Source organism: Streptococcus parasanguinis, assembly GCF_032163505.1.
In the GTDB taxonomy this organism is placed as follows: Bacteria; Bacillota; Bacilli; order Lactobacillales; family Streptococcaceae; genus Streptococcus; species Streptococcus parasanguinis_V.
The window spans coordinates 57,672-115,342 of sequence record NZ_CP134147.1 but is presented as its reverse complement, the minus strand read 5'-3'; the positions used below and the strand labels follow the sequence as shown (position 1 = coordinate 115,342).

The 57,671-nt window shown below is 41.8% G+C and carries 58 protein-coding genes and 1 pseudogene (2 of these 59 cut by a window edge); 8 read left to right on the top strand and 51 right to left on the bottom strand.

The features are described from left to right. From RIN70_RS00655 to hisS, 6 genes are all read right to left on the bottom strand, one after another. Positions 1 to 23, bottom strand: partial view of a DUF1304 domain-containing protein gene (locus RIN70_RS00655; RefSeq protein ID WP_023920162.1) — the beginning only. It extends 340 nt beyond the left edge of the window; only the first 23 of its 363 coding nucleotides appear in the window; it begins with the start codon at positions 21 to 23; the stop codon falls past the left edge of the window. 15 nt (positions 24 to 38) lie between these two features. Beyond that, positions 39 to 467: a MarR family winged helix-turn-helix transcriptional regulator gene (locus tag RIN70_RS00650; RefSeq protein WP_313790612.1), complete on the bottom strand. Its 429-nt coding sequence runs from the start codon at positions 465 to 467 to the stop codon at positions 39 to 41. A gap of 267 nt (positions 468 to 734) precedes the next feature. Then, positions 735 to 1,364 (bottom strand): HAD-IA family hydrolase, encoded by a 630-nt coding sequence (locus RIN70_RS00645; protein WP_155125361.1) that lies wholly within the window; start codon positions 1,362 to 1,364, stop codon positions 735 to 737. Further along, positions 1,361 to 2,638: an MATE family efflux transporter gene (locus RIN70_RS00640; protein WP_313790611.1), complete on the bottom strand. Its 1,278-nt coding sequence runs from the start codon at positions 2,636 to 2,638 to the stop codon at positions 1,361 to 1,363. Before RIN70_RS00640 ends, RIN70_RS00645 begins: the two co-directional genes overlap by 4 nt. Positions 2,639 to 2,688: 50 nt before the next feature. Beyond that, on the bottom strand, positions 2,689 to 4,173 hold the full coding sequence (gene thrC, locus RIN70_RS00635; protein ID WP_155125363.1) for a threonine synthase: 1,485 nt from the start codon (positions 4,171 to 4,173) through the stop codon (positions 2,689 to 2,691). A 180-nt stretch (positions 4,174 to 4,353) separates the two neighbouring features. Continuing rightward, complete coding sequence (gene hisS, locus RIN70_RS00630) at positions 4,354 to 5,637, bottom strand: histidine--tRNA ligase (RefSeq protein ID WP_003010893.1); 1,284 nt, start codon at positions 5,635 to 5,637, stop codon at positions 4,354 to 4,356. Between the two features lie 170 nt (positions 5,638 to 5,807). Here hisS and RIN70_RS00625 point away from each other — a divergent pair, with 170 nt between their 5' ends. Next, a complete protein-coding gene (locus RIN70_RS00625; protein WP_003010891.1) occupies positions 5,808 to 6,149 on the top strand; it encodes a metal-sulfur cluster assembly factor in 342 nt (113 codons plus the stop codon). 165 nt (positions 6,150 to 6,314) lie between these two features. Here RIN70_RS00625 and RIN70_RS00620 read toward each other — a convergent pair whose 3' ends face one another. Both RIN70_RS00620 and ilvD read right to left on the bottom strand, forming a co-directional pair. Continuing rightward, complete coding sequence (locus tag RIN70_RS00620) at positions 6,315 to 7,589, bottom strand: uracil-xanthine permease family protein (RefSeq protein WP_151191235.1); 1,275 nt, start codon at positions 7,587 to 7,589, stop codon at positions 6,315 to 6,317. A 588-nt stretch (positions 7,590 to 8,177) separates the two neighbouring features. Beyond that, positions 8,178 to 9,881, bottom strand: a complete 1,704-nt coding sequence (ilvD, locus tag RIN70_RS00615) for a dihydroxy-acid dehydratase (protein WP_024054740.1) — start codon at positions 9,879 to 9,881, stop codon at positions 8,178 to 8,180. A gap of 214 nt (positions 9,882 to 10,095) precedes the next feature. Between ilvD and rpmF the strand changes: the two genes are divergently transcribed. Together rpmF and rpmG are read left to right on the top strand one after the other, a co-directional pair. After that, positions 10,096 to 10,278 carry a 50S ribosomal protein L32 gene (gene rpmF, locus RIN70_RS00610; RefSeq protein ID WP_003009516.1) on the top strand — a complete coding sequence of 61 codons (183 nt, stop codon included), beginning with the start codon at positions 10,096 to 10,098 and terminating at the stop codon, positions 10,276 to 10,278. 15 nt (positions 10,279 to 10,293) lie between these two features. Beyond that, a complete protein-coding gene (gene rpmG / locus RIN70_RS00605) occupies positions 10,294 to 10,443 on the top strand; it encodes a 50S ribosomal protein L33 (RefSeq protein ID WP_001265622.1) in 150 nt (49 codons plus the stop codon). A 537-nt stretch (positions 10,444 to 10,980) separates the two neighbouring features. Here rpmG and RIN70_RS00600 read toward each other — a convergent pair. The 11 genes and pseudogenes from RIN70_RS00600 to RIN70_RS00550 form a co-directional block, all read right to left on the bottom strand. Next, a pseudogene (locus RIN70_RS00600) lies at positions 10,981 to 12,028 on the bottom strand (DUF389 domain-containing protein). Continuing rightward, the gene (locus RIN70_RS00595; protein WP_001253404.1) at positions 12,025 to 12,348 is read right to left on the bottom strand and encodes a potassium channel family protein; all 324 of its coding nucleotides are present in this window, start codon (positions 12,346 to 12,348) and stop codon (positions 12,025 to 12,027) included. Before RIN70_RS00595 ends, RIN70_RS00600 begins: the two are co-directional and overlap by 4 nt. Before the next feature lie 13 nt (positions 12,349 to 12,361). Continuing rightward, a complete protein-coding gene (locus RIN70_RS00590; protein WP_000397556.1) occupies positions 12,362 to 12,703 on the bottom strand; it encodes a hypothetical protein in 342 nt (113 codons plus the stop codon). Further along, on the bottom strand, positions 12,628 to 12,930 hold the full coding sequence (locus RIN70_RS00585; protein ID WP_004240734.1) for a TMEM175 family protein: 303 nt from the start codon (positions 12,928 to 12,930) through the stop codon (positions 12,628 to 12,630). The genes RIN70_RS00590 and RIN70_RS00585 overlap by 76 nt, the downstream gene beginning before the upstream one ends. Before the next feature lie 659 nt (positions 12,931 to 13,589). Continuing rightward, entirely contained in the window at positions 13,590 to 14,375 is a 786-nt protein-coding gene (locus RIN70_RS00580; RefSeq protein WP_313790610.1) for an ABC transporter permease, read from the bottom strand. Between the two features lies 1 nt (position 14,376). Next, positions 14,377 to 15,171: an ABC transporter permease gene (locus tag RIN70_RS00575; protein WP_003013825.1), complete on the bottom strand. Its 795-nt coding sequence runs from the start codon at positions 15,169 to 15,171 to the stop codon at positions 14,377 to 14,379. Continuing rightward, positions 15,168 to 16,154 (bottom strand): ABC transporter ATP-binding protein, encoded by a 987-nt coding sequence (locus RIN70_RS00570; protein ID WP_195623562.1) that lies wholly within the window; start codon positions 16,152 to 16,154, stop codon positions 15,168 to 15,170. The genes RIN70_RS00575 and RIN70_RS00570 overlap by 4 nt, the downstream gene beginning before the upstream one ends. Next, positions 16,147 to 16,350: a hypothetical protein gene (locus tag RIN70_RS00565; RefSeq protein WP_003010127.1), complete on the bottom strand. Its 204-nt coding sequence runs from the start codon at positions 16,348 to 16,350 to the stop codon at positions 16,147 to 16,149. Before RIN70_RS00565 ends, RIN70_RS00570 begins: the two co-directional genes overlap by 8 nt. A gap of 652 nt (positions 16,351 to 17,002) precedes the next feature. Further along, positions 17,003 to 19,375: an AAA family ATPase gene (locus RIN70_RS00560; RefSeq protein WP_195623561.1), complete on the bottom strand. Its 2,373-nt coding sequence runs from the start codon at positions 19,373 to 19,375 to the stop codon at positions 17,003 to 17,005. A gap of 361 nt (positions 19,376 to 19,736) precedes the next feature. Beyond that, positions 19,737 to 20,372: an SdpI family protein gene (locus RIN70_RS00555; RefSeq protein ID WP_313790609.1), complete on the bottom strand. Its 636-nt coding sequence runs from the start codon at positions 20,370 to 20,372 to the stop codon at positions 19,737 to 19,739. Then, positions 20,359 to 20,640, bottom strand: a complete 282-nt coding sequence (locus tag RIN70_RS00550) for an autorepressor SdpR family transcription factor (RefSeq protein ID WP_003009465.1) — start codon at positions 20,638 to 20,640, stop codon at positions 20,359 to 20,361. Before RIN70_RS00550 ends, RIN70_RS00555 begins: the two co-directional genes overlap by 14 nt. Before the next feature lie 831 nt (positions 20,641 to 21,471). On the opposite strand from RIN70_RS00550, the gene RIN70_RS00545 reads away from it, so the two are divergent. Next, entirely contained in the window at positions 21,472 to 22,641 is a 1,170-nt protein-coding gene (locus RIN70_RS00545; protein ID WP_195424264.1) for a CynX/NimT family MFS transporter, read from the top strand. A gap of 86 nt (positions 22,642 to 22,727) precedes the next feature. Here the strand turns inward: RIN70_RS00545 and RIN70_RS00540 are convergent, their stop codons facing one another. The 11 genes from RIN70_RS00540 to RIN70_RS00490 all read right to left on the bottom strand — a co-directional run bounded on the left by RIN70_RS00540 (position 22,728) and on the right by RIN70_RS00490 (position 33,442). Next, the gene (locus RIN70_RS00540) at positions 22,728 to 23,849 is read right to left on the bottom strand and encodes a LysM peptidoglycan-binding domain-containing protein (protein WP_134974813.1); all 1,122 of its coding nucleotides are present in this window, start codon (positions 23,847 to 23,849) and stop codon (positions 22,728 to 22,730) included. A gap of 294 nt (positions 23,850 to 24,143) precedes the next feature. Next, entirely contained in the window at positions 24,144 to 24,767 is a 624-nt protein-coding gene (locus RIN70_RS00535; protein WP_003002380.1) for a V-type ATP synthase subunit D, read from the bottom strand. Positions 24,768 to 24,770: 3 nt separating this feature from the next. Next, complete coding sequence (locus tag RIN70_RS00530; protein WP_003002370.1) at positions 24,771 to 26,156, bottom strand: V-type ATP synthase subunit B; 1,386 nt, start codon at positions 26,154 to 26,156, stop codon at positions 24,771 to 24,773. Further along, positions 26,143 to 27,933, bottom strand: coding sequence for a V-type ATP synthase subunit A (locus RIN70_RS00525; protein WP_195623558.1), 1,791 nt, complete (start codon positions 27,931 to 27,933; stop codon positions 26,143 to 26,145). Before RIN70_RS00525 ends, RIN70_RS00530 begins: the two co-directional genes overlap by 14 nt. Positions 27,934 to 27,966: 33 nt before the next feature. After that, positions 27,967 to 28,671: a GNAT family N-acetyltransferase gene (locus tag RIN70_RS00520; protein ID WP_045760121.1), complete on the bottom strand. Its 705-nt coding sequence runs from the start codon at positions 28,669 to 28,671 to the stop codon at positions 27,967 to 27,969. Beyond that, a complete protein-coding gene (locus RIN70_RS00515) occupies positions 28,668 to 28,988 on the bottom strand; it encodes a V-type ATP synthase subunit F (RefSeq protein ID WP_003009443.1) in 321 nt (106 codons plus the stop codon). Before RIN70_RS00515 ends, RIN70_RS00520 begins: the two co-directional genes overlap by 4 nt. Beyond that, positions 28,969 to 29,988: a V-type ATPase subunit gene (locus tag RIN70_RS00510; RefSeq protein ID WP_313790608.1), complete on the bottom strand. Its 1,020-nt coding sequence runs from the start codon at positions 29,986 to 29,988 to the stop codon at positions 28,969 to 28,971. The genes RIN70_RS00515 and RIN70_RS00510 overlap by 20 nt, the downstream gene beginning before the upstream one ends. A gap of 9 nt (positions 29,989 to 29,997) precedes the next feature. Continuing rightward, positions 29,998 to 30,588: a V-type ATP synthase subunit E family protein gene (locus RIN70_RS00505; RefSeq protein ID WP_049498129.1), complete on the bottom strand. Its 591-nt coding sequence runs from the start codon at positions 30,586 to 30,588 to the stop codon at positions 29,998 to 30,000. A gap of 69 nt (positions 30,589 to 30,657) precedes the next feature. Next, a complete protein-coding gene (locus RIN70_RS00500; RefSeq protein WP_003009435.1) occupies positions 30,658 to 31,137 on the bottom strand; it encodes a V-type ATP synthase subunit K in 480 nt (159 codons plus the stop codon). Positions 31,138 to 31,167: 30 nt separating this feature from the next. Beyond that, on the bottom strand, positions 31,168 to 33,129 hold the full coding sequence (locus RIN70_RS00495) for a V-type ATP synthase subunit I (RefSeq protein ID WP_313790607.1): 1,962 nt from the start codon (positions 33,127 to 33,129) through the stop codon (positions 31,168 to 31,170). After that, positions 33,119 to 33,442 (bottom strand): hypothetical protein, encoded by a 324-nt coding sequence (locus tag RIN70_RS00490; protein ID WP_003015405.1) that lies wholly within the window; start codon positions 33,440 to 33,442, stop codon positions 33,119 to 33,121. The genes RIN70_RS00495 and RIN70_RS00490 overlap by 11 nt, the downstream gene beginning before the upstream one ends. Positions 33,443 to 33,735: 293 nt before the next feature. Here RIN70_RS00490 and RIN70_RS00485 point away from each other — a divergent pair, with 293 nt between their 5' ends. Then, positions 33,736 to 34,575: a MurR/RpiR family transcriptional regulator gene (locus RIN70_RS00485; protein WP_313790606.1), complete on the top strand. Its 840-nt coding sequence runs from the start codon at positions 33,736 to 33,738 to the stop codon at positions 34,573 to 34,575. 97 nt (positions 34,576 to 34,672) lie between these two features. Here RIN70_RS00485 and RIN70_RS00480 read toward each other — a convergent pair whose 3' ends face one another. From RIN70_RS00480 to ruvB, 19 genes are all read right to left on the bottom strand, one after another. Next, a complete protein-coding gene (locus tag RIN70_RS00480) occupies positions 34,673 to 35,560 on the bottom strand; it encodes an ROK family protein (protein ID WP_313790605.1) in 888 nt (295 codons plus the stop codon). 15 nt (positions 35,561 to 35,575) lie between these two features. Beyond that, entirely contained in the window at positions 35,576 to 36,493 is a 918-nt protein-coding gene (locus RIN70_RS00475) for a dihydrodipicolinate synthase family protein (protein WP_313790604.1), read from the bottom strand. A 31-nt stretch (positions 36,494 to 36,524) separates the two neighbouring features. Next, positions 36,525 to 37,172 carry a DUF624 domain-containing protein gene (locus RIN70_RS00470; RefSeq protein WP_313790603.1) on the bottom strand — a complete coding sequence of 216 codons (648 nt, stop codon included), beginning with the start codon at positions 37,170 to 37,172 and terminating at the stop codon, positions 36,525 to 36,527. A 21-nt stretch (positions 37,173 to 37,193) separates the two neighbouring features. Next, positions 37,194 to 37,646: a NanQ anomerase/TabA/YiaL family protein gene (locus tag RIN70_RS00465; RefSeq protein WP_156671603.1), complete on the bottom strand. Its 453-nt coding sequence runs from the start codon at positions 37,644 to 37,646 to the stop codon at positions 37,194 to 37,196. 74 nt (positions 37,647 to 37,720) lie between these two features. After that, positions 37,721 to 38,560, bottom strand: a complete 840-nt coding sequence (locus tag RIN70_RS00460) for a carbohydrate ABC transporter permease (RefSeq protein WP_009731989.1) — start codon at positions 38,558 to 38,560, stop codon at positions 37,721 to 37,723. 15 nt (positions 38,561 to 38,575) lie between these two features. Continuing rightward, positions 38,576 to 39,463, bottom strand: a complete 888-nt coding sequence (locus RIN70_RS00455; protein ID WP_003009412.1) for a carbohydrate ABC transporter permease — start codon at positions 39,461 to 39,463, stop codon at positions 38,576 to 38,578. A gap of 182 nt (positions 39,464 to 39,645) precedes the next feature. Further along, complete coding sequence (locus RIN70_RS00450) at positions 39,646 to 40,962, bottom strand: ABC transporter substrate-binding protein (RefSeq protein WP_313790602.1); 1,317 nt, start codon at positions 40,960 to 40,962, stop codon at positions 39,646 to 39,648. A gap of 139 nt (positions 40,963 to 41,101) precedes the next feature. Then, the gene (locus RIN70_RS00445; protein ID WP_313790601.1) at positions 41,102 to 41,800 is read right to left on the bottom strand and encodes an N-acetylmannosamine-6-phosphate 2-epimerase; all 699 of its coding nucleotides are present in this window, start codon (positions 41,798 to 41,800) and stop codon (positions 41,102 to 41,104) included. A gap of 169 nt (positions 41,801 to 41,969) precedes the next feature. After that, positions 41,970 to 42,356, bottom strand: coding sequence for an ABC transporter permease (locus RIN70_RS00440; RefSeq protein ID WP_313790600.1), 387 nt, complete (start codon positions 42,354 to 42,356; stop codon positions 41,970 to 41,972). A gap of 158 nt (positions 42,357 to 42,514) precedes the next feature. Further along, positions 42,515 to 43,567, bottom strand: coding sequence for a zinc-dependent alcohol dehydrogenase family protein (locus RIN70_RS00435; protein WP_003015314.1), 1,053 nt, complete (start codon positions 43,565 to 43,567; stop codon positions 42,515 to 42,517). A gap of 160 nt (positions 43,568 to 43,727) precedes the next feature. Beyond that, positions 43,728 to 44,051, bottom strand: a complete 324-nt coding sequence (locus tag RIN70_RS00430) for a hypothetical protein (protein WP_003009394.1) — start codon at positions 44,049 to 44,051, stop codon at positions 43,728 to 43,730. Further along, the gene (locus tag RIN70_RS00425) at positions 44,051 to 44,356 is read right to left on the bottom strand and encodes a hypothetical protein (protein WP_003002376.1); all 306 of its coding nucleotides are present in this window, start codon (positions 44,354 to 44,356) and stop codon (positions 44,051 to 44,053) included. Before RIN70_RS00425 ends, RIN70_RS00430 begins: the two co-directional genes overlap by 1 nt. Before the next feature lie 13 nt (positions 44,357 to 44,369). After that, positions 44,370 to 44,927 (bottom strand): hypothetical protein, encoded by a 558-nt coding sequence (locus RIN70_RS00420; RefSeq protein ID WP_313790599.1) that lies wholly within the window; start codon positions 44,925 to 44,927, stop codon positions 44,370 to 44,372. Between the two features lie 251 nt (positions 44,928 to 45,178). Beyond that, entirely contained in the window at positions 45,179 to 47,830 is a 2,652-nt protein-coding gene (gene adhE / locus RIN70_RS00415; protein ID WP_070845585.1) for a bifunctional acetaldehyde-CoA/alcohol dehydrogenase, read from the bottom strand. A gap of 402 nt (positions 47,831 to 48,232) precedes the next feature. After that, positions 48,233 to 50,035 (bottom strand): acyltransferase family protein, encoded by a 1,803-nt coding sequence (locus RIN70_RS00410; protein ID WP_023920066.1) that lies wholly within the window; start codon positions 50,033 to 50,035, stop codon positions 48,233 to 48,235. Continuing rightward, positions 50,025 to 50,429: an MORN repeat-containing protein gene (locus tag RIN70_RS00405; RefSeq protein ID WP_031572807.1), complete on the bottom strand. Its 405-nt coding sequence runs from the start codon at positions 50,427 to 50,429 to the stop codon at positions 50,025 to 50,027. The genes RIN70_RS00410 and RIN70_RS00405 overlap by 11 nt, the downstream gene beginning before the upstream one ends. Positions 50,430 to 50,454: 25 nt before the next feature. Then, positions 50,455 to 50,880 carry a low molecular weight protein-tyrosine-phosphatase gene (locus RIN70_RS00400; protein ID WP_313790598.1) on the bottom strand — a complete coding sequence of 142 codons (426 nt, stop codon included), beginning with the start codon at positions 50,878 to 50,880 and terminating at the stop codon, positions 50,455 to 50,457. Between the two features lie 173 nt (positions 50,881 to 51,053). Then, positions 51,054 to 51,620 (bottom strand): nucleotidyltransferase family protein, encoded by a 567-nt coding sequence (locus RIN70_RS00395; RefSeq protein WP_313790597.1) that lies wholly within the window; start codon positions 51,618 to 51,620, stop codon positions 51,054 to 51,056. A 6-nt stretch (positions 51,621 to 51,626) separates the two neighbouring features. Continuing rightward, positions 51,627 to 52,625, bottom strand: a complete 999-nt coding sequence (ruvB, locus tag RIN70_RS00390) for a Holliday junction branch migration DNA helicase RuvB (RefSeq protein WP_021154208.1) — start codon at positions 52,623 to 52,625, stop codon at positions 51,627 to 51,629. A gap of 227 nt (positions 52,626 to 52,852) precedes the next feature. Here ruvB and RIN70_RS00385 point away from each other — a divergent pair, with 227 nt between their 5' ends. The 3 genes from RIN70_RS00385 (at position 52,853) to RIN70_RS00375 (ending at position 56,015) form a co-directional block, all read left to right on the top strand. Continuing rightward, positions 52,853 to 53,575 (top strand): hypothetical protein, encoded by a 723-nt coding sequence (locus RIN70_RS00385; protein ID WP_313790596.1) that lies wholly within the window; start codon positions 52,853 to 52,855, stop codon positions 53,573 to 53,575. 15 nt (positions 53,576 to 53,590) lie between these two features. Beyond that, the gene (locus RIN70_RS00380; protein WP_313790595.1) at positions 53,591 to 54,316 is read left to right on the top strand and encodes a hypothetical protein; all 726 of its coding nucleotides are present in this window, start codon (positions 53,591 to 53,593) and stop codon (positions 54,314 to 54,316) included. Between the two features lie 391 nt (positions 54,317 to 54,707). Beyond that, positions 54,708 to 56,015, top strand: coding sequence for a hypothetical protein (locus RIN70_RS00375; protein ID WP_313790594.1), 1,308 nt, complete (start codon positions 54,708 to 54,710; stop codon positions 56,013 to 56,015). 440 nt (positions 56,016 to 56,455) lie between these two features. On the opposite strand, the gene RIN70_RS00370 is transcribed toward RIN70_RS00375, so the two are convergent. Beyond that, positions 56,456 to 57,496, bottom strand: coding sequence for an aldose epimerase family protein (locus RIN70_RS00370; protein ID WP_118398187.1), 1,041 nt, complete (start codon positions 57,494 to 57,496; stop codon positions 56,456 to 56,458). Positions 57,497 to 57,577: 81 nt separating this feature from the next. Further along, positions 57,578 to 57,671, bottom strand: partial view of an SIS domain-containing protein gene (locus tag RIN70_RS00365; protein ID WP_313790593.1) — the 3' end only. It continues 1,076 nt past the right edge of the window; the window shows 94 of its 1,170 coding nt (coding positions 1,077-1,170); the start codon falls outside the window, past its right edge; the stop codon is at positions 57,578 to 57,580.

Sequence of the window (57,671 nt, the reverse complement as noted above, 5' to 3'; positions counted from 1 at the left end):
AAAATAATCGTCAGTAATGACATCGTAGATTCTCCTTTTTATTCAACTATTATTTGTTCAATGCCAGATACTAATTTGTCCAGCAGGTAAGAAAATTGCTCTTGTTCTTGAGTGGTCAAAATCCGATTCATCTGATCTTTCACTGCCACATGATGGCGAGGGGGATGTTTGACCAAACGATTATAGGCCGTATCCGTCAAATGAATTAAGATTTCCCGCTGATTCTTTGGATTTCGACTCCGATGGACAAATCCTTCCTTTTCTAATATTTTGAAATGCCGGGTTAAAGCCGCTGGATCAATCTGCAAGCGCTCCTGAACCGCGATCTGATTGCAAGGTGCTTGTTCTAATAAATCCTGCAAAATTTGGTAACGTGTTAAGCTAATCCCTAGGCGCTTTTCAAATAACTGTGTAGTCGATTGATCTGCCAAACGTAGTTGGTAGAGCAAATCATTTATTTCTGCCATATCCCTTCCTCTATTCATTTTTGATAAATCAATAATTGACTAATCAATTATAAAGCATTTCATATCCTCTTGCAAGAAAAAGAACTTGCACTATTCTTTCACACAAAAAAGCCGCCTGATTTGGCGACTCTTAGGGAGATTATTATGAAAAAGAAAAGTTTTAGGATTTTTCTAAACAAAGTTAGGAGGTCTTTGTTTATGCTTCTATTATAGCGGACATTTCTTAAAGAAAGCTTACGACTTTATTTCAAAATGAAAACAAATTCTTTACAGATTCTTTTCAGCGTTTAAAATACCTGGAATATCTAGTAAGGTGTTCATCTGATGATTGCCTTGATAGTCAGACGTCAAAAAATTGATACTCTGAATCTGGCTATTTCTTGCAAAGTCAATATCCAGGCTCCGATCCCCAATATAGTAGGTATTTTCTGGCTCCACCCCGTACTTCTCCATCAGATACCTGGCAGCTTCTGGGTCAGGCTTGCGAGCAAAACCACTTTGACTGGTCAAAATCTCTGTAAAAAAAGATTCCAAACCCAAGTCCCGCAGGATGACAAAGGCGTTCTCTCCCTTATGGGTATAGACAAACTGCTCAATTCCAGCTTCTTGTGCCCAGGATAGGACATCACGCGCCCCATCCATCAGAAGGACCTGGGCATTTTTCTCTGCTAGACTTTCAGCTCGACGATGATTCAAGTCAGTCACATCCAGATGATACTCCTCCGCCACGGCTACTAAAAGATCTTGAACCGAATGCTTCAAGATGAAATCTTTAATGCTGGCTCGGTCAAACAGAAGCTGATAAGTTGCATAGGTCTCCTCAAGACCAGCCAGAATCGCATCATAGGAATCCAGCAAGGTCCCATCCAAATCCCAAATAAAGGCTCGTTTTGTCATTTTTTCTCTCCTACTTTTCGTCTATATAGCTGACTCAAAAATAGCCAACGGAAACCATTGTCGAGCAGTGTCCCAGTCCAGACCCCTGGAAGGCCAAAGCCAAGGGTTACTCCAAGCAGATAACCGGCTCCAATTCGAATGACCCACATGCCAATCGTCGTTGCATAAAATGGAAGTTTCCCATTTCCCAAGCCTTGCCAAACAGCTGTATAGATGACCGTTCCTGCTGTAAACGGCGTTCCCAACAAAGAAAAGAGGACAACCGACAGGCTAGCTTCTACTGCTTTTGTATCTTGTGTGTAGAGATGGGTCAGAAGAGTGCCACCAAAAAAGATTCCCAAGGCAATGGGTAACATCAATACAAAGGACAAGCAGTAAGACTGCTTTTGAAGGCGATCAATCTGCTCAAGATCACCTTCACCCAGGCTCCGTGCTACGAGCATAACCGTCGCTGTGGCCACTCCAAATACAGGCATATAATTAAACTGGGTCAGGGTCTCTCCGATAGCATTTCCTGCGACTGCCTCAGTCCCAAAAGCAACCACGATCGCAATGATTACCACATCTCCAGCCCGCATCATCAGCCGCTCTCCGGCTGCTGGAAGTGCTAAGTTCAAGAGCTTACGATCCAATCCCCAACCAAGGGGGGCAAAGGGTAGCTGGACCTTTTGCCACAAGAGGATGACGCCCACCAGACGGGCCAGCACTGTCCCCAAAGCTGCACCAACAATGCCCCAACCAAAAAGGAAAATGGCTACAGAGGAAAACAGAGCGTTTAATAAATTGGTCAACAGGCTCACATACATAGGAATACGTGGATTGTTGGCCACCCGAACCAAGGAGCCCAAGGTCGTCATCAATCCTAAGAGAACTATGGTCCCGCCAACCAAGGAAAGGTAAATCCCCCCGCTTTCGGCTACTGCAGCTTCAGTCCCCAACAGCGAAATCATCTGGCGTCCAAATAACAGCGAAGCCCCTCCTAAGAGAGCACTCAACAACAAGGTCACCTTTAGAGACTCTGTCGCATGGTAGGCAATGTTTTCTTGATTTTTTTCACCCAAGCTTTTGGACATGACACTAGCAACTGCCGCACCCAGTGCCAAAAAGATGGCTTGATAGATCGTGATGATATTCCCTGCGACGGAAACACCTGAAATGGCAATCAAGCCCAGGTGAGCCACTAAATAAGAGTCCACCATGCCCATCAGCATTTGTAAGAAATTTTCACCCATGGCAGGAAGGGCGATATTTAAGATTTTTTTGTATGAATTCATGAGTATATAAAAGAGCCAAACGGCTCTTTTGATCTTTCTAATACAGAGAATTAAAGTCCCAAGTAGTCTTCTACGGCTGCTTGCATGTCTTTGGCTGCCACGCTTGTACGATGGCGAACCGGTGCAGTTTCAAGGCTGTCTACAGCCGGTGGTACAGGAACACCTGAAAGTGTGTGTAATTTAGCCAAGGCTTCGAAATCGCCTAGACCTGTCTCGCCTGTTACCGCTTCTACCGCTACAACTGGGAATTTATAAGGACTTGCTGTAGAGGCAATAACTGTTTTAGCAGTATCTCCTGTTTGAGTCCGGTATTTTTGATAAACGGCTGATGCTACGGCGGTATGAGGGTCTTCAATGTAATCAGACGCTTCATAGACCCGCTTGATCTCTGCAGCAGTTTCTGCTTCATCTGCGTATGCAGCCGCAAACAAATCTAAGATGTCTGCATCAAAGTTGGACAACTGGTACTGACCTGTTGCAACAAGGTTTTCCATCAACTCTTTGGTCTTTGTGGCATCATTGCCTACCAAGTGGAAAATCAAGCGTTCCAAGTTTGAAGAGACCAAGATATCCATTGATGGGCTAGTGGTCACCTTAAACTCACGTTTCTTATCATAGACATGTGTTTTGAAGAAGTCTGTCAAGACATTGTTTTCATTTGACGCACAGATCAATTTTCCAACTGGAAGACCGATTTGTTTGGCATAGAAAGCTGCCAAGATATTTCCAAAGTTTCCTGTTGGGACGGTAAAGTTGACTTTTTCTCCCGCTGTGATTTGGCCTGTCTTGACCAATTGCGCATAGGCGTATACGTAATAAACAACCTGAGGCACCAAACGACCAATGTTCATAGAGTTGGCTGATGAGAATTGCATCTTGTTGGCTGCTAATTTTTCACGAAGGGCCACATCATTGAACATGTGTTTGACATTGGTCTGGGCATCGTCAAAGTTTCCATCGATCGCGATGACATGGGTATTGTCCCCAATTTGAGTCGTCATTTGCAACTCTTGCACCTTGCTGACACCATCTTTTGGATAAAAGACAATAATCTCTGTTCCTGGAACATCGGCAAAACCTGCCATGGCAGCTTTTCCTGTATCTCCAGAAGTCGCCGTCAAGATGACAATTTTATTTTCCAAATCGTGCTTTTTAGCTGCTGTTGTCATAAAGTAAGGCAAGATCGACAAAGCCATATCTTTAAAGGCAATAGTGGAGCCGTGGAAGAGTTCCAAATTGTATTGCCCATCGAGTTTGACAAGCGGAGCAATAGCTGGGGTATCAAACTTGCTGTCATAAGCATGAGAAATACAGTAGTCCAACTCTTCTGCTGTAAAGTCGTCCAAAAAGGCTGACAAAACAAGCTTGGCCACTTCTTGGTAAGAAGCGTCTTTGAGGGTGTTAAAATCTAGCTCCACTTGAGGATAAGAGACCGGAGTAAACAAGCCGCCATCTGTTGCCAAACCTTGAAGGATGGCTTGACTAGCTGTTACAGTATTATTTTCATCTCGTGTTGATTGATAAACTAATGTCATGACTGATTCATTCCTTTACTAGTAGTCTTCTCATTATATCATAAATGTCAGAAAATTTAACGGCTTTTCGCCAAATCTTGGCAAAGGTCGGTAAACAGAAGCTAGATAAAAGAGAGCAGGCGCAACGACTTTGCTCCCACTCCCATGCGAATCTGTTTTACAGGTATCTGTAAGACTTGATCAAGCCAATCCCAACTCTGCTAAAACAGATGGGAAGTCTTTCTTCAAGCTTTCAAGAGCTACCGTTACTTCTTGACGAGTTTGGTTATTTTTCACAGTAACTTGACCGCTCTCAACTTCACTACTTCCTAAGGTAATCAAGGCTTTGGCCGCAAAGACATCTGCTGACTTAAATTGGGCCTTGAGTTTGCGTCCAAGATAGTCACGTTCTGCCTTGAAACCTTGGATTCGAAGGGCTTGAACCAAGCTAAGCGCTGCTTCATTGACCTCATCTCCTAGGACAGCGATGTAGGCATCTAGGCCTGTTTCGATCGGCAATTCTATGCCTTTCTTTTCAAGGACGAGAAGGATCCGTTCCACACCGATACCAAATCCAAAACCAGCTGTCGCAGGGCCACCGAAGTATTCAACCAAACCATCATAGCGACCACCTGCACAGACTGTCAATTCATTGCCTTCAATTTCTGTAATGAACTCAAAAATCGTGTGGTTGTAGTAATCCAAGCCACGCACCATATTGGTATCGATGACATAGGCCACACCTAAATCTTCTAACATCCGACGAACCGCATCAAAATGCGCTTGGCTTTCTTCATCTAGATAGTCTAGGATGGAAGGAGCCTGTTCAACCGCGGCCTTGTCTTCTTTTTCTTTTGAATCCAAGACACGAAGCGGATTTTCTTCTAAGCGACGTTGGCTGTCCTTAGACAATTGATCCTTCATTGGCAAGAGGTAATCAATCAAGGCTTGGCGATAAGCCTGACGACTAGCAGGGCTTCCCAAGGTGTTCAAGTGCAAGGTCACATTATCAATCCCTAGTTCTTTCAGGAATTGCGCTGCCATGGCAATGGTTTCGACATCCGTTGCAGGATTGCTCGATCCAAAGCATTCTACCCCAATTTGGTGGAATTGACGCAAACGACCTGCTTGAGGACGTTCGTAGCGGAACATTGGGCCTATGTAATAGAACTTACTTGGTTTTTGTACCTCAGGTGCAAAGAGTTTGTTTTCTACATACGAGCGGACAACAGGAGCTGTTCCTTCTGGACGAAGCGTGATATGACGATCTCCCTTATCATAGAAGTCATACATTTCTTTGGTAACGATATCCGTCGTATCCCCTACTGAACGGCTGATGACTTCATAATGTTCGAAGATCGGTGTGCGGATTTCATCATAATTGTATCGCGCAAAGACCTTGCGTGCAAAGCCTTCTACATATTGCCATTTCGCTGAATCGCCAGGAAGGATATCCTGGGTCCCTTTTGGTTTTTGTAATTTCATAGCCTTCATCCTTTGTCTTACTTTTGCATCTATTTTACCACAAATTCGAAGAGAAATGGAGGCTGGACCGAATTTCCTTCGTTCAACACCTTCAAAACCTCTTTCTCTTCTTGCCTTATCAGCCGAATTATGAGAAAATGGAAGCCATACTACACTGAAAGGATCTTGCGATGAGAGAGGATATCAAAATCAATGACCGCGCCCTGGCACTAGAGAAGCCGTTAATCGAAAAATTGGAGCTTGTATTTGATACCGATGTTGAGTTAGATGTCTATAACCTAGGACTGATCTACGAGATCCATCTAGATGAAGCCGGCACTTGCAAGGTGGTTATGACCTTTACCGATACGGCTTGTAGCTGTGCTGAGAGCCTTCCGATCGAAATCGTCGCTCGCCTAAAAGAAATCGAGGGGATCGAAGATGTCAAGGTTGAAGTGACTTGGTCACCCGCTTGGAAAATTACACGAATCAGCCGATACGGGCGCATCGCCCTTGGTCTTCCACCACGATAACAATCATTACCATTTAAGAAACGCAGTCAACTTAATGAAGGAAAGCCTCTTTGGGAATCCAATCCATCATAAAAAAACGAGGAACACCAACTCTGCCATCAGAGTTTGTTCCTCGTTTTTTTATAATGTTTGAATCCATTCAAACTTTTTCACTACCAGAATGGACTAAGCCTCGTCAGCTTTTGGTTCTGGAAGGATTTGATACAACACAATTCCAAGAATGGTTGACGTTGCGACACCAGTGATTTGAAGACCACCGAGGTCAATCATCAAACCACCGATCCCTGATACCAAGATCACACTTGCAATCAAGAGATTCTTTTTATTATCAAAATCAATCTTATGTTCAACTAAAATTTTCAAACCGCTAGCAGCGATAACCCCAAAGAGGGCAATAGACAAACCTCCCAATACAGGAGTTGGAATAGAGTGCAAGAGTGCTGATAGCTTCCCAATAAAGCTCATGACAACCGCAATCACTGCTGCGCCTGAAATAACGTAAACTGAGTAGACCTTACTAAGGGCCATAACCCCAATGTTTTCCCCATAAGAAGTTACCGGAGGAGCTCCAAAGAATCCAGCAATAATCTGTGCCAAGCCATCACCAGTAAGCGTATGGTCAAGTCCTGGATCCTTGAAGTAATCACGCTCAGTCAAACTATTTAAAACCATGAGGTGGCCAAAATGTTCCGTCATGGTCACAAAGGCAATCGGAGCCATAGTCAAAATCGCACTTGGATAGAGTTTAAAGCTATAATCCACAAATGGAATGTCAAAGTTTGGAACTTGAATCCAATGTGCCGCACTTACCTCTGAGAAATTGACAAAACTATGTCCTGTCAGCAAACCAAGAGCCAATGAGAAAATATAGCCCACAATTAATCCAAGTAAAATTGGGACGACACCGACAATCTTCTTGCCATACATGTTAAATAGGATAACCGCAAAGAGGGTCACCATCGAAATCAATAGAGCATAGCCGCTGTAGCTATTATTTAAGGTTGTCGCATCAGTGACGGCATTCTTCGCAAGACTCAAACCAATTACCATGATAATGGGGCCAACCACGATTGGTGGAAGGACCTTATTAATCCAATCTTTACCCGCATGCTTAACAATCAGAGCTACAAACAAGTAGACCAAACCACCCGCCATGGCACCTTGGGCAACTGCTGCGATTCCATCTGTCTTCATCAACATCTGCATAGCAGCAATATAAGCAAAACTAGACCCCATGTAAGCAGGAATCTTATACTTGGTCACTGTCAAGTGAGCCAAGGTCCCCAAACCAGATGAGAACAAAGCAATGGCAGGATCAATCCCAACCAAAATCGGCACCAGCACTGTCGCCCCAAACATGGCAAACAAATGCTGGAAAGATAAACCAATCAATAAACCAGGTTTTGGCATATCATTCACATCATATTTAACGTCATTCACGATCGTAAAAACCTCCTAAAATTAAGATGCGACAAGCTATGGCTGAACAAAAACGTCTACCTTCGATGACCAAATCGTAAGGATGCACTCCCTACTTCCATCATCGACGATTTCTTTTTTGATCAAACCACTTTTCAACTATACAAAAAAATCCCCCACAACAAGGAGATACACAAAATATAGGCTGGTCTTCCCAGGCCTTTCATTTCCATAGCTCCTTGCCTGCCTCTCTGGACAGTATTAAAGGATTGATTCGATTAGTCACAATTATAGCAAATTATAGACGGATTTACAAGAAAAATGACAGATGATACACTCAAATCCCCCAAAAAGTAATATTCATACGCTTCAGCGATAGGGTTAAAAATAGCGACTTTGAGCCAAAAAAGAGGCTGGGACAAAAGTCCTAGCCTCTCAATTATTTTTGGATTGTCGAGCAAGACGCAGTGGTTGAGTAGGCTCTACTACACTGATTTCATCAGCTTTTACAGCCCTACTCAACTGTGCGGAGGTGGGACGACGAAATCGAATTTTAACGAATTACCGATTTCTGTCCCACTCTCTCTTTGGACAAAGTCGTCCTTGTAATTACTGTTTACCAGACTGTTCCATATTCCAGAAGTCGGTCACAGCACCACGTGATGCGGAAGAAACGATATGGGCGTATTTACCGAGAACCCCACGGCTATACAGTGGTGGCAAGGTTGTTTCCGCCTTCCGTTTCGCCAACTCTTCGTCTGAGACGTGCATGGTGATTTCTTTGGTATCTTGATCAACCGTTACCAGATCTCCTGTGTGGAGGTAGGCAATCGGACCACCGACCTGAGCTTCAGGCGCAATGTGACCAACAACGAGACCATAAGTCCCACCTGAGAAGCGCCCGTCTGTCAAGAGGGCTACCTTGTCTCCTTGGCCTTTCCCAACGATCATAGATGACAAGGACAGCATTTCCGGCATACCAGGACCACCCTTAGGACCTACGAAACGAACAACAACAACGTCGCCATCCACGATTTCATCCGAAAGAACGGCTTCAATGGCAGCTTCTTCTGAGTCAAAGACCTTAGCAGGACCAGTGATGTTACGAACTTTCACACCTGATACTTTGGCAACCGCCCCTTCTGGAGCCAAGTTCCCTTTCAAGATGATCAATGGACCATCCGCACGTTTTGGATTTTCAAGTGGCATGATAACTTTTTGACCTGGTGTCAAATCAGCGAAGGCCTCCAAGTTTTCTGCAACAGTCTTACCAGTACAGGTGATGCGATCCCCGTGAAGGAAACCATTCTTAAGAAGGTATTTCATGACGGCTGGCACACCACCGACATTGTAAAGGTCTTGGAAGACATATTTTCCTGAAGGTTTCAAGTCCGCCAAATGAGGCACGCGCTCTTGGAAATCGTTGAAGTCTTCAAGCGTCAAATCCACATTGGCCGCATGAGCAATAGCGAGCAAGTGAAGAGTGGCATTGGTAGAACCACCAAGCGCCATGGTCACTGTAATCGCATCTTCAAAGGCTTCACGGGTCAAGATATCAGATGGCTTCAGTCCCATTTCAAGCATTTTGACAACAGCACGACCTGCTTCTTCGATATCGGCCTTCTTATCCGCTGATTCAGCAGGGTGAGAAGATGAACCTGGTAAGCTCATCCCAAGGACCTCGATCGCTGTCGCCATGGTATTGGCCGTATACATACCACCACAGCCACCAGGGCCAGGGCAGGCATTACACTCAAGATCTTTCACTTCTTCAGCGGTCATATCACCGTGATTCCACTTCCCGATCCCTTCGAAAACAGAAACCAAGTCGATATCCTTGCCATTCAGATTACCCGGTGCAATGGTACCACCATAGGCAAAGATCGCTGGGATATCCATATTGGCAATGGCAATCATGGAACCAGGCATGTTCTTATCACAGCCTCCGATAGCTACAAAGGCATCCACGTTGTGACCCCCCATAGCCGCTTCGATAGAATCCGCAATGATATCACGTGACGTCAAGGAGAAGCGCATCCCAGGCGTTCCCATAGCGATCCCATCGGCAACCGTAATGGTCCCAAATTGAACCGGCCAAGCACCTGCATCTTTCACACCTTCTTTGGCCAGTTTTCCAAAATCGTGAAGGTGGATGTTACAAGGGGTATTTTCCGCCCATGTCGAAATCACTCCAACAATCGGTTTCTCAAAACTCTCATCGGTCATTCCCGTCGCGCGAAGCATGGCACGGTTGGGAGATTTTACCATGCTATCGTAGACACTACTACGATGGCGTTTGTCTAATTCTGTCATGTCATTCCTCTCGTTCCATTTTTTACCATTATAGCATAAAAGAGGCCACAAAGATAGGCAAGGACTTTGAAGAGACAGACGACAGAAAAATTTCTTTCAAAAATTTCAATTTTTTTGTCAAGTAACTTTACTTTACAAAAAAGTTTTGTTATACTGTTACAGTTGATGAAAATCAAACCTAATTGAATTTATATCTTAAAAGGAGAAAAACGAAATGGCAGTACCTGCACGTCGCACATCAAAAGCGAAGAAAAACAAACGTCGTACGCACTACAAAGTAACAGCTCCATCTGTAAACTTTGACGAAGCAACTGGAGATTACTCACGTTCACACCGTGTATCACTTAAAGGATACTACAAAGGACGTAAGATCGCTAAAGCTGCATCAGCTGAATAATAGAAGGGAGATACCATGCGCGTAAATATTACACTTGAACACAAAGAATCTGGTGAACGCTTGTACCTTACTTCTAAAAACAAACGTAACACTCCAGACCGTCTTCAATTGAAGAAATACTCACCAAAACTTCGCAAACACGTTGTGTTTACAGAGGTGAAATAGGGGTTCACTACACGTCAATAGATGTTAGAAACCTTGATTTTAAGCGATTCTTGAAATTCTAAATTTCACTACATTGCAATATAAATCAACCGAATCACTACCTTTTTCACTACCTTTTTTGAAATAAGAATAATGATTCGGATATATAAAAGAAGAGGAACTTTATTGTGAAGCTCCTCTTTTTGTTATGTGTTCTTTTTCTCACAGATCGTATGACCTGGTTTGGAAAGTATGAATTTCAGTTGGACTAAAAACAGCGTAATATCAAGACTTTTCTCCGCTTTTATAAAAGCGTTTTTCCAATCAAATTCAACTAATTTTATCTAAATGGTGTGGATTTTACCCCCAAAATTACAGAGAATGGAGCTGATAAACACTAAACGTTCACACCATTAGTTAAATGATTTTTTTCATCATTTTTCTTAGATGATAGAACTTCTAATTTATTTCTTATTCAAGCAAAAACAACCTGCTATAAGTAAGAAAGAGGAAGATACAAGAAAAACACGGCGTAAAAACCGATTCAGTTCATTGTCCTCAATCCTTGTCTGCTTCATTTTCTTTTACGAGATCGTTTTGTGAATCTTTTTCAGAGAGTTTTTGATCAATATACTTGTCAATGTTTTCATAAAATTCCTTGGTCGCTTCACTATCTAATGTTGGCGAGTTCTGAACTTGATTCACTTTCAATTGAACAGATTGAATACCGTAAGAGGCTTGTTTTTGGTGGAGTGTTTCTAATTCTTCTTCTGAAATCGGATCTCCAACAACCGTCAAGACCAATTCATTGTTACTTGACTTGTAGACTTGATTAATAACCGTATAATTGGCGAACTCTTTTCCTACAAACTGTTTGATCCCTTCTTTGCGCGCTTGTTCTATTGTCAGAGTAACTGCCGAATAGCTAGCTGGAAGAATCAACAATACAATCAAAGAAATCAAGCCAATTCTCATTTTAATGCTCAGCTCTTTAAATGAAGTTAAAGGAGATTTTCTCATCAAAATTCTTGTTCCAACAATGTTGGCTAGCATGATAAAGACACAGTTGATCAAGAAAAGATAGAGAGCCCAATAAAAATCGTACATTCCCATTAGCTAAACCATAGCCAGCAGTACAGATAGGCGGCATCAAAGCTGTAGCAATGGCTACTCCTGGCACGATATTGTTTGCTTCTTTTTTCCTTGAACCGATCACACCAGCAATCCCACCAGCAATAGCAATGAGAACATCCCAAATGGTTGGAGAGGTTCGTGCGATCAACTCGCTACTTGCATAAGACAAGGGAGAAATCCAGAAATACAGAGTCGAGACAAGCAAACTGACCAACACTTGAGTCAATAAAACCTCTAGAGATTGCTTGATTAAACGCGTATCAAAAATAGCTAAACCGAATCCCAGTCCAACAATCGGTGTCATGAGAGGTGAAATTAACATGGCTCCAATAATAACAGCTGTTGAATTCATATTTAGACCGATAGAGGCAATAAAAATTGCACACATCAAAATCGCTGTATCTCTCAATCGAACATGAAGGTCATCGTATAATTTCTCACGGTATTCCCGTGTTGAATAATTGGCAGTCATTTGTCCTCTCCTCTTTCCTTATTTAAATCGGTATAATAATTAATAATAACAGCTGATAAACAGCCAAAAAATATGAGCCCATAAATCGTCAAGAAGACACTGGTAATCCTTCCAATCAAGGTCACAGCTAGGAGATCCCCGTAGCCGACAGTCGTCGAAGTCACAAAAGCATACCAAAGACCGTCTCCGTAATTTGTGATAGCAGGTTCAACTAGGAAAAGCACGCCTCCTGACCCAAAAACAAAGGTCACAAAACTCAGAGCAAACCGAGTAAAACCCGTAACCTGTATAATATGCCATAACATTTTTAAACGTCTCATTTGTTCTCCTTATTCATACTAGCTCCTGACCGAGCCGTTTTTTCCAATAATCAAAGTGAAGATAGGACATGATCTCCATCAGAGAAAGATAGACAAACTGATAGATCTGATTTAAGCTGATTATCAACTGATATTGTTTGAAAAATGACTGGAAGAAAGACCAGATATGACTGTCTTGAATCAGTCCCTTCTTAACATCAGACAGGATATTAGCTAAAGCTCCCAAGGACTGAAACGGTAAATCCTTGACATTTATATAGATCCGGTCCACCACATCATTCAGACTGGTATCTTGGATGGCATGAAATTCTCCAAAGAGAACTCCTGCCGCTCCAAGAGTAGAAACAAATTCCACCAAATAATTTCTGAGGAAATTTTCTCAACCTTTTCCCATAATGTGTTTAGTGCCATCCATAACGATCCCAACCAGAAAAAGGAAAGAAAACAAGCAAAGAAATTTTGCCGTAAATCCCAAAAAGCTTCAAGACTTGGTGTTGTTGGTTTTTCTAACTCTAAAATCAAGATGGTCATAATAATTGCTAGAACAGCATCTGTCAATACAATTAATCTGTCTTTCTTCATCGGATTGCATCCCCTTTCTTTTTTGTAACATTCTATCTTATCGCATAATATTGGATATTCTTTCATAATCCGACTACAAACAAAAATAAACCAAAAAGTCTGTCCCTATTATGCTATATTTAACTCTAGAAGTATTCATCCATCTAATTAATAAATATATCATATTTCACAATAAATGAATACTATCAAAGATTCATCCCCTTTCACTTCATCATTTAGTGTTGCTTAGATTTATCAAAAACAACCAAATTTGTATTAATTTCAAGTATCACCTAGTTACAAAAATTTGGGGTGAACAGAAAAAGCATCCCGTATTTTTGATACGAAATGCTTTCAATAAGTTTAAATAAGTTTTAACGTTTACTAAATTGTGATGCTTTACGAGCTTTTTTCAAGCCTGGTTTGACACAGTTGGATTTCAGGTACTTTCAGTTTAGCTTTATATCAACCATCATCAAAATCCAACTATTTTCTTATTTTAAAAAATATGAATAAGTTTGATTGAATGAGGGAATTTCTTTAAATTTTTTCTTAGCACCTATAAGTTAATAATACTATTCTTTAAATTATAGTTTATAATTATCTGATGTTTCAATGACCACAAAACAAAGTACAGCGAATCACTTCCTTTAGTCAAACATATAACTGAACAACATTGTTTATCTTCCTGCACTTTCATATTTTTTCAATCCTTTTCTAAAAAATGTACGACTGATAATAATCAAAAAAACTGTAAAAACTATTTGATAGAAAAATAGGTTCAATGTATCTTTCCCTAAAAATATTAATACTGCAGGATTGGCAATTAATAAATTGGGAACAAATAACATAGTGATCAATCTGTTAATACCTGTAAAAATATTATATGGATACTTAGAAATTCCAATATAATTCAAAAATACATCTACTTTTGAAAATTTAGTTGGGAACCAAAATGAACTAATCGTTATTAGAAACCAAATTGAATAATATATAATACAACCACACATTAAAGAAAGGATATAAAATAATATTTTTAATGAATTTAAATGTACATTTAAATTTCCATAACTTATAAAAATGATCGCAAGACCAAAAAAAGTATTCACGAATTGAACTAAATTAAATGATCTAAAAATATAGAACAACTGAGTATCAAACGGCCTCAATAAAATTTGATCCAAGTTACCACTCAAAATATCTGATTCTAAAATTCCCATACTTCTAATTAACAATCCCATCATAACTCCATCTACAATAGTGTAGGAACCTACCAAAAATAAAATTTGATAATAGTCCCAACCATTAAAAGAGTCTATGTTTAAGAAAATCAATCTAAAAAATACAATAGGTAAACCAATCCACAGTATCGACGAAAATAGACCACAAAAGAAGTCAAAATGAAAATTCATATCAGATTTAAAACCAAAATGAAGTAGCCTAAAAATTACTTTTATTCTAAACATTTTATCCTCCCACATTTGAGAAGTGCTCCACTCCTTTTCTCAATATGAATCTTGATATAATATAAAAAATGATGCACCAAATCAATTGAATACAAATAATTCTCAAATAGTCTATTAATTTATATGTATCATTACTAAACATCTGAAGCGGTTCATATACTAAGTATTTAAAAGGTAATACATCTAAAAACAGACGAAAATTATTTGAAAAAAAACTTAAAGGCAATAATATTCCTGATAAAAACTGAATTACTATTTCTTTAACAGTAAGGACAAAAAATATATTTTCTAACCAAAAAGAAAGCATACCTACACAACATGATATTAAAAACCATAGAACCATAGATAGAATAATTGCAATACTTCCTAAAATAAGAATTTCAATGGTTAATAACTCATTCTTGTAATAAACACTGGAGAATAAAATGACAGGAATGATGATAAATAATAAATGAGCAAGCCTATCTCCAAGCATTTTACAAAAATAATACTTATAAAAAGTAACAGGTTTTATTAATATGCTAAAAAAATTTCCTGAATGAACATCGTCATTGATTTCCCAATCAACTGGATAAAAAACAAAATATGAAAAAATTATAGTCCCCAAATAGTATTGAACCATTGAGGTAAAATCATATCCTGCTATATTTATCTGGTTACTCTGATATATATACGTCCATAAAAATACTGATATCATAATTTGTATACTTGCCTGTAACATTAACAATAGTACACTTGATTTATAGTTCAAAATAGATCGAAATGATATCAGAATAATAGACATTTCTTTTTTCAATTGTGCTCCTTTTTTGTAAAATAGTTTTGTAAAATAATTTCTTCTAAAGAAAGATTTGATATTTCAAAATCTTCTATATCTACAAGCTTATTGATTGATTCTAATGTCTCAAAGACAAAATCTCTAGGTATTTTTAGTATACATTCCGATTTTGTTTGAGAAATGACTACTACTCCTTTAACAGAGCATAACTCTGGTACCAAATCTAATATCATTTTTATCTTTAAATATTTAAAATCAGAAAATTTAGATAAAATAACATCCATTGACTCCTGCAAAATAATTTTTCCTTTGTCAATGACGATTAATTCGTCACAAACAGACGAAATATCATCCATATCATGACTCGTTAAAATAATAGTAGTATGACATTCTTCATTCATTTTCTTTAAAAATGTTCTGATATCTTTTTTAGACTGTATATCTAACCCTATAGTAGGCTCGTCTAAAAATAATATTTCCGGACTTGTTAAAGATGCCGCGATAAACTCCATTTTCATTTTTTGTCCAAGAGAGAGGGTCCGGACCTGCTGGTAAAGCTGATCTTTTACATTCAACAAATTGCTTAATTCCTGAATTCGTTCTTGTAAAATCGCCGGTTCTACCTCATATAAAGTACCAATCAATTGAAAATAATCCATAGCCGAAACATCTTGAAATAACTGTAATTTATTTCCTACTACTATTGAAATTTTTTTTCTAAAATTTATACTTCTTTTAAATGGAATTTCTCCATTCACTTCTAATTTTCCGGAACTAGGATAAAGAGTCCCAGTCAACATTTTAATCGTTGTGGATTTACCAGCTCCATTACTCCCAATAAAGCCAACTATACTCCCTCTCTTAATCGTAAAACTAATATCTTGAACAGCTCGAATCGTTATTTGATTACGTTTCAAAAATCTCTTGATAAATGGGAGTCTTGAATCAAAATTATAAAAATTTTTAGATAAATTCTGAGCATTAATAACTATTTCACTCATATATCTCTCCTTTCGATAAAATATATTTACTTGTACTTTTTCCATACTTTACCAAAATGCTAAAGATTGAGCTAAAATCTTCGGGATGGGTAAAATAATATTTGTCTTTAAAAAGTTTCTCAAAACCTTCAAGGCGATTATTGAAATCATTAAATTTTGTATTGTCTAGCTGGTTGAATGTCTCTTTAATATCCATAAACTTTCTCCGTGATTCTTTATTTCACTTTATAAATAGAAGAGTGTCTATATATTTATAGATCCTCAAGAACTTGCATTTTATCAAGTATAAGTAGAATAGTATGTAAGGGTTTACATATTCATATTATATGATTATGTAAGGAATCCGTCAATTTTCCACATTATTATATGACAAAATGTATTTTTTAAAAATGCAAAAATCTATGAGCAAGATGTTTGACTTCCTTTTTTAAAGTATATATACTTATATTAACCTTAGAAAAGAAAAAATGTTTGAACAGATATTCAATAATAATTACTTTTTTTAAAATTAAAATTCGAACTTTAAATTTTTATCTTTTTTATATTATTGAGTAACCTAAATTGCCCAATTTGTAAAATTTAGCTAGACAAAAAAAGACATCCAAGAGAAATTTCTTAAATGTCTGTAAACGTTGATATAAGCGTGTTGATTAACGTTTTGATAATTGTGATGCTTTACGAGCTTTCTTAAGACCTGGTTTGATAGAGAAGTATTTTAACATATTTCAGAATCATAGTATAACAACATTAAACGTACTTCACTTACTTAAATAATTTGAAAAAATTTCATTCAAATTGTTTTAAAAGGAGAAACTTTTTCAACTTTATGATGAGTAGAAATGGTATCTTTATTTTTTACTACCTATAAGATCCGATTTCCATCTTTCTAATATTGTTTGATCTAAATTATTGATTTGGTATTTAAGATGAATTGGATTAAGACTATATAAAAGAACTAATACAAATCTAGCTGTTTGAATCTTTTGTTTAATTGTCAACAATACTTCTCTATCTCTTTCAGTTATTCCATAAATTTTATCTGAATAGTGGCTTTCTCCATTCAAAAGCAATCTATACATATGAGATTTTAGAAGCTCTCTCTCCTCTCTATCATCAATCGATTCACTTAATAATACTTCATTCGAACTTAACTCTGATATCCCTTTTTGATAATTAAATGTGGAAAAAGCTTCCAACACTCGTCTCATAACGTTACCTATATATGGAGAAAATTCTTTTGCAAAATCACATTCCTCATCCTCAATACAAGCAAAGTCATATATTTTTGTAAGTTGCGTAGAATAGAAGTTTTCCTCTTTCTCAGCTGTCTCTATACCAGTCATAGAATTCAATTGTTTTAATTTAATCTGATTATCTCTAAAAACTCTCTTCCCATCAGCATCTAAGATATCTTCAAATATTTTAAAACAATTATAATAGACATCACTATCATGAGTTAGTATCAGTATCTTACTATTCTCATTACCAATACCAATTTTCTCAATTTCTCCTCTAAGCAGACTATATATTCCTAATTTAATCTCATGGTCAAAACTAGATACCGGATCATCAAGAACTATTAAAAGTGGTAAATTATATTGATTATCAACATTTTGATTTTGATTGACTATAGAAAAAAAGTAACACAAACCAATTGCATTTCTTTCTCCAGTAGATAAACTACTTAATTTTGTCCTTTTACCTCTGGATAAAACATAATAAAATCCATCTTCCTGTTCTAATTTTAATCGCTCAGATTCATAAAACACTCTACCCAATTGTTTATTAATATTGTTAAGAGCTAAAGTAGTATTTTTTACCGACTGCTCATCTTTTACAATTTCCTCATTTAACTCTTCTATTGATTTCTCAGCTTTATTTATTTTTTCTCTATTTTCAAATAATTCTTTACAAAAATTCTCTGTTTCTTTATAAGCTAATTTATCATTCAGCTTATTTGCTTCTTTAATATTTTCATCAAGTTTATTAAATCTTATATTATACTCATCACAAGCTCTATTGTATTTAGATAATGATACATCATAAGCATTTTTAGCTTTAAAAAGAGTTTCGTCATTAAAGTCAGAGGTCCTATATACATTACTCTTCTTATCCTTCAGCTTCTTAATCATTAGATTAAGCTTTGATTTCAAATCTTCTATTGATTTATTCAAACTTATTCTTACATCTTCTTCTATTCTTTTATCTAAATCTACAAAATCTAATTCTGCAATTATAAGCTCAGATATTTTAATAACTTGATCTATACATTCAATATGTTCAGATATCTCATTATTTAACAATTGTTTTTTCAAAACAGATTTTAATTGAGCTAAAGTATCTCGTTTATAATCCTCGTTGATTTCCTGAAAACATGTTGGACAATTATTTGAATTCCCTTTTAATATATTTTCTGTTTTTTCTATACTACTGTCAACATTATTTCCAAGTATTTCAATAATCTGATTCTCTCTCTCGGTTAGCTCTATCATACTAACTGGCTCAGCAATAATTTTTAATTTGTTTTTTATTTCATTAATGGGAATTTCTACTTCCGAACATCTGTTAATCCTTTTTTCATTCTTAGCTGATTCTATTTCTTTTATCAGATTACTAAGATTCTCCCCTAATTCTACCACTGATCTTGAAGATACAGAACTAGAAATTCTATTTATTAAACTAGCATTAAAGTATGGATTTTTATCATTTAATTCACTAAAAATACTCTTCCACCTTGATTTTTTCGTGCCTACAATACTTTCTTTTATGTCATTTTCAGCAGTTGAAAGAGCATCGTTATATTGAGTCAATTTAGACTCTAATCTTTTTACTTCACTTTTGTTTAACGCTATTTTCGACATTAAATCTTTTTGATCATCAATAAGAACAATTGCTTCAAATCTTTCATTTTCTATAAAAGTTACTTTTTCATTTTGAAATTCTTCATTGTATACAAATATAGTTTCTTTATCTCTATCAGTAATATTTATCGTGTTACTCACTCTATTTTTTTCATTAATAAGGGTAATATCCTCACTTATGTCTCTTAAACTAGAAATAGATTTAGAAATAGTACTTTTCCCTGTTCCATTTCTTCCAAATATAATCATACTTCTGAGTATTTCAGTATCCGGATTGCTTTCTTTCTTCAACCAATTTAGTTCTATCTTCCTATAAGGTAAGTAGTCTTTTTCAATAGTTATCTTTGTAAATTCTTGCATATGTCACTCCTTCACAACCAAATTTTTCAGTTTTTTAAACGATATTAGAGTCGAATCATTTTTCCCTATTGTATCAAAATAGGGTATCCTACCCATCCCTTCAAATATATTTTTTTCTTAATTTATTCACCTCGTAAACTATAAAATAAAGAGAATTTTTTTACTCATAAAAACCATAACCTAAATTTTCAAAAAAAGATAAACTGCTATATATAGTATAGCATAGTATATCAGCTCCTAATAGATTCTTTCCGAAAAATAAGTATTTTCCTGAAAGTTTTAAATTTGAAACGATGAACAAGCAAAAACAACCGGAAAAGAAACCGTTCCCGACTGGCTTCTTCTCTGGTTGTTTTTCATACTAACGATTTTTCCGACTTAATTGATAAGAGTACATCACAGGGATAAGGACAATGGCGAGGATGACCAGCGCCAAAACATAAGAAAGGGCGAATTGAAGGCCTGCTTCAAGCAGAAGGATCAAGCCTCCGAGGACCCACAACTTCCCTGCCAAGCGATGGGTTTTGTGCCAGTTATCTTCACTCTGCAAGGTCCAGGGCAGACGGATTCCAACCGTGTGATTCACTTTCAACTTAGGCATGTAATTGCCCATGATCACAAAGATAAGACCCAGCAACACCGAAACAAAAACAGATGGATTGGTAGTAGATCCTAGCGCCTTGCTATAAATGAGATAGGAGGTACTTAAGGAAACGATTGGGGTCAACCAGTAAATCGCTCTAATCATTTTTTCATTCATAGCGCTATTCTTAGGATCACGTCCGATCATAAAGATCATAAACAGATGCACCATGAGATCGAAAATAGGAAGACCAAACACAACCAGGGGTTTCGATTGGAAGTTATTGGCCTGGCCAGCAAAATTGAAATGAATCGGGATTTGGTTAGGCAATTGCGACCAAATCATCAGCCCCCAAAGCATGGGGAAAAGGATCACCATAGAAGTTAATAGCAATAGTTTTTTATTCGTTTTCATCAGTAGAGTCTCCTTTCAAATCAACGAGCCAGACCATTAAATCCTCCAAGACAGAAGTATTGAGTTCATAGTAGATAAAATTCTTCTCTTTTTCCTCTCGAATTAAATCTGCCTGCTTGAGGAGGCTTAAATGATGGGAAATGGTCGCTCCTGCTACATCAAAGTGGCCAGCGATATCGCCAGCGGATAATTTCCCTGCCTTTAGCAGCTCTAAGATACTTCTTCTTATCGGATTCGATAAAGCTTTAAATGTTTGCGCAAAATTCATTCTCTATCTTCTCCAATCTATTTAGATTTCTTTCTAAATAGATTCTAGTACTTTCGGATGGCTTTGTCAACTCTATTTAGAAAAAATTCTAAATAGTTTCTGTTGTAAAAAAATATCAGACCTAAGACCGATTCTTATAAACAGCGTCTTTTCTTAAGTTTTCTTTAAGAAATCAACCTTATAATAAAACCATCAAATGAAGACCTCCTAACTTTGTTTGATAGAAAATCCTAAACTTTTTCATAATAATCTCCCTATAAGAGCCACCAAAACCGGTGGCTTTTTCTATGGGAGTGAGACAGAACAATTATTTAAAATTGTTCGTTGTCTCACCCCCGCACAGTTGATTAGGTTATCTTTGGAGCTATAAGAGCGAACAAAGATACCAATCAACCACTGCGTTATACAATTATTACTAACCTATTCTTAGTGAGTCAAGTCCAATAGGGGCTTAGACGAGCTTAGGTACATGGATGCAGTTCGAACGGCAGTGAGAACTACGTTCCTTAGAATGGAATAAGTAATTTTACTGTTTGGAATGATGATTAATGCATTTTGTCAGACTTAAGACCTATTTTTTAAACACAACCTTTTCTTAAGATTTCTTTAAGCAAACCGCCTTATAATAAAACCATCAAATAAAGACCTCCTAACTTTGTTTGATAGAAAATCCTAAACTTTTTCATAATAATCTCCCTATAAGAGCCACCAAAACCGGTGGCTTTTTCTATGGGAGTGAGAACTACGTTCCTTACCCTTCATTTGTACAAATACTCCAATTTATACTCGATCTATGTTATAATGAAGAGAATTTTTGTCTGAGGAGGATTTATGAAAAAAACACATTCTACGCTATTCATCCCGGGCATCATTATGCTTGGGATTGTTTTACGAACACCATTTACTACGCTTCCGACGGTCTTGTCTGACATCGCAGCTGGTTTGGGGGTTGATGTGAGCTCTCTGGGACTATTGACTAGCTTGCCACTTCTCACCTTTGCCATTTTCTCACCTTTTGCGATTCAATTTGCTAAAAAGTTGGGGATTGAGCGCCTCTTTTTCCTAGTTTTGATCGCGATTACGATCGGATCTGCCATTCGGATTATCAATCTCCCCTTCCTCTATCTGGGAACCATCTTGATTGGAGCTGGCATCGCCTTTCTCAATGTGCTGCTTCCAAGCCTGATTCAGGCGAACAGACCCCGCCAACTAGGCATTCTGACCACTTTGTACATTACTTCTATGGGGATGTCCACAGCGATCGCCTCTTCTGTGGCCGTTCCGATCACCAAAGCCACTTCTTGGCAAGGTTTGGTCAACATCTTGACAGCCTTGTGTGCTCTTGCTTTGGTCATCTGGATTCCTAACCTTCGCTACAACCACCATCTAAAAAAGACGGCTACTACAGAATCTAGTAGCAAGTGGTATACCAATAAATATGTTTGGGCTATCATGATTTTTGGAGGCTTGCAGTCACTGCTTTTCTACACAAGTATGACCTGGCTTCCGACCATGGCTGTTCAAGCTGGCCTTTCAAAGGTTGAATCTGGACTACTGGCCTCCGTGTTCACCCTGATCAGTCTCCCATTCTCCTTGACGATCCCAAGTTTAACGACACGGTTATCCGATCGCAATCGACGCTTGATGCTGACGATTGTTGTCGGAGCAGGGATTCTGGGGGTAGCCATGCTCTTAATCCCGACTGGCAACTTCTTCTACTGGTTGGTATTAAATGCCCTGATTGGAAGTTCCGTTAGTTCGCTCTTCCCTTACCTCATGGTCGCTTTCTCTATGAAATCCAGCACACCTGAAAAAACAGCTCAACTTTCCGGTCTTGCCCAAACAGGAGGCTACGTCTTTGCAGCCTTTGGTCCCATCCTCTTCGGCTACAGCAAATCTCTCTTCCACTCTTGGACACCTGCCATTCTTATGCTCCTGGTCTTAACCATTATCATGGCGATTGCCCTTTATCAGGTGGAAAAAGTCGATCATATTTTATAATCATCGTCTGGCTGAAAGATTCGTCTTCCAGCCTTTTTTGTGCATACAAAAAAAGAACTAGGCACTTGTCCTAGTTCAAAGTTTTATTATCCGTTAAATGAGATATGTACGTGGTCGTTGTGGTTTGCTGTATCTCCACCACGGTCCGGCATTTGGTTCCATGTATTAGCTGGTCCGTAAATGTTATTTACTGGCATGTAGAATTGTTGTTTCCAGATAATATATGAGATACCTGCACGGTCCATGTTATCAATCGCATACTGTGCAACTTGATCTCCAAGCTCTGAATTTGTTGGAACCATCACGTCTACTGCAAGTCCTTTACCATGGTCTTCTGGATCCCCTTCACGGTAACCACCGATGTTTGTGATACCGAATTTCGCTGCAATTTCTTGACGGAAAGCTTCCGCTTGAGGTTGAAGATTTGGATCAGTTGGAATAGTATTTCCGCTTGTTGGAGTTGATGCTACTGGTTGCACTTCAGGTGCTGCAGCAGTTTCTACTGCTGGTTGTGCTGCTGGAGCTTCAGGAGCAGAAGCTGGTGTTTCAGCAGGAGCTTCCGCTGGAGCAGATTGAGGAGCAGCTGGCGCTACTTCTTGATTTTGTACTTCAACATTGACAGCTGGAGCACCGTAGTTTGGTGTTTCTGGAACAGCTGGTTGTGCTGGTGTTTCTGCTGCTGGTACTTCAACTACAGGAGCTTCCGCTGGGGCTTCTTGAGTTTCCGCTGCTGGAGCTACTGGAACAGCTTTGTTATCTTCGTTTACTGGTTTAGACAAATCGTTGACAGCGACTGTTTGGTCATCAACTGTCACTTGGTTTGTTGTCAAGTCAGCACTTGCAACGGTTGCATCTGTCGCACCTGCTTGAGGAGTTTGGATTTCAACTGAAGTTACTTCTTTTTGATCATTTACTGTTGTTTTCAATACAGTACCTGGGTAGATCAAATCCATGTTGCTGATGTTGTTTAAGTTTGCCAACACATGAACATCGATTCCAAGCGCTTCTGCGATCGAACTCAATGTATCACCATATTTGATGGTATAAGTTTGTTGGTTTTCACCGCTTTGTTGGATATCATGTTTGATTTCATCTACTGAGCGAGCTACCCAATCTTCAAGTGTTTCTGCAGTGGCTTTTGTAAATGGAATCACTGCAAGAGCTACTGTTGAAGCGATCAAGGCTTTCGTATTAACTTTTAATTTCATCTTTTATCCTCTTTTTTCTTTGTTTTTTTGCTCAAGATTTTCTTGGACAAATTAACTACCATACTATCTTATCACAATTTAAAAATAATAAAAGGCCTTTTTGGCTATTTAACAAAACTGTATTTTTCTTGTAACATTTCGTCTTTCTTGTCACATTGTTACAAACTAGTAACATAAAATTAGGGTCCTGGAAGAAGAGTTCGAGGGCGCAAAAAAAGCCTCATCAAGGAGCGGTTCCTCGATGAGGTTCTTGTCTTTTTTAAGTAATTGAACACGCCTACAACTCTTTGTATCTTATTTTACCTTCATGATTCTGACGAGGTTGGCGCGTTCGGCTTCTTCGAGTTTCATTTCGATATAATAGATAGTCTCTTTGAGGTCTGGGATGGTCGCATACTCGAGTCCGTTCACTCGACGGCGGGTTTTCTCGATTTCATCTGCCATGAGTTGGCAGCTTTTTTCGATTTCCGCTAACTTGAGCAAATCAGGGAGTAGATCCCCCATTTCTTGGATCGTGCTATCCATTTGACTGTTGGAGGCGAGGTAGCTATAAACCACGTCCCCTTCATCATCTCCGTATGGATTATCGATACGGGCATGGAGCTTGGGCACGCGCACACTCATGACATTTTCTTCCTCGATGTGTAGCATCACTTCTCGAGTGGGAACGGCAAAGATTTCTTCTACCATGAGGTCACTCTCCAAGGACTTGGCCATCACGAAATCTTGCATATTGCCCACCAGCGCTGCCTCCACCTTTTGGCGCAGACGATTATTCTCTCGCACAGCTTCAATAAAGCGACGCATGAGTTCATCCCGCTTATCCTTGAGCAACTTGTGCCCCCGGGTTGCTGTCTTGAGGCGCTCTTTGAGAATATTGAGCTCCATCCGAGTTGGTTTTACATTTAATCGTGCCATAGGCTAATCCTCTTTGTTTGGCAGATACTTGTCAATCATCTCATCCTTGATCCGTTTAAGCTCTGTTCGTGGAAGGATGGATAAGAGTTCCCAACCGAGATCCAAACTTTCCTCAATCGTCCGATTGGTAGTGAAACCTTGGTTGATGTATTCTTGCTCAAAGCGGTCTGTAAATTTAACATAGAGCTTGTCGGTATCTGACAAGGCAGATTCCCCAAGCACTACAGCCAGTTCTTTGGCTTGTTTTCCTTGGGCGTAGGCCGCAAAGAGCTGGTTCATGGTCGCCGCATGGTCTTCCCGAGTCTTGCCTTCACCAGAACCCTTGTCCTTCAAACGAGAAAGGGATGGAAGAACATTGATCGGTGGGCGGTAACCACTATTGTAGAGATCGCGGGACAGAATAATCTGACCTTCGGTGATGTAGCCTGTCAAGTCAGGGATGGGGTGGGTGATGTCATCTTCTGGCATAGAGAGGATCGGAATTTGGGTCACAGATCCTTTCTTTCCAACCAAGCGTCCTGCACGTTCGTAGAGGGTTGAGAGGTTGGTATAGAGATAACCTGGATAACCCCGACGACCTGGAACTTCCCGGCGGGCAGCGGATACTTCCCGAAGGGCTTCACAGTAGTTGGTCATATCGGTCATAATAACCAAGACGTGCATGTCTTTTTCATAGGCCAAATATTCGGCAGCTGTCAAGGCGATCCGAGGAGTGGCAATCCGCTCGATAGCGGGGTCATTAGCTAAGTTGATAAAGAGGACCGAGCGGTCAATCGCACCTGTCTCCCGAAGGTCGTTCATAAAGAACTCGGCTTCTTCAAAGGTGATTCCCATAGCCGCAAAGACCACGGCGAAGTTTTCTTCAGAATTAAGAACCGTCGCTTGACGAGCAATCTGAGCCGCCAACTCCTTGTGAGGAAGACCAGAACCTGAGAATACTGGGAGTTTTTGGCCCCGAACCAAGGTATTCAAATGGTCAATGGCTGAGATCCCTGTCTGGATAAATTCATCCGGATAGTCCCGCGAAACAGGGTTGATGGCTTGTCCATCAATGTCCAAGTACTTCTCTGGGATAATCTCCGGACCACCATCGATGGGTTTGCCCATCCCGTTAAAGATGCGTCCGACCATGTCTTCAGACACAGGAAGTTCTAGGGGACGTCCGGTAAAGCGGACTTTGGCTTTTTCCAAATTGATCCCGCTAGATCCTTCAAAGAGCTGGACCATGGCCTTGTCTTCTTGGACTTCGAGGACTTGTCCCTGGCGGGTCGTTCCGTCATGGAGCTTGATTTCTACGAGTTCATTGTAGTGAACCCCCTCGACCTGATCGACAATCATCAAGGGGCCAACAACTTCACTGACAGTACGGTATTCTTTAATCACGCTCATTGTCTACTCCTCCTTTTGCGACGATTTGGTGTAGGGTTTCTACGATTTCTTCTTTCAAGGCTTGAATAGTTGCCAACTGATCCTCATGGATGAACTTGCTCCGGGCAATGCGGTCTCGAAGAGTTACGGTTCCTTCCATGATTTCTGTGAAGTAAGCTCCTAATTCTAGTGCTTTTTGACTTTCTTGGTCAAAGGTCAAAATGTTGGTCAACAAGGCCACCTGCTTGCTGAAAGAGGTATAGGTATCGACATCATCAAAGGCATTTTGTTGCAGGTAGTCTTCGCGGATCATCTTGGCCGCATTCATGGTCAAGCGGTCTTTTTCAGACAAGGAATCTAAACCAACCAAGCGAACGATTTCTTGCAATTCACTTTCTTTTTGCAACAGGTTCATAGCACGGGTCACTTTTTCAGACCAGCTGATTTGTTCATGTAAATCGATATAGCGACCGACTTCATCCTGGTAAAGGGAATAAGAACTCAACCAGTTGATGGCTGGGAAGTGTCGTCGTTGCGCCAATTGAGCATCCAGTCCCCAGAAAACCTTAACGATCCGCAGGGTGTTTTGGGTCACCGGCTCTGAGATATCTCCACCTGGAGGGGAAACGGCACCGATCGCCGTAATCGAGCCTTCGCGCGCAGTAGTTCCAAGCGTCTTAACCCGACCTGCACGCTCGTAGTATTCGGCGATCCGGCTACCAAGGTAGGCTGGGTAGCCTTCATCCCCTGGCATTTCTTCTAGACGACCAGACATTTCACGGAGAGCTTCTGCCCAACGAGAAGTAGAGTCCGCCATGATGGCAACGGAGTAGCCCATATCGCGGAAGTATTCGGCAATGGTAATCCCTGTGTAGATGGAAGCTTCCCGCGCCGCTACTGGCATGTTCGAAGTGTTGGCGATCAGAACAGTCCGTTGCATGATGGATTGACCAGTCGTTGGATCGATCAATTCTGGAAATTCATTCAGAACGTCCGTCATTTCATTTCCACGTTCCCCACAACCAACGTAAATTACGATGTCTACATTGGCAAACTTGGCCACCTGGTGTTGCACGACTGTTTTCCCAGCTCCGAAAGGACCCGGAACAGCTGCAGCTCCACCTTTAGTCACAGGGAAGAAAGTATCGATGACCCGTTGACCGGTAACCAAAGGCTCTACTGGAATCAGTTTTTGTGCAAAGGGACGGCCTCGACGAACCGGCCATTTTTGCATCAAAGTACCAGTAAAGAAACTGCCATCTGCCTGCTCGATCTCATAAACCGGCTCTTCTACTGTGTAAGAACCTGCTGCGATCTTGGTCACACGTCCACTGACACCAAAGGGTACCATGATGCGGTGTTCCACCATATTGGTCTCTTGAACGGTACCGACGATGTCTCCAGCGACCACTTCTGTCCCTTCAGTCACACTTGGTTCGAAGGCCCATTTGGTGTCCCGATCTAGATTTGGAACTTGCACCCCACGAACCAAAAAGTCACTGGCAGTCACTTCTTGGAAGCGTTCCAAGGGGCGTTGGATCCCGTCAAACATCTGAGAGATCAAACCTGGTCCCAATTCAACAGAAAGGGGAGCTCCGGTTGTGACCACTGGTTCTCCTGGACCGACTCCAGACGTTTCTTCATATACTTGGATAGAGGCTTCGTCACGCCGCATCTCAATAATTTCGCCAATCAAACCAAGATCGCCGACCCGGCAAATGTCTTGGATATTGGCCTCCTGCATCCCTGATGCAACCACCAAGGGACCGGAAACTTTGATAATTTTTCCTTGAGTCATGTATTCCTCCTGGGAATCCTTTGTTTCTTTGTTTTACTTTTGTGCTATCTCTCTTAGAGATTGCTTTTGTTGGCCATTGGCATCGAAATTGCTTGGATCCAACCAAGCTTCTAGTCGCTGTTTGATTTCTGGCCATTCTTGGTCAATGATAGACAACCAGTCTGTATCACGGGTACGACCTTTATAAACAACAGCCTGACGGAAACAGCCTTCATAGGTGAACCCTAAGCGCTCAGCTGCTTTGCGAGATGCTTGGTTTAAGGCATCGCATTTCCACTCATAGCGGCGGTATCCTAAATCTTCAAACACGTAGCGCGCTAAGAGATACTGGGCTTCTGTAGCCATGCGAGTCTGTTGGAGCGCTGGTGAGTAGGTCACTGCTCCGACTTCGATCACCCGGTTGGCTTGATCGATCCGCATGAGAGAGAAAGTCCCCAAAGCCTTGCCTGAATCTTTGTCTACAATCGCATAGTAAAAGCGACCTTGGGCTGTCATGAGATCATCTAATAAGTGGTCCCACTCCTCTTCATTACGGGCAGGGCCTTTGAACAGAAAGGTCCACATAGCTGCTGGAGAGTCCGGCCCGTAGACCTGATAAAGATCTGCTCCATGTTTTTCTTTTGAGAGGCGCTCGATCACGGTATAGCGACCTTCGATCCGCTCAATAGCTGGCAGACGCCCCGGTGTAAAATCCGGCAGTGCATCGCCAATCGCTTGGCCAAATTCATTTGTTCTCATAAAATATCCTGTCCTACTGCTTTTTCGACATTATCACGAATCCGCTGTTGGCCCAGTCCCGTAGTTCCTCTATGGGTCGGGATAAGGATCAGAGCCGGAGTCAGCTGCTGGTCGTAAAAAGCCACTGTATCTGGAATAGCCTGAGCAATATCCTCTGTCAGGTAGATAATCCCGAAGTTTTCCCGACTGAGTTTTCGCAGGGTATTGATCGCTTCTTGTGGCTCTGTGACCGGATAGGTTTGAAAGCCAATCAGGCGAAAAGGAAGGATGGCGTCCCGATTGCCCACAACTGCGATCTTATAGGTCTGTTTGTCCATAAATCGGTCTCATCCTTTCTTTGATGTCTGCTAGCGGAAAACCATTGTCCAAACCAGAGAGGACCAAACGAAGGTTGGTCACCTCTAACTCTTTCCCGTAAAGATAACGAACAAGAGGGAGTGGTCCATCGACTTCAAAACGGCCAGCGTCTAGAAGACTGAATTTCACCAAGCTTTCTAAATACTCCAACTCTACGGTCTTTAGTTGACCGGTGCGCATCTTTTCTTCATAAGTCTCTAAGGCGAGATCGTACTCCAGTGGATTAACTTGATAAAACCAGGTCAACCACTGACCGGATTCTAGCAGGTCGATCACCTGATAGGCATTGAGGCTCCCTTCATCTGAGAGTAATTGGTGCATAAAGCTATGCGGTTTTTGCTGATCCAAGGCCCGCTTAACTGTAATCGCATTGTAAAAGTCAATGGTCACGTCCACCAACTGCTTCAGAATCGGATGATCTAGGCTGTCCCCTATGTATCTTAGGTGTTTAAAATAAGCTAAGTCCATCCCAATTTCGAGAACTCGCAAGTCCTGATAGTCTTGGAATTCTTGCCAGGTTGCAGCCACTTCTTCCGCCATAAAAGCCGGACAATGCTCCGCAGAAAAGGTCGCCACCAAATGCTCGAGCACATCGAGAGAATAAGGACCGATAGGGATCAATAAGTGCCCTAACTTGCGCTCTGTCGCCTTGTGTTTTAGATAAACCTTGAGATTATGATAGGTGTATTTCAAGGTGAAGAGGCTAACCAGATCTGACTGAGGGCTTACCTCAAAAGCCCATTGGTATTCTGCCAACAAGGCTGTCATCAGGCGGGCTTCAAGGGCTGATAAATCCTTGATCTCGTGGCTGTCTAAAGCATAAGGCGTCCCTTGTAGCAAGCCTTCTCGACTCTCACTGGAGGGACTTGCAAGCAACTGCTCGAACTGACTGGGACTGACAAAACTAGCCTCACGTACGCTGATTCCTGTATTGACTTGAGAATAGGTCCGTTCGCTCATTGCAACCTCCTAGTTCTCTTCATCTGTGAAAATGCTGGCTGCCATCTGGTAGCTTTCTTGCTCCCAAATGGAATCCACCAAATCACGGTAGAGATAGTTGTCATCAATCTTCCCAACCGACAGGACAAAGCCTGCTTGAGCTGGGATCGTTGCATCTGCAACTGTCACATTCTGATGCGTCTGCTTCAATCTCTCGAGAGCTGCTGAATCAAATTTGCTAGCACTCACCGCACCGAAGGTCAGGGTCACAACTTGTCCCTGATAGCGATCTAAGACCGCATCTACAAACTGCATTTCCTTTTCAAGGGGCCAAGCCACCATCGCTTCATAAGCATCTGCAAAGAGATCCTTTAAGACGCGTTGCTTGGTGACAAGGGTTGATTGGCGTTTTTTATTTTCGATTTGTTGGGTTTCACGTTGCAATTGACGTTGAATCCGCTTGAGCTGCTCGGAGCGTTGATTGAGTTTATCTTGAATCAAACGCTCTTCTTGCGCAGTCTCTTCTTTTAGGATGGTTTCCTTGGCCTCTTCTAAGAGTTTACGCCCTTTTTCATGGGCTTGGGCCAAGATCGAATCCTTTAATTGGGTTTGTTCATCCATATCGTTTTTCTCCTATTGCATGCGTCTTGTGTTTTTCGCCTCGCGAGGCGAATCCATCAAAGCTAGCTCTTAGCCGACGCGTAGGGTCAATAGGAAGGACACAACGAAGGCCAAGATGGCGTAGGTTTCAACCATGGCCGCAAGGATAACCCCTTTCATCATGTCTTCAGGGCGTTTGGCCAAGATTTGCATCCCTGCTGTCGCAACATTTCCTTGGTGTTTTGCTGAGAAATAACCAACGATCGCAACTGGAAGAGCTGTAAAGAAGTAAGCAACCCCTGTTTCAAGTGGCATATCTGGCTTAATTTGCAACCAGATCAAGATCCCGATAACGAAACCGTACAAACCTTGTGTACCTGGCAACAATTGCAAAATCAAGGCTTGGGCAAATTTTTCAGGTTGTTCTTTCAAGAGCGCTGCTGCTGCTTGACCCGTTTTACCAACCCCAAGGGCAGATCCCATTCCACTAAGTGCAACGGCGATCGCCACACCAAATGCTGCAAAGAAGGCGCCCCCATGGGCTGAAAAATATGATGCTAAAGATTCCATGAATATACTCCTATTTATTAAAGATAATACTTATTTTTTTGTTTTAATATAGCGTTCAGAAGGTTTGAGAGGACGAAATGGCTTGCCTCCTCCTTCGTAGAACTTACCGAAGAACTCCACAAAGATCAAACGGGCTCCATGCACATATCCTGACAAGAAGGACAGGAACATATTAATGGCATGTAGGACGATAAAGAGCAGAAGCCCTACCGTAAACCGTCCAAGCGGTGGAAAGAGATTGACAATAAGGTTAAAGGCTGAACCGATACTCGCTCCAGACAAGCCCAAGGCCATCAAACGGGTGAAGCTGACCAAGTCTCCAACATACCCACTGACATTGTAGAGGTTAAAGAGACCAGAAGCTAAACCGGACAGCTTCTTGGCACTGACAATGGAAACAATCAAGATCCCAATGGCGTTTAAAATAGCCAGCCACTTGCCGATCGGAACTAGAAGGCTCATCCCTGGCAAGATATTGCCTACTGCTAGAAGCATTAAACCAAGTAGGATCAAGACCCAAGCAAAGCCAGCATTATAGGCTTCGGTGTAGTCTTTGAGGCGAACATTTTTCATTCCTCCTAGGAAGAGGCCCACTAAGACGGTGATAAAACCAAAGACCACTGAGAGGATCAGGATGGTCATGGCGTTGCTGGTCGTACTGATCAGGGCAAAAGGCATCTCAAATCCAAAGAAAGAGCCATAGACCACACCCCAAAGGGCAACTGAAATTCCAAGGAGGCTGAAGAAACGAAGGTTCTTGGCTGTACTAGGCTTGAGCTTAAAGGCTTTAAGGGCAAAGCCTGTCGCTACCGTTAGCAACAGTCCATAACCGATATCTGCAACCATCATGCCAAAGAAAACAAAGTAGAAGAGAGAAACGATCGGTGTCGGATCTTTCTCGTAATACCTAGGCAGGGCGTACATCTCTGTGACTAATTCAAAGGGTTCTACCAAGGCATTATTTCGCAACTGGATCGGAACGTCATCCCAATCTTTTTCCGTCACATCGCGCGTCTCTAGTAAGACCCGAGAACCAAAACCTTCTTGCAAGAAGTCTCGCAATGAGGCCACTTGGGAGGTTTCAATCCAACCCTCTAGGGCTACCAAGCTTTGCGTGCTGGCAAGAAGCGACTTGGCTTCCTCACGAGCTCCCGAACTCAGCAAGTAATCCATCTGGTACTTAAGCTGGTCCAACTCCTTCTGGGAGTTTTGCAACTCGGCTAGGGTTGCTGCAACTACAGCTTCTTGTTCTTTGATTTCCCCTTCTAGGCGATCCAAGTAGGCGGCCGGGACCTGCTCTTCTTCATAGTCCAATTCTTTGAACCCATGTTCTTCCAGAAGCTCCTGAACAGCTACACGGTCTCCCGAACGATACAAGATGACATAACCGTGTTCGGTTTCAGACGTAAAGACTTCTTCTAACTCCAGCTCTGGATGAGCTTTTAAGGAAGAACGAACAGCGTCTGTATCACTATTCGGAATCGTCCCGATCAAGCCATGCACATAGTGAAAATTAGCGAGAGCAGCTGGCGTCACCTCTAACGGTCGCCATTTTTCTAAGCGCTCTATCTCTCCCTTTGCATCCGCAATCTTCTGACGAGCCTTGTCTAACACGCGCAATTGGCGTTTCAACTTGGTCAATAGAAGAGCCTCATCTCGAATCATCCCGTGGGCCTGCAAGTCATCAAAAGACAAACTTAAGGGTTCTTCCTTTAGAGCTTGCAGGGCCTTTTTCTCAGGCATGTAGGGCTCCAGAGTCTGAATCATTTTTTCAACTTGTTCTTGACGTTTTTGCAGCTCTACCAAGGCTTGACGATTGTCCTCTGTCAAGGGTTGAAACAAGGTATTTGCCTCAAAGGCAGCCTGCCATTCTTCCTGTTCACTTAGGTCATAAATCTGGATTTTCGCCTCAGACTGTAGCGCTAGTAGGAGACTGTCCAAGTCATCTTTGGGCAAGATGAGGGACAGTTTTTGCATCTGACTAACGGCCATAGCTTGCTACCACCTTTTCTACAATGGCTTCAACTAACCCAGCTCGCTTATCGGTCATCGCCTCTTGTACCTTGGCATCATTGCGCGCAACCGTTTCTTCCAGATCTTTCGTTAAACGGACGAGTCTTTCCTGGGCGTTTTTTTCTGCCTCTGTGACCAATTGCTTGGTTTCCTCATCGTAATGCTGTGCCACTGTTGCAAGGCGATCGCGCGAATCCGTTCGGATTTGTTCAACTTGAGCTTCATAGCCTACGATCACGCCCTGAGCAGCTTGCTCGATCTCTTGCATCATCTCGAGTGTTGCATTCGACATCGTCACACCTCCTTATTCAACCATTGTTCTTCCAACAACAGTACAATTATCTTAAATTATACCACAATTCATATCGTTTGTTCAGGCCCAACCGGAAATTTTCAGAAAATTGTGGATAACCAACAAGCCACTACTGCCAGGATTGGTAGCGTTCTCTTCTTTTCGCATATCCTGTTCCTAGTTTCAGTATTTCTTGATTTCTTTTACTTGAATAAAGCGGTTACCCATGTTATAATGTGTAATATATTATAGGAGCATCCTGTTATTTCATCTCGTGAGAAAGGAGGATTGCTGTGAAACAAGATCAAGATTTACGCGCCATTATCGCCAGCCATGAAGCTGAGTTAACAGATATGGAACGCGACATTGCCCAATATTTTTTATCATCCGAAGCACGACAGCACTCCCTGTCCTCTTCTCGTGTAACGGAGTTACTCCATGTTTCAAAGGCAGCTTTAACGCGTTTCTCTCAAAAATGTGGTTTTTCCGGCTATCGGGAGTTTGTCTATCATTTTAATGAGGAAACAAAGAATCAAAAACAGGTGCAAGAGCATGACGAACTCACTCTCAGTGTCTTGCAACGCTACCACCATATCAGTAACGTCACTGAAAGTCTGGTAAAAGATTCCCAATTAGATCGGGTAGCTGAACTAATCGATCAAGTAGACCGAGTCTATTTCTTCGGGATCGGTAGTTCCGGTTTAGTCGCTCGAGAAATGAAATTGCGCTTTATGCGACTAGGCGTCGTTTGTGAAGCCCTGACTGATCAAGATGGCTTTGCTTGGACGACCAGTATTCTCGATTCCTCTTGTTTAGTCATCGGTTTCTCATTGTCAGGAGGCACCAACTCCATTACAGACAGTCTTCTGAATGCGAAAGAAAAAGGGGCTAAAACGGTTCTTGTGACCGCTAATCCCGCTGCCATCCATCAAGGATTCACAGAAGTGTTACCAGCCGCACCCCTTCCTAGTAGTACCTATATCGATCGTATCTCTGCGATTTTACCACTCCTCATCGTGGTCGATTTAATCTATGCCCATTTCCTTAATAAAAGCCGAGAACAAAAGGAAATTGTCTTTAATAGCTACTGGGAAAACAAAAAGCTTTCTAGTCAACGTTCTCGAAAATCATAATATAGTCTCCCTATTTAAAAAGCATGAAAGATAAGGTTTTCTTCGTCTTTCATGCTTTTTGTGATGAAGCAAAAACAAGTCGTCAGTGCGACTTGTTTTATGTTCCATGTTTTTGTCTAAAGTGGTAGTAGGCCCCCAACATACCCGCAGCATTTTGATGGTGAGCAAATTCTAAACGGATCTTATCTGCTAGGCTAGGAACCAGTTCCGCACACAGAGCTTGATAGATTTTAGGTTTCAGGATCGCTTCCTGAGCCATAATTCCCCCTCCAAGAACGATGACTTCCGGATTGACCACATAAACGATATTAGCCAATCCTTTTCCAAGATAGGTCACCATCCGATCAATTCCAGCCATACAGATTTTATCTCCTTCAGTTGCCTGCTTGAAGATCCGGCGACCATTCCACTGTTCCACAGGATCACCATGATGTTCTGCCACATACTCGACTAAAGCCGTCGTTGAAGCTAGATCCTGAAAGGCGCCGTCTGGCAAATGAAGATAGCCAACCTCACAGGCTGAATTGCTAAAGCCATGAAAAACCTGACCATCCAGCAAGAGACAACCACCGATCCCTGTTCCAATCGTCAAGCAAACAGCATTGTTCGAGCCTTTTGCATGACCTGTTGTAACTTCTGCAAGACCGGCACAGTTAACATCATTTTCAATCTCGCAAGGGATCTGAAAAGTCTCTTCTATTTCCTTTTTGAATTGGGTTCCTGCATAGTTGGGAATTTGTGGCCCAGCATAAAAGATTTCTCCCTTATCCGGATCCACCATCCCAGCTGAGGATATCGCAACCCCTGCCAAGGCATGCTTCTTCAAATAACGGGCTACAATTTCCTTTGTTGTTTTAAGTATATGAGGTCCTCCTTTTTGGGCCTCCGTTGGCATTTCATGGGTCTCTAGGAGTTGCCCTTTTGCATCGGCTAGACCATACTTGATACTGGTCCCTCCGATATCAATTACAACATATGGATTCATCTAGACCTCCTTTGATCAAAGGAATCTGTCTTTTGTGTCCTGAATGAGTTGAGCAGCACGTTGAATCACTTCTTGATCCGCTTCTACTACTGGCGTCAAAGGGGAGCGAACAGATCCCAAGTCCAAACCTTCATTGATGCGCAAAACCGCTTTGATGACCGCATACATATTGCCATGAGCAGACGTCAAGACTCCGATAATATCATTGATGGCAAACTGTAAGGCACGTGCAGTCTCTAAGTCTTTCTCAGCAATTAGCTGATTGAGCTTCAAGAATAGCTCTGGCATAGCACCATAGGTCCCACCGATCCCAGCATGTGCTCCCATGAGACGGCCACCTAAGAATTGTTCATCCGGACCATTAAAGACGATATGGTTATCGCCTCCTAAAGAAGCAAAAGTTTGAATGTCCTGAACAGGCATCGAAGAATTTTTCACCCCAATCACCCGTGGATTTTTCAACATTTCCTTGTAAAGACTCGGTGTCAAAGCGACCCCTGCCAATTGCGGGATATTGTAGATGACAAAGTCTGTATGGGGGGCAGCTGCACTGATTTCATTCCAGTAGTGGGCCACACCGTATTCTGGCAAGCGGAAATAGATCGGCGGAATGGCCGCAATGGCATCCACTCCTAGTTTTTCTGCATGTCGTGCCAATTCCACGCTATCCTTGGTGTTGTTGCAGGCTACGTGAGCGATGATGGTCAATTTTCCTTTAGCTACTGCCATGACTTCTTCCAAGATCAGCTTGCGATCGGCCACGCTCTGGTAGATACATTCGCCAGAGGATCCGTTGACATACAACCCCTGCACACCTTTCGCGATAAAATATTCTACGAGAGCACGCACCCGCTCCGGGCTAATTTCCCCTTGGTCATCATAGCAGGCATAAAAAGCAGGGATGACTCCTTCATATTTTTTTAAATCTGACATATTTTCTCCTTTTGTCACTATTGAATTCATTTTATTCTTGGTAATGGGCGAAAATCTTTTCCATTAATCCAACTTGTGCATAAGCCAAGCTTGAAAAACCGAACAAGAAAAAGATCGTGAGTCCCAATAGGAAAGCTAAGACTGAGCTTGCAAGAGCCATACATAGAAGTAAGAGAGCACTTCCCATGACGAAGAACCAAGGAAAATGCAAGCCTGTCACAATCATGGCTTTTTGCAAACACTCTTTCCAATCCAATTGGTAACGGGCTGCAATCGGATAAGCAGCCAATAAGATAAACACAAGAAAGAGAAAGAGGCCTAAACAAATGGTCTTTAAAGCTTGGAAAGCTAGGGAAGTTTGCCCCCAAAATAAGAACAAATCAAAGAGACAAATACCTGCAATAAGCAGTTCCAGACTTCCTAGTTGCAAGCCTATCTTCCAATTGTCCCGAAAAGCCTTCGCATAACTACGAATCACCGGAACACGACGCTGGTGCTTAATGGCAAAAACCGTCTGATACAAACTAATTTTCGCAATTCCAATCGTGAGAACTGGTAAACAACTTAGCACAAATAAAAGATTAACGGTTACCAAGTCGAGCACCTTCTCACTGATGCGCATCACTACATTGTCCGTGTTAAAGACGGATTTGATCAATCCTGCCCCCCTAGATGACATAGACACTCCTTTCTAACATGATCAATCGATCGCAATTTTAAATAAATATTTTTTCACGATATCTTCTTGCCCTGCATAACCATTGGGCTGGTGAGGCTCCTCTGGAAAGAAAATCGCAAAATTATGATAGCCTAGATGAAGCGGATAAGACTCCTGACAATGGACAAAACCGATGTCCGATGCTTCATCAAATGCGATAGCCTCACCTGTCACACGAGATCCATAACTCGAAAACTCATGCCCTTCTACTAATAAATGCAAATCGGCATATCTTTTGTGGTGTTCAAAGCGATCATTTTCTGCTTTGTTGAGGGTATTTTCTTGAACGACGAGAAAGACCTTATCCCCATCGATATCGTATCTCCCCAATTCAAAAGAATCCTTCCGATGCTCATAGAGAAAGTCAATGGCCTGATCCAGATTGGGGTGGATTCCTTTGTAAAAGGTGATGTTTTTTAAATCATCAAATATCATATTCTCATCCTTTCGATACTTCTCAGCCTAGCAAACCGATCTGTACACAACTATCGTTTGTCCAAGCAGACGACTTATCCTTTGACCGCTCCCATAGTAATCCCTTGTGTAAAGGATTTTTGGAAGACGAGGAAGACCGTAACGATTGGCACTGCAGCTAGAGCTGCCCCAGCCATGATCAAGCCATAGTTGGTGGCCATTTCGGCCTGCATGGTTGCTACCCCTAAGGAAATGGTCAAGTTTTGCCGAGAGGTCAGCATTACCAATTGCATAAAGTAGTCGTTCCAGGTGTTGATAAAGGTAAAGATGGCAAGGGCTGCAAATCCCGGCTTGACAATTGGGAAGGCAACGCTCCAGAAAGTCCGCAACTCTCCACAACCATCGATCTTAGCAGATTCTAAGAGTTCTGTTGGGATGTTTTCACTAAATTGCTTCATCAAGAAGACCCCGAATGGCCATCCAACCAATGGTAGTATAACGGCCGCAAGGGTATCATGGATTCCCATAAAGTTGATAATGCGTACCAATGGGACCAAGACAACTTGTTTCGGAAGGGCCATAGCTGCAATGAAGATGGCAAAGAGAATTCGTTGCCCATAGAAGCGTTTCTTAGCCAAGACATAGCCAGCTAAGGACGAGGTCATACATACCAAAAGCATGGTTGCAAGGGAGATGAAGACACTATTCCACAACCATTGTAGGGCTGGGTTTTGCACCATCAACTGTTGGAAGTTTTCCATAGTTGGTGTCTTTGGCCACCATTGAGGTGGGATCATAATCGTATCTGGTTGAGACTTAAATGCCCCTGTCAAGATCCAATAAAATGGGAAAATGAACAAAATTGTTAAAAGGAGCAAAATGATCGTTGAAATCACTGTAAAGGCAGTGATGGGTTTCTTTTGTGTTGGTTTCATCTGAGGCTCCTTTCTTTAGTATTCTACGTCATTTCCGAGGATCTTGAATTGCGCAAAACTGATGATAGCAATCATCACCGCAAGGAAGACACCCATGGTGTTGGCATAACCATATTCAGAGAGTTTAAAGGCTTTTTCATAGAGATAGTACATAAGGGTACTTGTTGAGTAGTTAGGACCACCGGATGTCAACAATTGGATCAAGGCGAAACATTGGAAAGAGTTAATGGTCGTAATGATCGCAATATAAAGGGTTGTCGGCAATAAGCTTGGCCATTTGATCTTCCAGAAAACTTGAAATTCTGTCGCACCATCCACACGCGCGGCTTCTACGAGGGAATTATCAATATTTCCCATAGCAGCGATGTAGAGGATGATCGGTTGACCAACTGAAGTGGTCAACAAAATAATGATGATGGCCATCAAAGCCCAGTGTTTGTCCCCCAACCAAGAAATGTTTTGGTTGATGACATGTCCAGATTTCAATACAAAGTTCAAAATCCCTGATAGTGGATCATAGATCCATTTCCATACAACCGTTACCGCTACACTCCCTGTAACAACTGGAAGGAAGAAGACGAAACGATAGAAGGAACGCGCAATAGCATTTTGATGGTAGGTCTGAGAAGCCACAAACAAGGAGAACAATACGACGATCGGAACTGATCCGATAACGATGATGACGGTATTGATCAAGGACTTCACAAAGACCTTATCCGCAAACATGCGGGAATAATTTTCTAAACCGACAAACTTGAAGGATGTCATCGAGTAGTTGAAGAAACTTGTCACAAAGCCCATGATCATGGGTGCTAGGACAAAGACCGTAAAGAAGATTAAAATGGGTGCTAGGAATGCGTAGGAAACGAGTGTCTCCCTCATTCGGATTTTGTTTACCTTCACAGTAAGGCACCTCCTAGTGTTCTTTTTCTATTTTCTTTTCTAAACATATCTTACGACTTAAGAAAAGAAGATCCAGAAAGAATGAAGACCCCTTCGTTCCATTCCAAAAAGAGAAATACGGATTCGAAGGGGCCTGCAAATTCTCGTTTCTATGAAAGACTTAGGTCTGCTTCATAGACTGATTATTTTTTCGTAATGGTTTCGTTTGCTTTTTCAGTAAAGGTCTTCAAAGCTGGTTCTGCTTTTTCATCCCCGTTTGAAACAGATTGCAACATTGGGAACCATAGGGTCCGCATTTCTGCAAAACCGTTGATCGTATTGTAGTATGGTGAGTAGTATTTTGTCCAAGTGCTGATGGTTTCCATCCGTTTGTCATCGTACAACTTACCAAATGAACTACGAACTGGGAAGGCTCCTGTACGCACAACATCTTTTGGACCCCATTCTTTGTCGTCTGCGATGAACTGTACAAATTTCTTAGCAGCAGCAATTTTCTTTTCATCTTTATTATTGAAGACTGCAAATCCATTGACAAGGTATTCCAATTTTGGCTTGCCTGAGTCAGATGGGAATGGCACTTCTACTACTTCAACCTTACTTGCATCCAACAATTTAGCTTGGATACCGTTTTGTGAAGGCGCCCACAAGATAGTGTAAGAAGTTTGACCATTCGCAAAGTTTTGGATGTCTGCTCCACCGTCGAATTGAGATCCGTTCATCATCAAACCGTCTTTAATCCATTTAGACGCCTTGTCCAAACCTTTGACGAATTTAGGATCATCTGTTGTATATTTAGTTACTTTTTCATCTGTAACAGAACCACCGTAAAGGTTGGCAATGAAGGCACGAGTTCCTTGGTCTCCACCTTGACCATTACTGAAGAGGGATCCTGGTGTGTAACCTTTATCTTTTAAGGCTTTCAAGACTTTTTCAAAGTCGTCTGTTGTCCAGCCTTCTTTGACAAGGTCTAGAACTCCTGCATCTTCCAACATCTTCTTGTTCATCGCCATGTAGAATGGTGCTGAACTGATTGGGTACATGTAGGCAGTGTCGCCAGCTTTACTAGCTTGGATGATATTGTCGTTGTTGACATCTTTTACAAAATCTTCTGTAAAGAGGTCGTTCAAGTCAGCCAATTTACCATTTTTACCGTATTGAATAATCCGGCCTGGAGCGTCAAAGAGCACATCTGGAGCAGTTCCTGCTTCAATAGCCGTTGTGATCTTTTCAGGGCCAGACTTGAAGTCGATGGTTTCTAGTTTAACTTTGATATCTGGATTGGCTTTTTCGAAGGCTTCGATAATAGTTTTTTCATAGGTTCCTACGCCATCATCAGCTTTCTCTTGAGTAAAGACTGGGAAGGCCCACCAAGTGATTTCTGTTTTACCTGAATTTCCACTAGAAGATTCTGTTTTTGAACCTCCGCCAGATCCACAAGCTGCGAGTGCTAGAAGAGCTGCACCAGCTACCAACGAGCACAATACTTTTTTCATTTTCATGTGATTTCTCCTCACAATTTACGGTAAGATTACTCTTACAGGGGGTTATCCTCAATGAGGACGCCTATTCTTGTTCATGTTTCAGATTCGACTACTCTCTATTCGGTCTCCTCCTCCTTCAATCTACTGTTTTGTTTACTCATTTTAAGGCTGCGACGAAGCGCTCTGTAATCTCTTTTGGTCGAGTAATGGCACCACCTACAACGATGCCGCGAACCCCGAGATCATGGATTTTCTTGGCTTGATCCGGATAGTGGATCTTGCCTTCTGCGATGACATCTACTCCTGCTTGGCAGAGACGATGAATCAGTTCAAAATCTGGACCATCAACCTTTGGACTGTAGTCCGTATAGCCCGAAAGGGTCGTTCCGACAAAGTCCACTCCCGCTTCGACAGCTGTCAATCCTTCTTCCAGAGTAGAGATATCAGCCATCAAGAGTTGGTCAGGATATTTCTCTTTGACTTGATGGATAAAGTCACTAATCGAAAGGCCATCATGACGCAGCCGTTTGGTACAATCAAGCGCAATGACTGCGATATCCAAAGCTGCCAGCTCATCGACTTCTTTCATAGTCGCCGTGATAAAGGGTTCTTCAGGTGGGTAATCACGTTTGATAATCCCAATGATCGGTAACTTGGTCACTTCCTTGATTTCCTTGATATCCCGGACACTATTGGCTCGGATTCCGACAGCTCCACCCTGCTCAGCCGCTTTTACTAAGAGAGGAATGACTCCTCCTGCTTCTGTATAGAGCGGTTCATGAGGGAGAGCTTGACAAGAAACAATGATGCCGTCTTTGATTTGTTCAATCAGTTCATCTTTTGTAATCTTTGACATAACTCCTACTCCTTTGATAATAAGGCAACTCGAGTACTTGTAAATTGATTATAATCTATTTTTAAAGCGCTTACAATATTAATCGTGCAATTGGATTATAGTTTCACATTTAGGGGAAAATAAAAAGATCTCTGAAACTAGTTTCAGAGATCTAGGACATGGTGATTCCCTAGGTCATCTTTTGAGTCGCTTTTTCCTTTACGACAAATACAAAGCCGATAGAGCCGACGACGGCTCCAAGCAAGATCCAATAGACCATATCCGATGAAGCCATTGGGCCTGCCAAGAGACCTGCTAGTAAAGAGAGATCGATATACAGTCGGGTATCGCGATAGAAGGTCCAATTGAAATGGTAGCTACCTTCTGGATACTGACGTGTCGATACAGCCGGTTGAAAGACCTGAAGAAGGATCAAAATCCCAACAAAAGCAAGATAAGCCAGGCTAACTACCGAAAGCGGAGCCCGCATCGTCAACGCCACAGCCGCTAAAAGCAAGACCAAGATCCAGAAATGGAAGTCCATCCAGAATTCACGATGATAACAAAACCGTTTCATAAGATCACACCTTTCTCTTTATGTAATCGTTTTCTGTACTTCTATTATAAGACAACAAATTTATTTTGCAAGGAATCATTGGCTTTTGGGGGTTGAAAATAGGACCAGAATATCTCTGGTCCGTCTAAAAAAACTATGAACAAATATTAGTTGCCACTTCATTCACTGATATCATTTTCGATAATCACCTTGAGAGCATGGTTTTCACCCGCATGTTTAAAGACATCATAGGCTTTTTCAACTTCTGAGAGTTTGAAGTGGTGGGTGATGAGCTTAGTCGCATCGATCTTGCCTGATTTCAAGACATTGAGTAACATTTCAGTAGTATTGGCATTGACAAGACCGGTGTTGAGGGTAATGTTCTTGATCCACAAATCATCCAAATTGAAGCTAACCGGTTTTCCGTGGACACCGACATTAGCGATGTGTCCACCGACAGAGATGACGTTTTGGCAGACATCAAAGGTAGCAGGATAGCCCACACATTCCATGGAGATATCGACACCACGACCTTCGGTCACTTCATTGATAAAGGCCTTGATTTCAGCGATATCGCTGGAGCAGATGGTGTGAGTTGCTCCAAATTTCTTAGCCGCTTCAAGACGAGATTCAGACAAGTCCACCATGATAATCGTAGCTGGTGAGAAGAACTGCACAGTCAAGAGAGCTGCAAGACCGATCGGACCAGCTCCAACGATACAGACATTGTCCCCAGGTTTTACATGAGATGGGAGGACCCCGATTTCATAAGAGGTTGGGAGAATATCTGAGAGCATGACCAAGGCTTCGTCATCCACAGTTTCAGGCGCATGATAAAGACTACCATCCGCATGTGGAATGTGGACATACTCTGCTTGGGTTCCGTTGATCAAGTGACCCAAAATCCAACCACCATCTTCACAGTGAGAAGGCAAACTACGTTTACAGTAGTAGCAGGTATTACAAGCTGTGACACAAGAGATGATGACCTTGTCGCCTACCTTGAAGTTATTCACTGCATCGCCGACTTCTTCGACGATCCCGATTCCTTCGTGGCCTAAAATCGTGCCTTCTTTACAAGCTGGCACATCTCCTCCTAGGATGTGAAGGTCTGTCCCACAGATGGTTGTCTTCAAGACACGCACAATGGCATCCGTTGGATTTTTGATCACTGGTTTTGGTTGATCCAGCAGTTGCAGATTGCCTGCAGATACATAAGTTGCAGCTTTCATAAGCGACTCCTTTTTTGTTGGTTTGATAAAACCATTTTATTTTCGTTTCTTTGTGAATATTATAACATACTAAGTAAGCGCTTGCAAGAATTTATGAGCACATTTTTAAAAGTTTTTGAGCAAACAAAAACATTCCTCTTATCTCTACCAGAGGAATGTTTCAATCACCTTGTTCTAATTGTTGGCGCTGCTTGTAGTACTCTTGCTGCTCGCGCTCACGCTCTTCTTCTAAACGCTCTTCATAGCGCTTGAGTTCTGCCTCAAACTCTTCTTGCAAGGCAAATAAACGCTCCAAGCCACTTTGGGCCTCCGCACTTGGCGCTTGAAAATGAAGGGCACTTAGCCAGTCCACTAAATTTTCTGTATGTTGGCGGACATCCATACGCATATCCGCATAATCCCACTCCAACTCGCTAAGTTTCTGGTTGAAGCGGTAATGTCGATCTTCTAGTTGTTCTAATTCACTATTTCCTGAATGGTACATCACATACCTCCTTTAATCGGACTCAATAAAATCGGCTTCTTCACTGATTTCAGTGCTGTTTCTACCGCGTCCGCTGCTCCTCCTGTAAATCCATCTTTCAAATCACTAACGAGGGTCGTTGTAGCAAAAGAGCGCATCTTTTCGGATTGACCGCCCAAGGTTACCTGCAAACTCATCCCTTCCAACATCATCAAGGCTTTTTGCGTTGCAATCAAACTTCTGATCGCAATCCGCTCTTGCTCCTTTTTAATCTCTCGATGGAGCTCCTCAATTCGTTCTCTGTCCTCTCCCAGGATCTCTAACATCTTTTTCTCCTACTTATGAAAAATCAAAGGCCGTCGCTTGTCCCTTGTCCAAGTCCACCAATTGAGCTGAAGCAGCCTCCAGCTGACCTGCCAAATCTGACAAGCGAGTAGAGTAGGCCTTTGCTTGGGCGAGGTTCTCCGCCTCTACCGCTTGGTCCCAACAAGTATCCATGGAGAACTCTCCTAATAGTTGCTCCACTTCTGCATCTGTTAAAAATTGGGCCATGCTGTGGGCCATTTGTGACACCTCAGCGACCTTATGAGAAACCGTCTCCTTGGCCTCTTCCAGCTTATCCTTGACCTCTGCCTCAAAGGCAGTTGCTTGCGCTGAAGCATTCTGCGCTACCGCCAGCACCAATTCCTCGCGCAATTGAATGGTCTGGGTCCCAGACGTGCTCGCTAGTTGCTGATGGAGGCTAGAAATGCTTGGCTTTTCCTGCCCATACATGGAGACCACTGAAGCAGATGATGGCTGATTTTCTGAAGTGGAAGTTTCCCGATCTCGTTGGGGCATTTCAATAATTTTCTGTGCCTGATCTTGTCTTCCTTGCACGTCACCTTCTAACTCCATTTGAGATGGCCTCCTTTCTTGGATTTATTTTTTCGTTTCCTATAACTGAAAAAGGATCATAACCCTTCAGCTACAGGCAGATTCACACACTATAGGGTAACATAAAATAGCTCGGAATGCTATAAAAATAACACAATTTCTGAAAAAAAGTCTAATTTTTTATGAAAAAACGAGTTTTGGACCCAAATAGCAAAAATCCCCCGCTCTTTCGAGTGGGGGTAGCTGATAAACATCAGTTGTTCCTTGGCGTCTTATTTACGACGTCCTGGACGTTCCTTGTAACCATAGTAAGCATCTTCGATGATTTCTTGCATATGGTCTACCATTGGAAGACGTGGGTTAGCTGGTGAACATTGATCTTCATAAGCAAGGAAGGCCAATTCACGAGAATGTTTCTTCCATTCTTTTTCATCGATGCCTTGTGCTTTGAAGTTCATTTCGATACCACAGCGTTCACCGAGTTCGTATACAGCTTTTGCGTAAGCTTCAACGGCTTCTTCTGGAGTAGAGCATGGAAGTCCTAGCATACGAGCGATATCTTGGTATTTTTCATCTGCACGGTAGTAGTTGTACTTAGGCCATGTAGCTGTCTTGGCTGGGCGTGTACCGTTGTAGCGGATAACGTATGGAAGCAAGATGGCATTGGTCCGTCCGTGGATGGTGTGGAATTGCGCACCGATCTTGTGGGCCATTGAGTGAGAAATACCGAGGAAGGCATTGGCGAAGGCCATACCTGCGATGGTTGACGCATTGTGCATCTTTTCGCGTGAATGGAAGTCCGCATTCTTGACTGAGCTTTCCAAGTTTTCAAAGACAAGTTTAATAGCTTGAAGAGCAAGACCATCTGTGAAATCGCTAGCCATTTGTGATACGTAAGCTTCTGTCGCGTGCGTCAAGACGTCCATACCAGTGTCTGCTGCAACAGATCCTGGAACTGTCAATACCAAGGCAGGGTCTACGATGGCAACTGTTGGAGTCAATGAGTAGTCTGCGATTGGGTATTTACGATTGTTGGCTTTATCAGAGATAACGGCAAATGGAGTTACTTCAGATCCTGTACCAGATGTTGTTGGGATCGCAATAAATTTAGTCTTCTTACCAAGCAATGGGAACTTGAAGGCACGTTTACGGATATCCATGAATTTTTGTACCAAGTCACGGAAGTCCACTTCTGGTTGTTCGTAGAAGAGCCACATTACTTTGGCCGCATCCATTGGTGATCCACCACCGAGAGCAATGATCGTATCTGGTTTGAAGGCACGCATGATCTCTGTACCACGTTCAACAGTTGTGATATCTGGATCTGGTTCTACGTCTGCAAAGATTTGGTAAACCACCTTGTTGCGACGAAGGTCAAGCTGTTCGATGATACGATCAAGGAAACCAAGCTCTACCATAGCGTGGTCTGTAACGATCATGACACGTTCAACGTCACGACATTTTTGTAGGTATTCAATTGAATCACGTTCAAAGTATGTTTTTGAAGGAAGTTTCATCCATTGCATGTTATTTCTCCGGCGTCCGACTTTTTTGATATTCAAGAGGTTGATGGCACTAACGTTGTCCCCAACAGAGTTGCGTCCGTAAGAACCACATCCAAGTGTTAATGATGGCAAGAAGGCATTGTAAACATCCCCGATACCACCGAAAGTCGAAGGAGAGTTGCAGATCACACGAATAGCTTTAACTGCTTTACCAAATTCTTTGGTCAATTCTTCATCAGCAGTATGGATGGCTGCTGAGTGACCAAGACCGTTGAATTCAACCATTTGGCGAGCTTTGTTAATTCCGTCTTCACGGCTTTCAGATTTCAAGACAGCGATGACTGGTGACAATTTTTCACGAGTCAACGGTTCTTTTTCGCCAACTTCTTTACATTCTGCCGCAAGGATATTGGTTCCTTCTGGTACAGAGAAGCCAGCTTGTTCAGCGATCCATGCTGCTGGTTTCCCAACGATGTCCGCATTCAATTTCGCACCCGCACAGTTTTTGCTGTTGGCTTTTACACCAAAGCAGAACTCTTCAAGAAGGGCTTTTTCTTTTTTGTTAACGAAGTAAGTGTGGTAAGATTTGAATTCTTCAACAAACTCATCGTAGATTTCTTTATCGATGATAACCGCTTGTTCAGACGCACAGACCATACCATTGTCAAATGATTTAGACATGACGATATCGTGTGCTGCTTGGCGGATATTGGCTGATTTTTCAACGTAAGCAGGAACGTTTCCGGCACCTACCCCAAGAGCTGGTTTTCCACAAGAATAAGCGGCTTTTACCATGGCGTTACCACCGGTCGCAAGGATGGTCGCAACTCCTTCATGGTTCATAAGGGCACTAGTTGCTTCCATAGAAGGTTGGGTAATCCATTGCACACAGTTCTCAGGTGCTCCAGCTGCAATTGCCGCATCGCGTACGATTTGTGCCGCATGAGCAGATGATTCTTGAGCAGATGGGTGGAAGGCAAAGACGATAGGGTTCCGTGTTTTCAATGAAATCAAGGCTTTAAAGATTGCTGTTGAAGTTGGGTTGGTTGTAGGTGTGATCCCGCAGACAACTCCGACTGGCTCAGCAATCAGGGTCAAACCAGTGACATCATCTTCTGAAATGACACCAACTGTTTTCGTGTGACGCATGTTATTTACTACGTGTTCACAAGCGAACAAGTTCTTCGTCGCCTTGTCTTCAAAGACTCCACGACCAGTTTCTTCATAGGCATGAAGAGCGAGCTCACCGTGAGCGTCAAGAGCCGCCACAGATGCTTTCGCCACAATGTAGTCTACTTGCTCCTGATCCAATTTGCGCATTTCTTCAAGCGCCACCAGCGCTTTTTGCACCAACTCGTCTACGTGTTTTTCAGCAGCGAGTTTCTTTTCTTCAGGTGAGAGAGTTTTTTTATCAGCCATTTGATGCTTTCCTCCAATGTTTGAAACCCTTATCCTTTTCTAGAACTTTTTCATGTTTTCTGAAATTTTCAAGAATAGTGTAAGAAATTTCGATTTGTTAATTATTTCACAATATAATTGTACTCTATTTTGAGATTTTTGTAAACACTTCCAAGCAACTTTCACAAAGATTTTTTTGAAGTTTGTGAAATTTTTATCAATCTTATTGATGTGAAAGCAATTGTCTAGCAAAATTGTGAAAAAATAATTAAAAAAATTTTTTCTTCACAAAGAGATGTTTTCAATTGATTTTTGTAAGCGTTTTCTTAATCTTACTAAAATAAGCAGCTTTTTACAAGTAAAAAGTTGCTTTTTGTTTTATTTTGTTAGGATTTGTTTTGTTTCAGTTTCAGAGAAGCATTGTTACTTCTTGACCGGACCTTTTTCGGCCTTATCAAGGGCTTCTTTGACTGTTTGAGCATAGAGTTCCCCACCATTGGTTTCCATATTGAAGTGAACAGAGTCTGTTCCCACCCAAATGTTTGGATTTTCAATTGCTACTTGGTACCAGTCCGCAATCGTGATAAAGTCGTATTTCTTAGCTAGTTCCAACTCATAAAGACGCGTTTGAACCGATTCACTGGACTGATCGTTGGCATAGCGCCCATCATATGGTGTCACAAGGATCAAGCGACGGCCTTTTGGAAGTTTCTCAACATACTGATCCAGCAATTCTTTGTAGTTGCTTACAGTATTGGTTCCTAGGGCAATGACCACATTTTTTAGGAGAACTTTATTGGAGATATCGGTCTCAAAGACCTTCATTCCATTTTCCAACTGACGGCTCACCACTGCATCGATCTGGATGCCAGGGATGGCTTTAGTCAGGTAGTCCTGCGCTCGCAAGTTAACGGAATCACCGATCATGGTCACACCATTTGAGACGTTATAGTCTGTTGCCGTCGCATTATCCACTTGCGTCCGTGTGACCTGCATTTTGCTGTCTGCTTGATTGAGCCCACTCACTACCAAACTCTCATCAAAAGCTCCAACGGTTGGTGCAAAGGCGGAGATTCCAATCATCAAGAGAGCCAGAGGAATCATGAGGTAAAAGATCGGCTTGGTCAAAAAACTGAGATCCATCTTCATGCCGAAGACACGAGGTTCCTTGCCTGCAATAGTTGGCTCCAAAATATAGAAGGACAGAGCCGTTAGAATCAAGGAAACGATCGTCGTCACAAGGGCTGCCATCATATTTCCCAAATGTTGAGAGAAGATGATAAAGAAAGGCCAGTGGAAAAGATAGACACCATAACTAGTATCTGCCAAGAAATTGAGAATGGCTGGTTCTTTTTTATCTGGCGTCTTTTCATGGAGAATGCGGGCCGACAGAATCATGGCACAAGCTGCGATTGTCGCTGCTAAAAAGCCAAACAGATAGGTCCACAAGCTATCAAATGGCAAGAAAAGACTGAGCACAAACAAGAAGGCAAAGCTTCCACCCAAGACCGATAAGGTCTTTTTCATGCTCCAAGACTGCACCAACTTTGTAAAGTTCGGGCTGACATTAGCAATCCCTGTTACCGTTGCTAGACATGATCCCGCAAAGAAGGGGAAGATGTGAGTGAAGCTAGAAAAATAGATAGTAGAGAAATTAGCTGTCAGAAAGGCGCGGATGAACATGGACAAGAAGGTGAAGAGAAAGAGCCCGCTGGATGCCAGGAAGAGCATGCCTCGGTACTTTCCAACCGTCTTAGCCCGCTTAGCCAAGAACCATGCCAAAAGTGCCCATAGCACATAGTAATGCACTTCTAGAGCCAAACTCCAGGTATGAAGGAAGAGATGTGGAATGAAGTTGCTTTCGTAACTACCACCCGTTGCCATCTCAAAGAAATTGGTCACAAAACCGAAGACCGCCGCAATCTGAGTCCCAATACCAGCCACGTAGTCCCGTTGGACCATAAAGGTAAAGGGCATCACGACCAAGACCATAAAGACAAGGGGTGGTACGATCCGGTAAAAGCGCCGTTTCAAGAATGCCAGGTAGTCGATTCCTTGCTTGCGCGCAAATTCATCGATCAAGAGCGCTGTAATCAAAAATCCTGAGAAGGTGAAGAAAATATCTACCCCAATGAAGCCTCCAGGAAAGGCTTTTTGGAAGAAATGGTAAAGCAATACCAATAAGAGTCCTGTAACACGGACTAGTGAAAACCATTTAATGCGCATTTTGATAAATCCCCTGCTTGAATGTTCCTTTGTATACGACGTTGGCTTCTGTGGTTAAGGTGCCTTTGCCCTCCGGCTGGCCGTTAACAAACTGCCCTTCATAGGTCCAACCATCCTTGGACTTAAACTTACCATAGCCGCTAAAAGAGCCGTTGACGAGGTTACCTGTATAGGTATCCCCATTTTTAAAGGTGACGGTTCCCTTGCCATTCATCTTGCCACGGACCAAACTTCCGTCGTAACGGATCGCCCCCTTATCCAAGGTCAAGACGCCCTGACCTGGAATGGCTGAAAGGAAAACCAGCAAAGCAGATAGAACAATCACGACTAATGCTGCTATTTCTAAATTTTTTCGCGTCAGATAGACCTTATAAGTCTCATAAAATTCTTTCATATTCATTCTCTCACATATCAAACTCTTAAGAAGTTGCTAGCTGATCTAACCAAGCCTTACAGCCACTCAGGACTCTGGAGTAGGTCTCCTCAAAATCACCGGTATACCACGGATCTGGCACACTTTCAGAAGCAAAAAGATGAATCTTGTGTTCTGTTCCTGCAGGAGCCATTCGCTTCAGATCTGCTACATTGTTTTCGTCCATCCCTAGGATCAAATCAAAGTTGTAAAAATCCTCTTCCTTGATCTGTAAGGATGTCTTGGCTGGATCATACGGGACTTGGTGTTGTTGAAAGATTTTCTGGGTTCCCTGATGGATGTGATTGCCATGTTCCCAGCTCGAGGTGGCCCGACTTTCAATCTCATACTGATCCGTCAAGTCCTTCATGACAAACTCCGCCATGGGGCTCCGACAAATATTTCCTAAGCAGACAAAGACGATTTTTTTCATGATTCCACCTAACTCCTTGTTCGGACTGCCCAACCTAGCTGAGCTCTTGGCTTTCCACTATGGAAAACCAGCATACTATTACCATTATAACAAAAATGTGACAGAAAGATGACAAAGTGCCTCCATCATTTTAAAGAAAAATCAGATTCCTTTTTCAAATCTGATCTGTTTCTCTATTTTGGAAAACGAACCTCTAATGGAGGCCATTTACTCTGCCAATCCTTCTTTTTCATCCGCTCTGTATAAACCGCTAAACGCTCGGGGCTGGCTAAAAAATGTGGAGTCGGCTGAACGATGAAGTCTTCGATATCCTTTGTCCCATAAGGGAGAAAGAGCTCTAGCTGACCCTCTTTCCTTAAGCGAACCGCAAGAGCCGTACACTGCTCGGGGTATTTGGAAACCGCATCACAGGCACTATGATATGGAGCCGTCCCCGGGCTATGCTGGTGCATGTAGACTTGATTTTTCACTTCCCAAGCGTACTGGGGATAGGTCTTCTTTAATTCCTGCTCGATCTGGAGAGTCTCCTCATAGCTGATCTCAGGGTCATAAAAGACCAGATCCATATCGGTCGTCGCATCAAACCCTGGTTTTCCAGAGAGCTGGTTCCAGATGAAATTTCGCACCGCGCCCGCTGCTAACCAGGCATCTGCCAAGTCGAGATCTCGAATAATGGCCAAGACAGTCATCATCTCCGGATCCGCTTGGATCTGTTCTACTATCACTTCTTCCGTCAGCATCTTCTTTTAGTCTCCATTGTAGGGATATCCCAGGTGTTCATAGGCCTTGCGGGTCGCCACGCGCCCTGTTCGGGTCCGCATGATAAAGCCTTTTTGAATCAAGTAAGGCTCATACATGTCCTCAACAGTCTCTCGCTCTTCAGCAATATTGACCGATAGAGTCCCAAGCCCGACCGGGCCACCGCCGTACATTTCAATCATGGTACGCAGGATCTTTTGATCGACATAGTCCAGTCCTTCATGGTCCACATCTAGCATAGAGAGAGCCTTGTCGGTAATGGTATCGTCAATCAAGCCGTCGCCCATAATCTGGGCAAAATCGCGCACCCGTTTGAGCAACCGGTTAGCAATCCGAGGGGTCCCACGACTACGAAGAGAAAGCTCTTCGGCAGCTTCGTGGGTAATTTCCATCTCAAAGATTTCGGCGGTCCGCTCGACAATCTCTGTCAAATCATCTTGCTCATAGTATTCCATGTGCCCCGTAATTCCAAAGCGAGCACGCAAGGGATTGGACAGCATACCAGCTCGCGTTGTCGCCCCAATCAAAGTGAAAGGAGGAAGGTCCAGATGGACACTCCGGCTGCTCTCCCCAGCGCCAATCATAATGTCGATGTAAAAATCTTCCATGGCGCTGTAAAGCACTTCTTCGACTGACATAGGAAGACGGTGGATCTCATCGATAAAGAGGACATCCCCCGGTTCTAGATCATTGAGGATAGCTACCAAGTCACCGGCCTTTTCAATGACAGGACCAGAAGTCTGCTTGAGATTGACGCCCAGTTCATTAGCGATGACAAAGGCCATGGTGGTTTTCCCAAGCCCCGGAGGGCCAAAAAGAAGGACATGATCCAGCGCCTCATCCCGAAGCTTAGCCGCCTCAATAAAGATTTTCAGCTGGTCCTTGACCTTATCTTGACCGATATATTCATGTAAATATTGCGGGCGCAACGTCCGTTCAACGGCCTCTTCATCGCCCATGATTTCATTGTCTAAAATTCTACTCATACAGTCTATTATAGCAAAAAATGATACCTTCGGTACCATAAATAGAATGTGTTTTTTAAAGATCCTGGTTCTCACTAGCGTTCGTTAGAATAAGTTGAATGGTTGCCCTCATCGCCAACCTTTCTTTTTATTATACAGTCCCTTCTTCTTCTATCGCTCACCATTTCACTTTATAATTATTTCCTTTAATGATAAAATTAAAGCAACAACGTTTAGGAGGTAAATTTATGTTTACTAAAACAAAGAAGATCCTTTTCGGTTTCTTGGCATTCTTTGCAGTGCTCCTTATTGCAGGATGTCAGTCTTCTCCATCGCAGTCTTCTAAAACAAATAAGTCTTCTCAAACAGATAAATCTCCTCAAACAATCAAAGCACCACAAGATCTTACAAAGGATCAACAAGGAACTTGGAAATGGACTGACCAACAAATGACCATTCAAAAAGTATTCCTAGCTTCTAATATCAAAAAACTTGCCGCTGTACTAATGCTTGATGACTTCGATAAGGTTAAGATGACGATGACCATTAAAGATAAAACCGTTGAATTGAAGTACCATTTTGATTACAGAAAACTGTATGAGGATCAAGCATTTGCAACAGGAGAGAACAAAGCGAATTATGAATCGTATTTAAAAAATAAAACTGCTGAATTTAAGAATTATATTCCAAATTTGAAACATACAAAGATTACTCTTGACGAACCTAATTATGCCTATGATTACTCTCTAACTGGAGAAATCGATACACAGAAACATACTATTACGTTCCCTGAAACACCTACATTTTTAAGTAGAATTGTTATGGGAACCACGTATAATTCACTTGTACCCATTACTTATACTTACACCGTTGAAGGTAAGCAAATAACACTTTATGCTGAAGGGAAAGATGAACAAAGTCATTTTAGAGTAATGCGTCTTCGTTTCAACTACGTAGGAGACAATCATTAGAAGGAGTGATCAATCATGAACAATATGAAAAAAAGTTCCCTATGGATGTTTTCCCTTCTTGCTCTTCTATTTGTATCAGGATGTGGGCAAAAACAACAGAAACAACAGCAACAACAAACAACAGCTGAGACTACAACAGTTGCAGAAACTACCACAGTAGCACCGACCCCAGTCTCACTCGAAGGAGACTGGAAAGCTGTAGATTTTAGAGATACAGTGGAACGTACTTTCTTAATTTATTATGGTGATGCTAATAGTCGATTAAAGGTTACTGAAGCCTTCCAAGATATCGTTCCGACTCTAAAAATCACAGGAACAGATGTAACTTATTCTTATAGTGCTGATATGAATAAGTATATTGATTTTTATGCTGAACAGAATAAAGATGAATATCCTACAAAAGAAGAAGCTACTGCCATCCTTCTAGGCGTAAGAGAAAAGAAATTTGGAAGTTTTAAACATCAAACTGGAACGTTTGATAACAATACAAAAGTGTTAACTGCAACGTTAAATGATGGGGTTTTAAACGAGAATGCAAAAACGATCGTATTCCCTGAAGTTCCAAACATCTTTGGAGTTCTACCTCTTTATATTAATTCTACAGACGTACCAATTACTTATCACTACGAATTGAATGGTGACATCCTTACAATTTACGCTGAAAAAACATTCGAAGAAACAGGAGCACATCTCGTTTATCCAATGAAATTCAAGAAAGTTTCAGATCCTAAAACTAATTAAATAGCTCACTGAGAGTGGGACAGAAATCGGTAATTCGTTAGAATTCGATTTCGTCGTCCCACCTCCGCACAGTTGAGTAGGGCTGTAAAAGCTGATGAAATCAGCGTAGTAGAGCCCACTCAACCACTGCGTCTTGCTCGACAATCCAAAAATAATTGAGAGGCTAGGACTTTTGTCCCAGCCTCTTTTCTGTGCAAAAAAATAATTTAGGAAACCTTGAGAATCTCATCTATTGGGTACTCTGCTACATACAATTTTTCCGTTTCTTATGTTGAATAATCGGTCAAGTTACAAAACAAAATTGCGATTCGTTTGAAAGCCCTTGCAAAACAATTGTGTTGAACGTATAATATAAGCGTAATACAATCATCTATTTTAAGGAGGTCTAACGATGATTAGACGTTATAAAAAATTATTTTTAGCATTCGTTGCTCTGCTCTCAGTCTTCCTACTAGCTTCTTGTTCTCAAAAACAAAGTGGCTCTAAAAATGCTGCTAAAACAGAAACAGCAAAAGTCGAAACGATTGATGGCGAATGGGAATTAGTCGATACTCTCGATGCTTTAACGGAATCCATCGGTGCCTATACCCTCCATGGAATCCACTTTGCACACTTGCTTGAATCTGTTAAAGACTTCAAAATGGACATGAAGATTGAAAACAATACGGCAACGATTAAATACGACTATAACATTGATAACTTTATTAAAGCTTTCTACACTGTCACAACAGAAGCTAGAGGCAAGACTGAAGAAGAATTCAAAAAAATCATGTATGACTCTCATGAAGGATTTGCAGGCGACTTTAAGAAATACAAAGTCAGCATGAATAAAGATACTGGCGTGTTTAGCTACGAAGCAACGGGTTCTATTGATCAAGGTGCCAAAACAATGACCTTTGATGAAGGACTTTCAGTAGCAAACTCATTCTTCTTCTCATTCGGTGAAAATCGCGTTTCGCCAAACACATATCACTACAAATTAAAAGACGACATGCTTTATGTCACGATTGACGGAAAAGCGAAGAAAAATAATCTTCCAGTTCACTATGAACTACACTTCAAACGTAAAGGAAGCACTACTCAAAAAGACCCTGTTCCAATTGAAGGAAAATGGCAAGCCATCGACTTCCGACCAGCTCTTGAACGTAGCTTAGCCTTTAAAGATTTTGACAATGATGATTCGGCTATCAAGCTGATCTATCCTGAGGCATGGAAAGATTTAAAACCAACGTTGAACATTACAGATACATCTGTTGAATTCGACTATACTGTATCTCTAGCAGATGGTTTTGGAAGGTTCTACGATTACTTAAAACAAAAAGATGCATCTAAAGTGACTCAAACGAAAGACGAATATATTAAAGATCAATTTACCAAATTATCAGTCAATCTACAGGATGGCGCTAAGGACTTGCCCAATACAACTTATGAATTTGATAAAGGTAATGCTAAAATTCATTCTGTCTTGAAGAACGGTAAATTAGATACAGCAAACCAAACGATTATCTTCCCAGAAGCTATCAATATTGTGCAACTTGCAACCATGTCCATTGGACCTGTCGCTAAAGAAACTACGTATAAATACTCTATTGATGGAGATATTTTAACGTTGACGATTGAGCAACGCGATGGACGGAATAATCTAAATACGATTATTTCAGCAAAATTCAAAAAAGTGTCTGATGCAACGAGCAAGTAGTCATTCCACTGCTCCTTGAGATTTTCTCAAGGAGCTTTTTTCTGTGCAAAAAAATAAAGAGCTTACGCTCTATTAAAATACTTCGGTACCTTTGGTTCGGTTGAACTCTCTGAGTTCACCTCATTAATTTTTTAAAGATCGTAGTTCTCACTTGCGTTCGAACTGCGTCAATGTACCTAAGCTCGTCTACGTCCCTATCAGACTTGACTCACTAAGGTACATAGAAAAAAGCCACCGGTTTTGGTGGCTCTTATAGGGAGATTATTATGAAAAAGTTTTAGGAGTTTTATCATTCAAAGTTAGGAGGTCTTTGATGATGCTATTAGTATACGATAGGAAGCTTAAAATTTCCTTATAGTTTTTCTAAAAAATTTTTTCTAGAAAAAGAGGATGTCCCAAGCAAGATTTTCACATCCTTGTTTGGGTCACCCCTTTCCTCCTTATTTCTTAGCGATGGCATGGTAGCTAGTCTTGCTGGTGAAGACTTGACCTGCTCTCAAGATGACCTTTTCAGCCTGGTCACTGTGAATGGCATCTGGCACTGTTTGGAATTCTAGAGCCAAGCCATTGTGCTGAACCATTGGTTGGCCTTGCAGATGAACAGTTTCGTCTACGAAATTGGCTGAATATACCACCAAGGCTGGGGCTTCTGACCTGAAGGTCAAAAAACGTCCAGATGGCTGATGGTAAAGAAAGCCGGCATTTTCATGCCCTTCTGGAAGAGCAAATGGATGGTCTAATCCTTCTACCAGACGGATTTGCGGATCAGAGTCCTTAAAAAGATCCTCCAAGAGCATAGCTTGGTAGAGATGCTGGACAACCGGACTTTCTCTATCCACGGTCTGAAGAGGAACACCGTCTGGATGGATAGGGTAAAGCCCTTGATGGTTGATCTGAAAGACATGGTCATTGATCGGCTGGGTGAAGTTCCCAGATAGGTTGAAATAGCTGTGGTTAGTCGGGTTGACCAAGGTATCTTGATCCGTTTCTACCCGATAAGCAATCTCGAGTTCACCATCTTCAGTCAAACCATAGGTTACCCAGATCTTGAGATTTCCAGGGAAACCACCGGTTCCATCTGCACGTTCTGTGTATAGGGTAATTTCCTGATCCGTTACCGACTCCACGCTAAACAAAGCGCTGTCCCAACCCGTCGGTCCACTGTGGTTGCAGTTGGCACCGTTATTGGCCTCCAAGTGATAGGTCTCTCCATTGAGTTCAAAGCTAGCTCCTGCAATCCGACCTGCTACCGGTCCAATACTAGCCCCATATTTAGGGCTATTGCCCACATAGTCCTCAAAGCGATCAAAGCCTAGAATAATATTCGTAAACTGGTCTTCTTTATCCGGTGTCACATATTCTAAGATCGTCGCCCCATAGGTCATGACAGATAATTGGTAGCCCTTGTCATTTTCGAGGCGATAAGCCCGAACCTCTTGATTTTGCCATTCCCCAAACACGCTTTCTTGATACTGTTTCACTAACCTTCTCCTCTCACTGTTTTTCTCCATTGTATCAGTTTCACAAGAAGAAACACTCCACTTTTTATAGAAAATTAGTGGCTATTCTTTATGAAATGGATGAATGATCACCCCTTGAACAACCCGATTGACGGTACCAGTCGGTGAAGGTGTGTCTGGGCGATTTTGCACCTTG

Excerpts from the sequence above, each read along its gene's own strand:
- RIN70_RS00650 (WP_313790612.1), bottom strand. The coding sequence starts at position 467 with ATGGCAGAAATAAATGATTTGCTCTACCAACTACGTTTGGCAGATCAA.
- RIN70_RS00645 (WP_155125361.1), bottom strand. The coding sequence starts at position 1,364 with ATGACAAAACGAGCCTTTATTTGGGATTTGGATGGGACCTTGCTGGAT.
- RIN70_RS00640 (WP_313790611.1), bottom strand. The coding sequence starts at position 2,638 with ATGAATTCATACAAAAAAATCTTAAATATCGCCCTTCCTGCCATGGGT.
- thrC (WP_155125363.1), bottom strand. The coding sequence starts at position 4,173 with ATGACATTAGTTTATCAATCAACACGAGATGAAAATAATACTGTAACA.
- hisS (WP_003010893.1), bottom strand. The coding sequence starts at position 5,637 with ATGAAATTACAAAAACCAAAAGGGACCCAGGATATCCTTCCTGGCGAT.
- RIN70_RS00625 (WP_003010891.1), top strand. The coding sequence starts at position 5,808 with ATGAGAGAGGATATCAAAATCAATGACCGCGCCCTGGCACTAGAGAAG.
- ilvD (WP_024054740.1), bottom strand. The coding sequence starts at position 9,881 with ATGACAGAATTAGACAAACGCCATCGTAGTAGTGTCTACGATAGCATG.
- rpmF (WP_003009516.1), top strand. The coding sequence starts at position 10,096 with ATGGCAGTACCTGCACGTCGCACATCAAAAGCGAAGAAAAACAAACGT.
- rpmG (WP_001265622.1), top strand. The coding sequence starts at position 10,294 with ATGCGCGTAAATATTACACTTGAACACAAAGAATCTGGTGAACGCTTG.
- RIN70_RS00595 (WP_001253404.1), bottom strand. The coding sequence starts at position 12,348 with ATGAGACGTTTAAAAATGTTATGGCATATTATACAGGTTACGGGTTTT.
- RIN70_RS00585 (WP_004240734.1), bottom strand. The coding sequence starts at position 12,930 with ATGAAGAAAGACAGATTAATTGTATTGACAGATGCTGTTCTAGCAATT.
- RIN70_RS00580 (WP_313790610.1), bottom strand. The coding sequence starts at position 14,375 with ATGTTTAGAATAAAAGTAATTTTTAGGCTACTTCATTTTGGTTTTAAA.
- RIN70_RS00570 (WP_195623562.1), bottom strand. The coding sequence starts at position 16,154 with ATGAGTGAAATAGTTATTAATGCTCAGAATTTATCTAAAAATTTTTAT.
- RIN70_RS00565 (WP_003010127.1), bottom strand. The coding sequence starts at position 16,350 with ATGGATATTAAAGAGACATTCAACCAGCTAGACAATACAAAATTTAAT.
- RIN70_RS00560 (WP_195623561.1), bottom strand. The coding sequence starts at position 19,375 with ATGCAAGAATTTACAAAGATAACTATTGAAAAAGACTACTTACCTTAT.
- RIN70_RS00555 (WP_313790609.1), bottom strand. The coding sequence starts at position 20,372 with ATGAAAACGAATAAAAAACTATTGCTATTAACTTCTATGGTGATCCTT.
- RIN70_RS00550 (WP_003009465.1), bottom strand. The coding sequence starts at position 20,640 with ATGAATTTTGCGCAAACATTTAAAGCTTTATCGAATCCGATAAGAAGA.
- RIN70_RS00545 (WP_195424264.1), top strand. The coding sequence starts at position 21,472 with ATGAAAAAAACACATTCTACGCTATTCATCCCGGGCATCATTATGCTT.
- RIN70_RS00540 (WP_134974813.1), bottom strand. The coding sequence starts at position 23,849 with ATGAAATTAAAAGTTAATACGAAAGCCTTGATCGCTTCAACAGTAGCT.
- RIN70_RS00535 (WP_003002380.1), bottom strand. The coding sequence starts at position 24,767 with ATGGCACGATTAAATGTAAAACCAACTCGGATGGAGCTCAATATTCTC.
- RIN70_RS00530 (WP_003002370.1), bottom strand. The coding sequence starts at position 26,156 with ATGAGCGTGATTAAAGAATACCGTACTGTCAGTGAAGTTGTTGGCCCC.
- RIN70_RS00525 (WP_195623558.1), bottom strand. The coding sequence starts at position 27,933 with ATGACTCAAGGAAAAATTATCAAAGTTTCCGGTCCCTTGGTGGTTGCA.
- RIN70_RS00520 (WP_045760121.1), bottom strand. The coding sequence starts at position 28,671 with ATGAGAACAAATGAATTTGGCCAAGCGATTGGCGATGCACTGCCGGAT.
- RIN70_RS00515 (WP_003009443.1), bottom strand. The coding sequence starts at position 28,988 with ATGGACAAACAGACCTATAAGATCGCAGTTGTGGGCAATCGGGACGCC.
- RIN70_RS00510 (WP_313790608.1), bottom strand. The coding sequence starts at position 29,988 with ATGAGCGAACGGACCTATTCTCAAGTCAATACAGGAATCAGCGTACGT.
- RIN70_RS00505 (WP_049498129.1), bottom strand. The coding sequence starts at position 30,588 with ATGGATGAACAAACCCAATTAAAGGATTCGATCTTGGCCCAAGCCCAT.
- RIN70_RS00500 (WP_003009435.1), bottom strand. The coding sequence starts at position 31,137 with ATGGAATCTTTAGCATCATATTTTTCAGCCCATGGGGGCGCCTTCTTT.
- RIN70_RS00495 (WP_313790607.1), bottom strand. The coding sequence starts at position 33,129 with ATGGCCGTTAGTCAGATGCAAAAACTGTCCCTCATCTTGCCCAAAGAT.
- RIN70_RS00490 (WP_003015405.1), bottom strand. The coding sequence starts at position 33,442 with ATGTCGAATGCAACACTCGAGATGATGCAAGAGATCGAGCAAGCTGCT.
- RIN70_RS00480 (WP_313790605.1), bottom strand. The coding sequence starts at position 35,560 with ATGAATCCATATGTTGTAATTGATATCGGAGGGACCAGTATCAAGTAT.
- RIN70_RS00475 (WP_313790604.1), bottom strand. The coding sequence starts at position 36,493 with ATGTCAGATTTAAAAAAATATGAAGGAGTCATCCCTGCTTTTTATGCC.
- RIN70_RS00470 (WP_313790603.1), bottom strand. The coding sequence starts at position 37,172 with ATGTCATCTAGGGGGGCAGGATTGATCAAATCCGTCTTTAACACGGAC.
- RIN70_RS00465 (WP_156671603.1), bottom strand. The coding sequence starts at position 37,646 with ATGATATTTGATGATTTAAAAAACATCACCTTTTACAAAGGAATCCAC.
- RIN70_RS00460 (WP_009731989.1), bottom strand. The coding sequence starts at position 38,560 with ATGAAACCAACACAAAAGAAACCCATCACTGCCTTTACAGTGATTTCA.
- RIN70_RS00450 (WP_313790602.1), bottom strand. The coding sequence starts at position 40,962 with ATGAAAATGAAAAAAGTATTGTGCTCGTTGGTAGCTGGTGCAGCTCTT.
- RIN70_RS00445 (WP_313790601.1), bottom strand. The coding sequence starts at position 41,800 with ATGTCAAAGATTACAAAAGATGAACTGATTGAACAAATCAAAGACGGC.
- RIN70_RS00440 (WP_313790600.1), bottom strand. The coding sequence starts at position 42,356 with ATGAAACGGTTTTGTTATCATCGTGAATTCTGGATGGACTTCCATTTC.
- RIN70_RS00435 (WP_003015314.1), bottom strand. The coding sequence starts at position 43,567 with ATGAAAGCTGCAACTTATGTATCTGCAGGCAATCTGCAACTGCTGGAT.
- RIN70_RS00430 (WP_003009394.1), bottom strand. The coding sequence starts at position 44,051 with ATGTACCATTCAGGAAATAGTGAATTAGAACAACTAGAAGATCGACAT.
- RIN70_RS00425 (WP_003002376.1), bottom strand. The coding sequence starts at position 44,356 with ATGTTAGAGATCCTGGGAGAGGACAGAGAACGAATTGAGGAGCTCCAT.
- RIN70_RS00420 (WP_313790599.1), bottom strand. The coding sequence starts at position 44,927 with ATGGAGTTAGAAGGTGACGTGCAAGGAAGACAAGATCAGGCACAGAAA.
- adhE (WP_070845585.1), bottom strand. The coding sequence starts at position 47,830 with ATGGCTGATAAAAAAACTCTCTCACCTGAAGAAAAGAAACTCGCTGCT.
- RIN70_RS00410 (WP_023920066.1), bottom strand. The coding sequence starts at position 50,035 with ATGCGCATTAAATGGTTTTCACTAGTCCGTGTTACAGGACTCTTATTG.
- RIN70_RS00405 (WP_031572807.1), bottom strand. The coding sequence starts at position 50,429 with ATGAAAGAATTTTATGAGACTTATAAGGTCTATCTGACGCGAAAAAAT.
- RIN70_RS00400 (WP_313790598.1), bottom strand. The coding sequence starts at position 50,880 with ATGAAAAAAATCGTCTTTGTCTGCTTAGGAAATATTTGTCGGAGCCCC.
- RIN70_RS00395 (WP_313790597.1), bottom strand. The coding sequence starts at position 51,620 with ATGCTGACGGAAGAAGTGATAGTAGAACAGATCCAAGCGGATCCGGAG.
- ruvB (WP_021154208.1), bottom strand. The coding sequence starts at position 52,625 with ATGAGTAGAATTTTAGACAATGAAATCATGGGCGATGAAGAGGCCGTT.
- RIN70_RS00385 (WP_313790596.1), top strand. The coding sequence starts at position 52,853 with ATGTTTACTAAAACAAAGAAGATCCTTTTCGGTTTCTTGGCATTCTTT.
- RIN70_RS00380 (WP_313790595.1), top strand. The coding sequence starts at position 53,591 with ATGAACAATATGAAAAAAAGTTCCCTATGGATGTTTTCCCTTCTTGCT.
- RIN70_RS00375 (WP_313790594.1), top strand. The coding sequence starts at position 54,708 with ATGATTAGACGTTATAAAAAATTATTTTTAGCATTCGTTGCTCTGCTC.